The sequence below is a fragment of the Streptomyces sp. NPDC002209 genome, assembly GCF_042890265.1.
GTDB lineage: Bacteria > Actinomycetota > Actinomycetes > Streptomycetales > Streptomycetaceae > Streptomyces.
This window is the reverse complement of record NZ_JBIARX010000006.1, coordinates 395,513-441,902: the sequence shown is the minus strand read 5'-3', so window position 1 is coordinate 441,902 and position 46,390 is coordinate 395,513. Positions and strand designations below refer to the sequence as shown.

Here is a 46,390-nt window from a genome sequence, read left to right as displayed (position 1 = left end):
ACCAGCCCAGGCCCTTCGTCTGGACGAAGACCGCCGACGAGATCCTCGACAAAGTCGCCGCCTACTGCCACCGAATCTCTGACTCAGGTCACTAGATGCGGGCGAACTCCTCGGTCTGGTGGGCGAACTCCTGGGCCATGGCCGCGCTGACCGTGGGCCTGGTGTCGCCGATGGTGCCCAGGTAGTCCTCGGTGGTGGGGCGGGCCCGGGTTCCGGTGTCGAAGGTGCGCTCGAACTGGGCCTGGGAGACGGTATGCGCCACATGGGCGATGTCGGCAGGGGTGAACCCCTCGCTGGCGGTCGCCAGCACCGCGCTGTCGGCCTGCGCACCCGATCGGGCCAGGTAGCTCTCCCACAGCGCGGTCCTCGCCCGGTCATCGGGCGGGCCGATCGGCAGCACGTAGTCGAAACGGCCGTGCCGCAGGAACGCGGAGTCGAGCGTGGTCACGTCGTTCGTGGCGCAGACGAGCAGCCGCCCGTCCTGGCCCCGGAACCGGACGATCGCCTTGAGCAGTTCGTTGACGACGCCGACCGCGGTCGCGTCCGCGCCGCTCCGGGTCCCCGCTATCTCCTCGACCTCGTCGATGAAGACCAGGACGTGGTCGAGCAGGGCGATCTCGTCGAAGCGCCGGTTCAGCCCGCTCGCCAGCCCGTGCTCGGCGGCCAGCCGGGCGGGGAACAGTTCGAGGAAGGGCCAGCCCAGACGGCTGGCTATGGCGTGCGCGAACGTGCTCTTGCCGGTTCCGGGCGGACCGAACAGCATCACCGCCCGCGGCAGCTCCACCCCGTGCTGGGCGGCCAGTCCGGGGTGGGCCAGTGGCAGGACCAGGCGTCGTTCGATGAGCTGCTTCTCCCGCTGCATGCCCGCGACCTTCTGCCACAGTCCCCCGGGCGGCAGCTCCGCTCCGAGCGACGAGAGCATGCTCACCGCCTGAGGGGTCACCCGCCCCCGCTTCTCGAAGAAGACCAGGCCCGGACGGGCGCCGAAGCCGCAGTCGTGCAGGGCGGCGGCACCGGTCTCGCCGTCGGGCAGGACGGCGTGCACGGTTCGGACGCCGGCGGCGAACAGCCGGTGCTCCAGGGCCGTGATCAGGTCGCTGCCCAGCCCCTGTTGCCGCCAGGCAGGCGCCACGCCGATGCGCAGGATCCACGCCCGGTCACCCTCCACCCTGCTCACCGCGGCGCCGACCACCACCTCGTCCGCCGTGGCCACCACCGCCGGGTGGAGGGCCTGGAGGGCCGCCACGGCGTCCGAGAGCGGGAAGAGGGGCGGCTCTTCGGCCCGGCTGCTCTCCGCATCGACCCGGATCACCGCTTCGAGATCGTCCTGGGTGTACTCCCTGACACGCCAACCCGTCATGATCAGCTCCGCGCGTTCGGCCGTACTCCCATCATCAGCCGATGTGCGCGGGACGCGCGCGACAGGGGTGCGGTTCCCGTCGCCCCACCCGCTGCTCGCCGGGGAGCGCCGTCCCTCCTGCCGCTCGGCCCCGGCGGCGCCTAGGATCCCGGGCATGGCCCTGATCATGAGTGACGTGGACCGGTTCGAGACCGCCAGGCCCCGGCTGGAGGCCATCGCCTACCGGCTGCTCGGCTCGGCGAGCGAGGCGGAGGACGCCGTGCAGGAGACGTTCCTGCGCTGGCAGGCGGCCGACGTCGAGCGGATCGAGGTGCCTGAGGCCTGGCTGACGAAGGCCCTCACCAACTGGTGCCTCAACATGCTCACTTCGGCACGCGCCCGGCGCGAGACGTACGTGGGGAGGTGGCTGCCCGAGCCGCTGCTCGCCGGGGACCCGATGCTCGGCCCGGCCGACACCGCCGAGCAGCGCGACTCGGTGTCGTACGCCGTCCTCGTCCTGCTGGAGCGCCTGTCGCCGGGCGAGCGGGCGGTGTACGTGCTGCGCGAGGCCTTCGACTACCCGCACCGGGAGATCGCCGAGATCCTGGAGATCACCGAGGCCGCCAGCCAGCAGACCTACCACCGGGCCAGGAAGCACGTCGCGGACGGCAAGGCGCGCACCGAGATCGACGAGGCCGCCGCCCGGAGGATCGTCGAGGAGTTCCTGGCCGCGGCGACCACCGGTCGTACCGAACCCCTCGTACGCCTGCTCACCCAGGACGCCTTCGCGGTCGGCGACGGCGGCGGGAAGGTGCCGGCCCGCGCGAAGGCGTTCGAGGGCGCGCTCGCGGTCGCGACGTTCATGCGCGGCCTGTTCAAGCCCAGCGCGGCCAAGCGGGCCCATGTCGGCGGCACGCCCGAGATCTACGCCACGACCGCCAACGGCGGGCCCGCCATCGTGGCGGTCGTGGACGGCCGGGTCGTCGGGATCATCTGCCTGGAGGCCACCACGGAGGGCATCGTCGCGATCCGCAGCCAGGTCAACCCCGACAAGCTCGTCCGCGCGACCGAGCAGTGGGCCGCAGCCGACCACGGGGAGGGCCCGCTCCACACCCTCTGAGGTGGTGTGGCGCAGGTCACACTTCGATCCTGTCAGGAATCGCGGGGCTGCCCGGTTCAAGGTGCGAAACCACGCCGGACAACGGCGGCCCCGCCCAGACAGGAGCACGGACATGCAGCACCGCATCGTCGTCCTCGGAGCCGGCTACACCGGCGCCGTCGCCGCTGGCCGCCTCGCCAAGCGGCTGCACCGCGAGGACGTCACCATCACCCTCGTCAACCCCGAGCCCGACTTCGTCGAGCGGGTCCGGCTGCACCAGCTCGCGGCCGGCCAGGACCTCGGGCCCCGGCCGTTCGGCGAGATGTTCGCGGGCACGGGCGTGGAACTGAAGCTCGCGAAGGTCGGCGCCGTGGACGTGGACCGCAAGACGGTGACGGTCACCGCCGCGAACGGCCTCGAGCGGGAGGAACTGGGGTACGACACCCTGGTCTACGCCCTCGGCAGCAGCTGGAACGACGGAGGCGTCCCCGGCACCGCCGAACACGCCCACGAGATCTCCAGCCGCCCCGGCGCGCTCCGGCTGCGCGATCGCCTGGCCGCCCTGGACGCCGGCCGGCCCGTGATCGTGGTGGGCGGCGGCTTGACCGGCCTGGAGGCCGCGACCGAGATCGCCGAGGCCCGCCCGGACCTCGACGTCGCCCTGGCCGCCCGCGGCGCCCTCGGTGACTGGCTCTCGCAGAAGGGCCGCACCCACCTGTGGAAGGTGGTGGACGAGCTCGGCATCACGGTCCACCAGCACACCGCGGTCACCGCCGTGGAGGCGGACGGCGTGACGACCGCCGACGGCCGGACCATCCCCGCCGAGGCCACGGTCTGGACCACCGGCTTCGCCGTCCACCCGATCGCCCGGGCCACCGCCCTGGAGGTCACCGACGGCGGCCGGATCGCGGTCGACGGCACGATGCGCTCGCTCTCCCACCCGGACGTGTACGCCGTGGGCGACGCGGCGATGGCGCTCGGCCCGGGCGGCAAGCCCCTGCGCATGTCCTGCGCCTCGGGCGTCCCCATGGCCTGGCAGGCCGCCGACGCCATCGCCGCCCGTCTCACCGGTACCAAGGTCCCCCGCGTCTCCATCCGCTACTTCCAGCAGTGCATCTCCCTCGGCCGCAGGGAGGGCCTGATCCAGTTCGTCACCGCCGACGACCGGGCGCTCGAGCGGGCCCTGACGGGCCGTCTGGCCGCCCGCTACAAGGAACTGATCTGCAAGGGCGCGGCCTGGGGCGTCGCCAACCCGACGGCGGGCATGCCGTCCCGGCGCCGGCGGGTCGTACGGCAGGAGACCCGCAGCCGCGCACGGGCGCAGGCAGCGGCCTGACCCCGCCCGGCACCGGGAGGTCGGCGGCGGGCTCGGAGCCGCGTGCCGCGCGTGCCATGCGTGCGGCATCGGCGCGCCGGCCGGGGTCCTACCCGGTCGCCGGCGTCCCGGTGGTCGCGAAGATCCGGTCCAGGTGGTGCCGGAGTACGGCGACGGCCGACTCCGGACTCCGCTGGCCCACGAGGATGCTGGTGCCCATGGTCGCCGCCATGGCGAGCAGGCTGATCGCCTCCGTGCGCGCGTCGATGCCGGGGTCGGCCACGGCCGACGCCTTGGCCTGTTCGAGCAGGCCGGCCACGGCGTTCTCCGCGGCGTCGGGGTTGTCGATGAAGGGCTGGGCCGCCAGCGCCTCGTCCGTCACGGACAGGATCGAGTAGGAGCTGTAGAGGAGGTGGAAGGTGCGGCCCTCCTCGTCGGTCGGCAGGGAGGCCAGGAGCAGTGCCTCGATGGTTGCGCGCGGGCCCGGGTTCGGCCCGGCGGCGGCGAGGCGGGCGCCGACCCGCGCCGTGAAGCGGTCGGTCAGGTGCTGGAGACCGTAGAAGAGCAGCTTCTCCTTGGTCTCGAAGTAGTACTGCACGAGCCGTAGGGACACGCCGGCCTCCGCGGCCACGTCGCGCATGCCGACCGCGTGCAGTCCTCGCCGCCCCGCGACCCGGATGAGCGCATCGGCGATCTGGGCGCGCCGCTCCTCGTGGTCCACACGCTTCGGCATGTGCTGGTGTCTCCGCCCGTCGGTGGTGGGTCCCCTTTATGGTACCGCCGTACCACCAATATGGTACGGTCGTATCACGAAAACGGATCTCCCAGGAGGTGCCCCGTGCCCGAGAACACGACCCGTGTGCGCCGCGACGTCGGCCGCTACGTCAACGACACCCTGCGCGACCGCTACTTCGCCGCCGCCGACGTCCTCTTCGCGATGGGGGCGCCCATCCGCTCCGAGGCGGACGTCGAGACGAGCTTCGGCACCACGCACGTCTACCGGTACGGCCCCACGGACCCCGCCGCCGAGTCCCGTACGCCGATCGTCCTGATCCACGGCGCGGCCTACTCCTCCGCCATGTGGTTCCCCAACACCCCCGGACTCAGCCTCGACCGCCCGGTCTACGCCCTCGACACCCCCGGCGACGCGGGCCGCAGCATCCACCGCGAGCCCATGTGGCAGCCCGAGCGTGCCGCCCAGTGGATGGACGAGGCCCTCGACGCGCTCGGCCTCGACCGGGTCCACCTCGTCGGCTCCTCCTACGGCGGCTGGCTCGTGCTCAACCAGGCCCACCGGCGCCCGGAGCGGCTCGCCTCGGTCACCGCGCTCGACCCCGGCGGCCTGGAGAAGGTGGGTCTGCGCTTCTTCGTCTGGATCTTCATCAGCCTGTTCGCCACCTTCGCCCCCAAGGCGCTGCGCCCCCGGCTCGCCAGGTGGCTGGACCAGCCGGTCCTCGCCATCCCCGAGATGCGCGAGTGGATCCAGCTCGGCGCCCGCGCGTACCGGATCCGCCGCCCCGCACCGCTGCCGCTGGCCGAGGACGCCCTGCGATCCATCCGGACCCCGCTGTACCTCATCATGGGCAAGCACAGCCTGCTCGTGCACCCCAAGCGGCAGCTGGAACGCGTACCGCGCCTCGTCCCCGGAGCCCGCGCCGAGATCGTCGCCGCGACGGGGCACGGGCCCCAGATCGACCACCCCGACGTGGTCAACGCCCGGATGCTGAGCTTCATGGAGGACGTCGACTCCCTCGACCCGGCCACGATCGGCGCGTAGCCCGGCAGGAGCCGAGGGCGGGGCGAAGGCGGGGGCGGGGCGAGGGCCGCGCCCCCGAGAGGGCCCTGGCCACGGCCGCCCGGAGGCCCGGGGGGACACGTGAGTCCGGGCGCGAGACGATGGACGCAGGAGCATGCGGCGCGGACGACGCCGTTCAGCGAAGGCCCGGCGCAGCTGCTGGAGGTGCTGGATGCTGACCACCCCTGTGTGCCGACTTCTCGGTATCGACGCCCCGGTCGTCTGCGCGGCCTTCGGCCCCTGGGAGGAGGTCGATCTCGCCGCGGCGGTGTGCCGGGCGGGCGGCCTGGGCAGTCTGGGCACCGCCGTCCGGCCCCTTGCGGACCTGAAGGAGCAGTGGGCCCGGATGCGGCAGCTGACGGACCGGCCGTTCGCGATCAACCACACGACCCGGCCCCTCAACGAGGAGGCTTTCCAGGCCACCATCGAGGAGCGGCCGACAGCGATCTCCTTCCATCTGGCGGTACCGCCCGACCTGATCACCCGGGCCCACGATGCCGGCATCCTCTGGATCCAGCTGGTCACCGACCTCCGTCAGGCCGACGAGGCGCTGCGGGCCGGAGCGGACGTGCTGGTCGCGCAGGGCGGCGAGGCCGGCGGGCACGGCGGGGACGTCGGCACGATGGTGATGGTCCCGGACGTCGTGGACCTGGCGGACGACGTACCCGTACTCGCGGCCGGCGGGATCGCCGACGGGCGCGGCCTGGCCGCGGCCCTGGCGCTCGGAGCGCAGGGGGTGCTGATGGGGACGCGCTTCCTCGCCTCGGCGGAGATGAACGTGTCGCAGGCGTGGAAGAACCGGATCGTCGAGTCCGCTGCCGGGGACGCGGTGAAGGTCGTCAACGGCGAGCGGATCCTGCCGCCGTTCAACCGCCCCGGCAGTGTCGGGGTACCGCGCTGCCTGCGCACTCCGCTGCTGGACGCCCTGCGCGAGCACCCCGACCAGGTCGACCCCGAGGAGATCGTGCCCCGCGTGATGGCCGCGATCCGCGCCGGGGGCGGCGAGGAGTACCTCCCCTTCACCGGCCAGTCGGCCGCCCTCGTGCACGAGGTCCTGCCCGCCGGCGAGATCGTCCGCCGGACGGTGCGGGAAGCCGAGGCGGCACTGGCGGCAGCGGCGCACGCCATCGGCCGGTGACCGTACCCGGCGATCGGCCGCCCCAGGGGCCCGACCCCCTGGCCCGACAGGTCAGGAATCGAGAAGCCCGCCCGGTGGGGCGCGGCTAGCGTGATGGTCATGGACCTCACCATTCACACCACCGCCCTCCCGCACGACGACCCGGACGCCGCCGTCGCCTTCTACCGCGACGTCCTCGGCTTCGAGGTCCGCAGCGACGTCGGCCAGGGCAAGATGCGCTGGATCACGGTCGGCCCCGTCGGCCAGCCCGGTACGTCCATCCTGCTGGCGCCGCCGGCCGCCGACCCCGGGATCACCGAGGACGAGCGCCGCACCGTCGTCGAGATGATGGCCAAGGGCACCTACGGCTGGATCCTGCTGGCCACCCGGGACCTCGACGGCACCTTCGAGAAGGTGCAGGCCACCGACGCCGAGGTCGTCCAGGAGCCGACCGAGCAGCCGTACGGCGTACGCGACTGCGCCTTCCGCGACCCCGCGGGCAACCTGGTCCGCATCCAGGAACTGCGCTGACCCCGTCGGCAGCCGGACCGCCCCCCGGCCTCGGCGGCCCGCGTCACCCAGGACGCAGGCCGCCCCGCCCCCGCTCCCCCTCACCGGCGAACACCCCGACCCCGTCTGCCAGTTGGAGGCCGACCGGTGATCGCGAACATCGATGAACGGAGTTCCCTCATGTGCCATCCTGCGTGGATGAGCGCACTCACCGCCGCGCAGCGCCTGAGCGACCTCGCCCGGCTGCGCCGCGTTCGCGACCGTATCGACCGGGAGTACGAGCAGCCCCTGGACGTCGAGGCGCTCGCCCGCGGCGTGAACATGTCGGCCGGGCACCTCAGCCGCCAGTTCCGGCTGGCCTACGGCGAGTCGCCGTACTCGTACCTGATGACGCGGCGCATCGAGCGCGCGATGGCGCTGCTGCGCCGCGGCGACCTCAGCGTCACCGAGGTCTGTTTCGCGGTCGGCTGCTCGTCCCTGGGCACCTTCAGCACCCGCTTCGCCGAGCTGGTCGGCATGCCGCCCAGCGTCTACCGGCGCCGCGCGGCGGACGGGGCGGCGGGCATACCGTCGTGCGTGGCGAAGCAGGTCACCAGACCCGTCAGGAATCGAGAAGCACCGGTGACCGCGCCGGAACTAGCGTGATCTGCATGAACTCCATCGCATCCGTCACCCTCGAGGTGGCCGACCACACCGCCGCCGACCGCTTCTACACCGCCTTCGGCCTGGGCTCCCGGCTGCGCCTGCAGGCCTCGGAGGCGCCGACGTCCGGCTTCCGCGGGTTCGCCCTGGCGCTCACCGTGTCCCGGCCCGCCACCGTCGACGGATTCATCGGCGCCGCCCTCGACGCAGGCGCCACGACCGTGAAGCCCGCCTCGAAGTCCTTCTGGGGCTACGGCGGCGTCGTACGGGCCCCCGACGGGACGATCTGGAAGGTCGCCACGTCGGCGAAGAAGGACACCGGCCCGGACACCCGGCAGATCGACGAGATCGTGCTCCTGCTGGGCACGGCGGACGTGTCCGCGAGCAAGCGGTTCTACGTCGGCCAGGGCCTCGCCGTCGAGAAGAGCTTCGGCAGCAAGTACGTCCAGTTCGGGGCCCCTTCGGACCGCATCAAGCTGGCGCTGTACGGACGCCGCGCCCTCGCCAAGGACCTCGGCGTGCCCGCCGACGGCGCCGGATCCCACCGGCTCGTACTGGGCAGCGATGCCGGCTCCTTCACCGACCCGGACGGGTTCGCGTGGCAGGCCGCATCGATGGCGCCCAGGACCTGAAGACGACCGCGCGCCGCGGTTCGCGCGCGGCCAAGGCGGACGCCGAGGGCGACGTCCTCGCGAAGATCGCCGAGATGCCGGAAGCGGACCGCGTCCTCGCCGAACGGCTCCACGCCATCGTCGAGGCCAGCGCGCCGGGCCTCTCGCCGAAGCTCTGGTACGGGATGACGGCGTACGCCGGGGACGGCAAGGCGGGAGCCTGCCGCGCGGGCAGCTGCGACGATGCCCGCCCGGCGCCGGCACGCTCCCAGTACTGTCGGGCGCGTCATGCCGTGAGACGCGAGAGCGCCGCGCCCGAAGGAGCCGATGTGGCCGAGGAAGCATTCAGCATCGACAAGCGACCGCTGCGCGACCTGTTGCAGCAGGTCGCGGACGGCCGGGCACAGCTGCCCGAGTTCCAGCGCGGCTGGGTCTGGCCGTACCCGAACATCGCGAGTCTGCTGGCTTCGATTTCCCTCGGCTACCCCCTCGGCACCCTGATGACGCTCCGCGCCGGAGGCGACGTCCGCTTCAAGTACCGCCCGATCGAGGGCGCCACGCTGCCGGGGCCCCGGGAGCCGGAGTCCTTGGTCCTGGACGGGCAGCAGCGGCTGACGTCCCTGTTCCAGTCGCTCAAGCTCGACCGGCCCGTCGCCACCCAGGACGTCCGCAAGCAGGCCGTGTCCGGCTGGTTCTACGTCGACATGCGCAAGGTCCTCGACGGTTTCACCGACCGCGAGGACACCATCCGCTTCCTGCCCGCGTCCCGCAAGGTGGTCAACTTCCGCGGCGAGGTGCAGATCGACCTCTCCACCCGGGAGAAGGAGTACGAGGCCCTCTTCTTCCCGCTCAACTCCGTGCTGGACTCCGACGACTGGGAGGAGGGCTTCGAGGAGTACTGGGACGACGACAGGGCCATGCGCCGGATCTGGAAGGACTTCGACAAGGCCTTCGTCAAGCCGTTCATCCTCTACCACGTCCCCGTCATCGAACTCGGCAAGGCGACCGAGCGCCAGGCCGTCTGCCAGGTCTTCGAGAAGGTCAACACCGGCGGTGTCACGCTGACCGTCTTCGAGCTGCTGACCGCCACCTACGCGGCGGACGAGTTCGATCTCCGCGACCACTGGGAGCGCGTGTGCCGCGCCGCATGGCAGGCACCGGAGTACCGCATCCTGCGCGAGGTCTCCAACACCGACTTCCTCCAGGCAGTCACCCTGCTGGCCACCTACCGCCGGCGCGTGGCGGAAGCCGCGCACGTCACCGAGGAGGACCGCCTCCCCCGGGTCGGCTGCAAGCGCAAGGACATGCTCGCGCTCTCCCTCAAGGACTACGAGGAGCATGCGCCGGCCGTCGTCGAGGGCTTCAAGAAGGCCGCGAAGTTCCTGCACCAGCAGCACTTCTTCGACACGAAGTTCCTGCCGTACGGCACCCAGCTCATCCCCCTCGCCGCCGTCCTGGCCGCCGCCGGGAACGCGGCCGAGCCGGCCGGCGCCCAGCGCAAGCTCGCCCGCTGGTACTGGTGCGGAGTGTTCGGGGAGCTGTACGGAGGCTCGACCGAGACCCGGTTCAGCCAGGACCTGCCGGACGTCGTGGAATGGATCCGCGGCAGCGACCAGGAGCCGCGCACGGTCACGGCCGCGCAGTTCGCGCCGGGCCGGCTGCTGACCCTGCGCACCCGCCAGAGCGCCGCGTACAAGGGCATCTACGCGCTGCTGCTCAAAGCCGGGGCGGCCGACTGGCGGACGGGCGAACCCGTGAAGGTGACCGACTACTTCGACGAGGCCGTCGACATCCACCACGTCTTCCCGAAGGCGTGGTGCGAGCAGAACGGGTTCAAGCCGGAGATCTACAACTCCATCGTCAACAAGACCCCCCTGACGGCCCGCACGAACCGGATCATCGGCAGCCAGGCCCCCTCCGCCTACCTGGCCCAGCTGGCCAGGACCGCCGAGATCGGCCCGGAGGAGCTCGACGCGCACGTCCGCACCCACGTCGCCGGCCCCGCCCTCATGCGGTCCGACGACTTCGACGGCTTCTTCGCCGCCCGCAAGGCGGCCCTGCTCGCCGCGATCTCGGGCGAGATGGGCAAGGCGATCCTGACGGACGCCGAGTCCGACGGCGCCTCCGACTCCGGCTCCGGTTCCGGTTCCGACTCCGGCTCCGGCGAGGCCGGGGCGGCCGCCGCCTGGGTGTCCTGAGTCCGCAGCCGGCTCGCCCGCCGGGGCCGAGGAGCAGCGGGGCGCCCTCCTCCCGCCGCCGCCCGGTCAGCGGGCGGCGGCGTGGGCGCGGGCTCGCCAGCGGACGTACTGCTCCTGCGGGTCGCCGGTGTAGGCCCACGGGACCCGGGTGGCCCGGCCGTCCAGGAGGTCGAAGACCGTGGCCGCGTCCGTGAGCATGTCGGCGTGGACCAGGCCGTGGGCCAGGTGGTTGAGGTCGGCCACGTCCTGGGCCTGCGGGGCCGTACGGGACCTGATCCAGCGCTCCATCGTCGTGCGCAGGTCCCAGCGGCCCGCGTCGCCGCTCCAGTGGTGCAGCAGGTCCAGGCTGTGCCTGCCCTCGCTCTGCGCCCGGTGCCGGTACTGCTCCGCCCGGGCCACCTGAGGCAGGACCGCGAGGGGCGAGCCCGGCGGGGCGGCGGCCGCGCGGTCCCGCGCGAAGTTGTACGCCTGGCCGTGCGAGCCGTGCCAGCGGGCGGACATGTAGCGCAGCCCCTGGTGGTGCGCCTCCCGGTGGTACGGGTCGCGCGCGCAGAGCTCCTGCCACCACCGCCCCATGGAGGCGTGCCCGCCCTCGTACAGCCGGGCCAGCGTCACCAGCGAGACCCACGGATGGGGGTCCTCCGGGGCCGCCTCGGAGGCGTGCAGGCAGATCCGGGCGGTCCAGTCGAGGCGGTTGACGGCAGGCATGGTCCCGCGGCGGGCGACCGCGAACATCCGCATCACCTCGATGTCGGCGCGGAGCACGAGCGCGTCGGGGCTGTCCGGCTCGGAGGCCTGCCAGGCCTCCGCGACCCGCCGGTCCGCGGCGGCGTCGGCCAGCAGCCGGATCCGGTGGCTGCGCCGGTCCCAGTCGCGGGGCGCACCGGCCGCGAGCAGGTCGCGCAGGCCCTGCCAGCGGCCGGCGGCGACGTCCTGGCAGGCCTCCGACAGGGCCTTGTCACCGAATGCGGGATCGTACTGCGGTGCCGCCGGGGAGCGGCGGCGTTTCCAGGCCATGGCCATGCGGACAGGACCCTCCTCGGATCGACGGACCAACCATCTGGGGACCTGCGGTACTGCGGAGGTACGGGCCGACGGCTCAGAAGTCGGTGAGGAGTTCGTCGGGCCGGTCCGTGTCCGCGCGGGAGGAGGGGTCGAGGTCGGTGACTCCGTACGAGGCGTCCACGGCCCGGGCGCGTTCGGGGTCCAGCGGGACCGCCTCGTAGTACGAGCGGCCGTGCTGCCGGTACCTCAGCATCGGCACGACGCCCAGCACGAGGGTGCCGAGCCCGATGCCGAGGGCGAGGGCGTTCAGCTCGGTCAGCGACCGGACGAAGATCCACACCATGAACAGTCCGCCGCCCAGCGGCCACAGGCCGATGAGGAGCAGGTTCCCCGCGGACGCGAACAGCTGCTTGCGGTGGACCACGACGGCGGAGAACGCGGCGAGGCCGTAGTAGAAGCAGATCAGCAGGCCCACGCCGCTGACCGCGTCGGCGAGCAGCCGCACTCCGGCGCCGGAGCCCGCGCCGGAGCCCAGGTTGGCCGCGACCGTGAGGGCGAGCGCGACGCCGGCGACGACCGCGGTGGCGGTCCACGGCGTCTGCCGGCGGGAGTGGATGCGGCCGAACGCCGGGGGGAGGGTGCGGTCGCGGCCCATGGCGAAGAGGGTACGGGTGGCCTGGATGAGCGAGGTCTCCAGCGTGGCGACGGTGGAGAGCAGTACCGCGAGGACGAGCAGCCGGCCGCCCCAGCCCGGCCAGACCGCGTCCCCGAGGACGGTCAGGAAGGACTCGGGGTTCTGCCGTACGACGTCGGTGCCGACGAGGATGTTGACGGAGATCGTGAAGACGACGAACAGCGCGAAGCACGTCACGACGCCGATCACCCCGCCGAACCCCGAGCTGCGGCGGCCGCCGCGAGTCTCCTCGCCGAGGTTGCTGGTCACATCCCAGCCCCAGTAGGCGAAGACGGCGATCAACGCGCCCGTCACGAAGTGGTGTTGGCCGTCGAAATGGCTGAAGCCGAACCAGGAGAGGGAGAAGTCCGCCACGTTGCCGTCCTTGGACAGGGCTGCGACGGCGAACGCCAGGAGCAGTACGAGCTGCGTCCCGGTGACGGCGGTCTGGGCGTGGGCGCTGATCCGGGCGCCGTGCATGACGACGCCGGCCATGAGCAGGAACCAGCCCGCGCCGACGACCGTGGCCAGGATGGTGTGGCCGGCCGCCGGGACCCCGAAGAGGGCCAGCGTCGCGGCGCCGGCCGGCCGTGCGGTGGAGGCCATGAACACGGTGGCGGAGACGACGAGCGCCCAGCCGCTGAGGAAGCCGAGGAAGGGATGCAGCGACCGGCCCGTCCAGGCGTACGAGGCCCCGGCGTTCGGGTCCAGGCGGCCCAGGTGGCGGAAGGCGAGGGCGACGCCGAGGACGGGGAGGGCGCAGTACAGGAGGACGGCCGGTCCGGCGACACCGACGGCGGCTATCAGTGCGGGGAAGGTGCCCGCGATGGTGTAGGCCAGGCCGCAGCCCGCCACGGCCATCACGACGGAGTCGAACGTGCCCAGCGCGTCGGCCCGCAGACTCCCTCCGGCACCAGAGTGCTTGTTCACGATCACGTCTTTCCTGGAGGCGTACCAAGGAAAAAAGGGGGAGGGAAAGAGGAAAGAAACGGGGGGAAAGGGGAGGGAGGGGAGGGAGGCGGGAAAGAGGGGAAAGGGGGCCGGGGCAATTCGCGGGGATGCCCGGCGCATCGCGAATACGGGCGGCTTCGCGGTGGCGTTCCCGGCCCTTGCAGAGCCGACCCGGTTGCGGATCGCACGACCGGGCGGCTGAACAGGAACCAGATCCTGCCCAAACCGCCCAGGAAGCGCAAGGGTTCGAGCGAAGATACCGACGATCGACCCGGTTATTGATATTCGAATCAATGCAAGCTTTCCCGGTCCACCGAGGATTCAGTGGTGATCCTCGGCAAGACCGGAACCGGGCCGGGCAGTTCGGCGCGTGCGGCTCAGCCGCCCAGGACGGCCCCCAGATCGATCTGCGCGAGGCGCTGCGGGTCCGCGAGGATGTCGAGCGCGACGATCTTTCCGTCCTTGACGGTGAACGCCATGAGCGACAGCGGCTCGCCTTCCACCATGGCGAGCACCCCGGGAATGCCGTTGACGAAGACCGGGTGGGCGGCAGAGGCGATCCGGGCGAACATGACGGCGCTCGAGGCGACGTCCGCCGCACCGCGCCGGACCGCGCTGCGGCGCAGCGTGCCGCCGTCGGAGCGGGCCACGACATCGGGGTCGAGGAGATCGAGGAGCGCGTCGAGGTCCCCGCCGCGCGAGGCGGCGAGGAAGGCCTCCACGACCTCCCGGGTGCGCACCAGGTCGGTGTCGGGGGCGGGCGCGGCGCCCTGGACCCGGCGGCGGGCGCGGCTGGCCAGCTGGCGGGTGGAGGCCGCGGTACGGCCGAGGACCGGGGCGATCTCGTCGAAGGGGACCGCGAACAGGTCGTGCAGGACGAAGGCGAGCCGCTCGGCGGGTGCCAGGGTCTCCAGGACCACCAGCAGCGCGATGCCCACCGAGTCGGCGACGAGGACCTCCTGCTCCGGATCGATGGCTGCGAGCCCCGTGACGACCGGGTCGGGCAGCCGGACGTACCCGTCCTGGTCCTCCAGCGGATCCTCGCGCCGTGTGGTGCGCGAGCGCAGCATGTCCAGGCACACCCGGCCGACCACGGTGGTCAGCCAGCCGCCCAGGTTCTCCACGGCGGTGACGTCCGAGCGGCTCAGCCTCAGCCAGGCCTCCTGCACGGCGTCCTCGGACTCGCTGATCGAACCCAGCATCCGGTAGGCCACCGCCCGCAGATGGGGGCGGTGCTCCTCGAAGCGCCGGGCCAGGGCGTCCTGCTCGCTCACCTGTCACGTCCTCGTGTCGTTGATCGTAAGTACACGCATGGACGGTAACCGGACGGTGCGTCATGTGCCCATGGAATCCGGCCGGATGCTCTCCCCCTGCCGTTTGCCCGCGACCGATGGCCGGCCGGTCCAGAGCATGAGCACCGGATTCCGCCGTACCGACCACGCGCGGCACGGCGGCCCGTACGGTGGAAGCCCCCCGCACCCTCCGGGAAAGGCGCCGGCGAGATGACCGAGCCGAGAAGCGTGATACTCACCAAGGCCGCCCCTGCGGTGTCGCTGGACAAGCACGGGGTGACCTCCGGCCTGATCCGGGTGAACCTGAACTGGACGTCGCCGCGCGCAGCCGCCCGACGGGAGGCGCAGACGGCCCGGGGCCTGTTCGGCCGGCTGCGCGGCGCCCTGCGGGCGGGCGCCGCGGCGGACGTCGACCTGGACCTCGGCTGCATGATCGTGTGCCGGGACGGCAGCAAGACCGTGGTGCAGGCCCTCGGGAACGCGTTCGGGGCGGTGGACGACTTCCCGTTCGTCGCACTGGACGCGGACGACCGGACCGGCGCGCGCGACGCCGGCGAGAACCTCGTGATCAACCTCGACCACCAGGCCGAGTTCTCCAAGCTGCTGCTCTTCGTCTACATCTACGAAGGCCTCGCGGACTTCCGCGGGCTCGACGCCGTCGTGACGCTGTCGTCCCCTCGCGGGGACCGGTTCGAGGTCCGGCTGGACGAGTGTCCGCCGCGGGCCCGTTCCTGTGCCATCGCCCTGATCAAGCGCCGGAAGGACGAGCTGATGGTCAACCGCGAGGTGCGGTGGTTCACCCCCGAGGACGGTCCGGGCGTGCAGGACGTCATCTCGCGTGCGTATCGGCTCGGGATGAAGTGGACGCCCGGCACGAAGTAGCGGACGGGGATTCCACCCTCCCCGGGGTCCGCATCGTGGACAACTACGCTCGGGACATGAACGCAGAAGCTGCCGACGCGCTCGCCGCCGTCAAAGACGCCGACCGGAAGCATGTTTTCCATTCCTGGTCGGCGCAGGAGCTCATCGACCCGCTCGCCGTGGCCGGGGCCGAGGGCGCGTACTTCTGGGACTACCAGGGCAACCGCTACCTCGACTTCTCGAGCGCCCTCGTCTACACCAACATCGGCTACCAGCACCCCAAGGTCACCGCGGCCATCCAGGAGCAGGCGGCCAGGCTCTGCACCGTCGCGCCCGGCTTCGCCGTCGACGTCCGCTCGGAGGCGGCCCGGCTGATCGCCGAGCGCACCCCGGGCGACCTCGACAAGATCTTCTTCACCAATGCGGGCGCCGAGGCGGTCGAGAACGCCGTACGGATGGCCCGGCTGCACACCGGCCGGCCCAAGGTGCTGTCCGCGTACCGCTCGTACCACGGGGCCACGTCCACCGCGATCAACCTGACCGGTGACGCCCGCCGCTTCGGCAACGACAGCGCGACCGCCGGTGTCGTGCACTTCTGGGGGCCCTTCGCCTACCGCTCGCCCTTCTACGCGGCCACCGAGGCCGAGGAGTGCGAGCGCGCCCTGCGCCACCTCGAGGACACCATCGTCTTCGAAGGCCCGCGGTCCATCGCCGCGATCATCCTGGAGACCGTCGGCGGGGCCCCGGGCGTGCTCGTGCACCCCGACGGCTACCTCGCCGGGGTCCGCGAGCTCTGCGACCGCTTCGGCATCGTCTTCGTCCTCGACGAGATCATGGTCGGCTTCGGCCGCACCGGAAAGTGGTTCGCCTCCGAGCACTGGGACGTCACCCCCGACCTGATCTGCTTCGCCAAGGGCGTGACCAGCGGATACGTCCCGCTCGGCGGGGTCGCCATCTCGGCCGCCATCGCCGAGACCTTCGCCCGCCGGCCCTACCCGGGCGGGCTGACGTACTCCGGGCACGTGCTGGCCTGCGGAGCCGCCGTGGCGACGATCAACGTCATGGAGGAGGAGGGCATCGTCGAGCAGTCCGCCCGCACCGGCACGGAGCTGCTGGGGCCGGGCCTGCGGGCCCTCGCCGAGAAGCACCCGTCGGTCGGCGAGGTACGCGGTCTGGGCACGTTCTGGGCCCTGGAGCTCGTACGGGACCGCCGCACGCGCGAGCCGCTCGTGCCGTACAACGCCTCCGGGGCGGACAACGCGCCGATGGCCGAGTTCGCCGCCGCCTGCAAGAAGGGCGGGCTGTGGCCGCTGACCGCCGGCAACCGCATCCACGTCGCCCCGCCCTGCAACATCGGCCCGCAGGACGTGGCCAAGGGCCTCGCGATCCTCGACGAGGCGCTGTCGGTCGCGGATACGCACACTGTCTGACCTGCTGCGCTGTGCGGTCGCCCAAGCCGTGGGTGCCGGTGTTCGGATGATCTGTACGGGTAACAACGCCCTGCGCACATGTTGCAATCCGAAGCAGCACCTACGGACCGGGATGCACGTCAGTCCCGGGGCGGCCCCTTCGGGGCCGAACGGCGGGGAGCGGGACGTCCTGCGGTCGGGGGCGGGCGCTGGACGCCGGGCGTACGGGATCCAGACCACCGGACTCCGTGTTCCCGAGGCACCGAAGGAAGACACCATGAGCAAGCACGTCCTGGCGCAGAACCAGTACGGCAAGGCCGAGAACCGCATCGTCAAGGTCACCCGCAAGGGCGGCGACGGTTCGTGGCACGAGATCCGCGACCTCAACGTCTCGGTCGCGCTCCGCGGCGAGTTCCGCGACGTCCACCTGACCGGCGACAACGCCAACTGCCTGCCGACGGACACCACGAAGAACACGGTGTACGCCTTCGGCAAGGAGCACGGCATCGCCTCCCCCGAGGCCTTCGGCATCCTGCTCGCGAAGCACTTCGTCTCCTCCCAGTCGCCGATCCGCGAGGCGCAGATCCGGATCGAGGAGTACGCCTGGGAGCGGATCCCGGTCCCGACGCGCAAGGAGCAGCACTCCTTCGTCCGCAAGGGCCAGGAGGTGCGCACCGCGCAGATCACGTACAGCGAGACGACCGGTCTGCAGGTCATCTCGGGTCTGAAGGACCTGACGGTGATGAACTCGACGAACTCCGAGTTCCACGGCTACATCAAGGACAAGTACACGACGCTCAAGGAGGCGTACGACCGCATCCTGGCGACCAAGGTCACCGCGCGCTGGGCGCATTCGGCGCTGGCCGCGGACGACTCCGCGTACGACTGGGACCAGTCGTACAAGAAGGTCCGCAAGAACATGCTGGAGGCGTTCGCCGAGACCTACTCGTACTCGCTGCAGCAGACCCTCAACCAGATGGCCGAGCGGGTGCTCGACCACTGCCCGCGGGTCAACGAGGTACGCCTGAACCTCCCCAACAAGCACCACTTCCTCGTCGACCTGGAGCCCTTCGGCCTCAAGAACGACAACGAGGTCTACTTCGCGGCGGACCGGATGTACGGCCTGATCGAGGGCACCGTGCACCGCGACGGCGTGCAGCCGGTGATCGCGACGAGCGACTGGATCGTCGCCTGACGCCCCTCGTCACCGCTCGGCCCGGACCGCGTCGCGGGGTCCGGGCCGTCGTGCTGCCCGCGGCACGTCGTGCTCCGGCTACGTCCCGGCCGGCTGTCCGAGCTGGAGGTTCCACCGCCCGAGCCGGCCGGTGAGGCTGGTCACCGTGTCCGGCCGTACGTCGAGGCGCCAGAACGCGGCGGCCGGCAGCTCCAGCGCGGACACGACGGCCGCCCGTACGACGGCCTGGTCGACCACGGCGCGGTGCGTGCCCGCGGGCAGAGCCGCGAGCGCGGCGCCGACGCGGGCGATCAGCGCGGTGACGGACTCGCCGCCGGGCGGTGCGTAGTCGGGGTCCGTCAGCCACCTCCGGACGGCGGCCGGATCCTCGGCGGCGACCTCGTCCAGGGTCCGCCCGGCCCACTGCCCCGTGTCGGGGCCCTGCAGGCCCGCGTACTCCGGGCAGGGGTCGCCGTGGCCGAAGCGCATCTGCCGTGCGGCGTCGTCGAATGGACGTCTCACGAACTGAACTCGTACTACGTCGCTCTTCATAAGGGGAGCGTAAACGCGGTACGGTCTCGGACGACAACCAAAAAAAGACGACGGTATGACGGAAGTACCGGTGAAAATCCGGCACGGTCGCGCCACTGTGAATCCTCCCGGAGGGGGAGGAGAAGTCAGACCCGCCATGTCGTCGCTAGCACCACTGACCGGGACGCGTGTTCCCTCTGGAGGTTCTGCCATGGCTCACTCCGCCGTGCCCACGACGGCCCCTGCCGTCACCCCGATCTCGCTCTCCGCGCTCGCCCCCTGGGCCCTGTTCGTCGGCGTCCTGATGCTCGTCCTGCTCTACCTCGTCGGTGCCGAGCAGGGCGCCACCGCGCTCTTCGAGGGCGACACCGTCCACGAGTGGATGCACGACGGTCGCCACCTCCTCGGCTTCCCCTGCCACTGATCTCCACCAGCAAGGGAAGAACCGAACCATGAACTCCATTTCCCCCCGCGTCCTGCTGGTCCGGGGCATGCTGGCGGGTCTGCTCGCCGGCGTGGCCGCGTTCCTCGTCGCGTACGTCCTCGGTGAGTCCAAGGTCGACGCGGCGATCGCCATCGAGGAGGCGGGCCACGCCGCCCACGATCACGCCGAGGAGGCGGCCCCGGTCAGCCGGGCCCTCCAGGCCACGGCAGGCCTCGGCACCGGCACGCTCCTGTACGGGATCGCGCTCGGCGGCATCGCCGCGCTCGTGTTCTGCTACGCCCTGGGCCGGATCGGCCGCTTCGGCCCGCGGGTCACGGCCCTGCTGGTCTCGGGCGGCCTGTTCGTCACCTTCAACCTGGTGCCGTTCCTCAAGTACCCCTCCAACCCGCCGGCCGTCGGGGACCCCGACACCGTCGTCCGGAGGACCACCCTCTACATCCTGATGATCGCGTTGAGCGTGCTGCTGTCGGCGGGCGCGCTCATCCTGGGCCGGCGCCTGGCGCCCAAGCTCGGGAACTGGAACGCCTCGGTCGTCGCCTCGGTCGGCTTCGTCGCGGTGGTCGCCATCGCCTACGCGGCCCTGCCCGGCATCAACGAGGTCCCGGCGGACTTCCCGGCCGCCCTGATCTGGCAGTTCCGCCTCGCGACCGTGGCCATCCAGGTCGCGATGTGGACGACTTTCGGCCTGGTCTTCGGTTTTCTTGCCGAACGGGCCCTTGTCCCGGCCGCCGCACCCCAGGAGGCTGTACAGCCCGCGAGCTGACGATGAGGGGGCCGGTGGTACATGCAGACGGCGATCTGGGAATGGCGCGGCTGGACGGGCGCCGTCCCGTTCTGGCTCAACACCGTTCTGCTGCTCCTGGCCCCTTTCACCGCCGCCACGCTCCTGGCCCAGGTCGGCATCATCACGGCCCTGGCCGCCCTCGGCGGCCTGGCCCGCCACCTCTGGTTCGGCGACTACGGCCACCCGGCCATCCACCTCGCCGCCGCCCTCATGGGGGCGGCGGCGATTGCGTTCGTCCTGATCTGACCCTCCTGGCCGCCGGGAGCCCCGCCGGCCCGTCCTGCCGGGCATCGGCCCGCCGTCCACCCGTGTGCGCTGCGTGGTGCACTCGTTCGGCCGTATCCTGCGCAATCCTCGGGTCGGGGGCGGTGCACCCGTCACCAGCTGGGAAGACGTCCGGGGCGGCCGCCGACACGCCTGTGACGCGACGTCAGTCTTCGGCGTTGTAAGCGGTACTGACGGGCAGCGAGGGGTTCCACTGCTCTCAGGAGACCCGGCCACCGGAGCCGGGAGATCGGACCAGGAGGGAATTCCATGCCCCGCGCCAAGTGGGTGGTCGGCGTGCTGACAGTGGCTCTGCTGGGCACCGGCATAGGGATGTTGCGGAGCACCGAGGGCGCACGGCCCACTGCTGCCACCGCCGCCGACGCGCTGCCCTCGCGGGCCCTGGGCCTGTCCGGTCACCGCCGGCTCGTCGAGCAGCTGGAGCACTCCGGGCAGCACGCCACCGGCAAGGGGCCGCGACCCGTGCGGGCCGCCGGCATCACACCGCTGCGGGCCGCACGGCCGCTGCGGCTGTCCATCCCGAGTCTGGGAGTCGACCTGCCGCTGGGCGGGGACGGGGACGAGGCCTTCTGGGACCCCGACACCCCGGCCCCGGGCTCGGCAGGCGCCGCCGTGGTCACGGCCGCCGACCTGCGCCTCGCCGAGTTGCGGCGCGGGCTGACCGTCGAGATCGCGCGTGCGGACGGCCGTACCGCCGTCTTCACCGTCGACCGGGTCTCGCCCGGCGGGATCAGCGGACGCGCGCAGCGGCCCGGTCGGGCCCAACTGCGGCTGGTCAGCGGTGAGACCACGGTCCTGGCACGGCTGACCGGCCGGCACCGCACCGGCTGACCCGCCGGCGTCGCGCCCGGCCGCCGGCGTCGGGGGCGGCTGCCCCCGAGCACCCCCCGACCGCCCCGGGCACCGGCAGCCGCCTCGGCTTCCGTCAGCCGAGGGGGGTGTCTTCGTCCCCCGGTCGGGGGCTTCTGCGGTCCGGTCGGGGAGTCCCCGGGCGTGTCGGGGCAGACCCCTCGCATGAGCGGGACACGGCATGCACGCACGGCGCTGGCCAGGGCCCTTTCGGCGGCCTGCGTCGTGCTGCTGTGCCTGTTCGCGTCCGGTCCCGCCGTCACGACCGCCGCAGCGGCGGCCGCCGCCGCCGAGCGCAGCGGGTCCGGCGCGCCGAGCGAGCCGGGCGCCCCCGTCGAGGGGGAGTCCGATCCGGCAGCGGATCCCGAAGTGCGGCCCGCCGTACGCCTCGTCGTGCGCGGAACGCCGGGTGTACGGCAGCTGCCGCGGCCGGTGTTCCACGTGAAACAGGCCGGCCGGGCGATGCGCGCCGGCTCGTTCGGAACGGCCGGGCCGGTGCCGTCCGCGGGAACGGTACGGAGTGTGGTCCTGCGCTGCTGAGCGGGCCGAGCAGCAGCGCGTACCCCCACACACCCCCGAACACCGTGAGGTTCCGGCATGCCCATCGACCCGTACGCCGCCCTGAACGCCATGCTCCGCGCCGAGGTCACCCGCTACGCCCCGCCGGCCCCGAAGCCGCCGAGCCGTGGGACCGATGGCGAGGACGCCCCCGCCCCCGCCGCCTCCGTGGCCGCGGGGGCCACTTCTGCCACCGGCTGCGAGTCCTCGCCCGAGGACTGAGCCCTGGGATACGGGCGGGGGGCGGGGCCCCCCCGGGGGGGGGCGGCCCCCCCCCCCCCCCGCGGGGGGGGGGGGGGGCGGGGGGCCCCGGGGGGGGGCCGCGCCCCCCGCCCCGGCCTTCCGGGTCAGTGGCCTTCCGGTCAGGGCTCGCGCGTGTAGTAGCGGTAGAACGCCGCCAGCCCGAAGCCGACGCCGGTGATGAAGCCGACCCAGCACGAGCGGAGGATCGAGTGGTCGGCCAGGCTGTACAGGTAGCCCACGGCGATACCGGCGAAGGCGCCGTACGCCGTGGCGTGCAGCTCCCGCATCAGCCGGGGGCCGACACGGGCGAGCGTGAACATGATGGCGGCGAAGACGGCGCCGCACAGGATCCCGTAGAAGACGTTGCCCGCGTCGACCCCGTCCGTGTCGCGCCTCATGAAGGCCGCCCAGACTCCGTAGACGAGTCCGAGGAGCAGGGCCCGCGTCAGCTGGCCCTTGATCGGGTCGTCCGTGCCGGTCGCCTGCCAGTGCCGCCTCATCGGGGCGGTGGGTGCCGCATGTGCCATGACAGGGCTCCTCTCTCCCATCATCCAGGGCACACCCACCGCCCCCGACCGGCAAGTGGATCAGCGGACCGCCGGATCAGGGGCTGCGTACCGCCACGGCGTCGATCTCGAAGAGCATCCCGGGCAGGGCGAGGCAGGCGAGGCCGATCCGCCGATCCGCCACCCACCCGCAGCAGCACCGCTCGCGCCCCGCACCGTCCCGGCTTTCCCTGGTGACGTGCGCACCTTCCTCTCGGCGGTACTCGTCGTCCTCGTGACCGTCCTCGTGCCCGCAAGCGCCGTCGCGTACTGGGCCGACCGCGAGCTGGGAAACGCCGACCGGTACACCGCCGCCATGTCCCCGCTGGCCGAAAACGCGGCCGTCCAGGGCGTCGTCGTCACCCAGGCGGGCCGCGCCCTCGCCGGGCAGATCGACGCCGGCCCCTTCCAGGGCGGGGTCGACGCCCTGCTCGGCGAGGCCCTGCGCTCCTTCGCCGGCACCCCCGCCTACCGCACCGCCTGGGACGCGGCCAACCGCGCCGCGCACGCCGCCTTCCTCCAGGCCCTCACCACCGGCGACGGCGACGCCGTCACCATCGACCTCGCGCCCGTCATCGAGCAGGTCAAAGGGGAACTCGTCGCCGACGGGGTGCCGTTCGCCGACCGCATCCCCGTCACCCACGTCTCGGTGAAGGTCATGGAGTACGACAATCTCGGCGCGCTCAGGAAGGGTTTCCGCATGCTGCAGATCGCGGGCATCTGGCTCCCCGTGCTGACCGTGGTGCTGGCCGCGGCGGCGATCGGCGTCGCCGTCCGCCGGCGGCGCGCGGTGATCGCCACCGGCCTGGGGGTCGCCGTCGGCGCCGTCCTGCTGTGGATCGCGGTGGCCGTCTGCCGCCGGCTCACGCTGGACGACCTGCCGGCCGACATCGACCGGGCGGCCGCCGCGGCGGTGTACGACGCGCTCACCGCGTTCCTGCGCACCACCGCCTGGGTGATTCTGGCGATCGGGCTCGCCGCCGCTGTTGCCGCCTGGTTGGCGGGACGACTGCGTCGCACCCCATAAGCTCGGAAGGTACCAACGCACTCAGACCGCCCCAGAAGAACGCAAGAAGAACGCAAGACCACGGAACAGCGCAGAAGAACCGATTCACGAGCGGCCGCACGGAAGCTGAATGAGCACCGAACGCACCGAACAGATACCGTCCGGGCGACCCCGGCACCGCCCGCTGGCTCCGCCCGCCTGGCTGCTCAACGGACTGCGGCCGAGCACCGCACCGATCCCCTGGGCCGCGGCCGCGCGGGCCGGCGTCGCGATGGCCGCCCCCCTCGCCGTCGGCTTCGCCCTGAACGAGCCCGAGTACGGGGCCCTCGTCTCGATGGGCGCCCTGTCCGGGGTCATCGGCGACACCGCCGACGCCTACCGGATGCGGATCCTGAACATCGCCGTGCCGCAGCTCTTCGGCGCGGTCGGAGTCGCCCTGGGCACCCTGGTCTTCGGCCACGGCTGGCTCGCCGTCGGCGCCCTCACCCTGATCGCCCTCGTCTCCGGGATGATCTCCTCGATCGGCACGGTCGCCTCCGTCTCCGGACTGCTCCTGCTCCTCAACGCCGTGGTCGGCGCCGGCCTGCCCCTCCCCCGGCCCTGGTGGACGGCTCCGCTGCTGCTGGCCGCGGGCGGGCTGTTCGTCCTCCTGCTGACCCTGCTGGGCTGGCCGCTGCGCGGGCGGCAACCGGAGCGCGCCGCCGTGGCCGACACCTACCGGGCCCTCGCCGACGCCCTGGAAGCCGCGGGCGGACCGGACTACGACGAGCGCCGCCGCCAGGTCACGCACGCCCTGAACCAGGCCTACGACCTGGTGCTGGGCCGCCGCGCCCGGGTGCACGGCCGCAGCCCCTCCCTCGTACGGATGCTGGCCCAGCTGAACGTGGTGATCCCGCTGGTCGAGGCGGCACCCGCCATGCACCTGCGGGGCAGAGCCCTGCCGGCCGAGATCCCCGCCGCCGTACGGGACCTGGCGCAGGCCGTGGAACAGGGCCGCACCGGGAAGCCCGTACTGGAGCTGCCCGCGCCGCACACCCCCGCCGAACGGGCCCTCGACGCGGCCCTGCGGCATGCGGCGGCCATCGTGCACCTGCCCGAACCGGACCTGCACAACGTCGACGACCGGCTCGGCCGGCCCGCCGCACTGACGGTCCGGGCCCGGCGGGCCGTACGCGACATGGTGCTGTCCGGCGCCTCCTGGCGGTACGGGCTGCGCCTCGCGCTGTGCATCGGGCTGGCCCAGTCGCTGGTCTCCCTGGTGCCGGTCGAGCGGTCCTACTGGGTCGCGCTGACCGTCACCTTCGTCCTCAAGCCCGACTTCGGCTCGGTCTTCTCCCGGGCCCTGCTGCGCGCCCTCGGGACGGCGGCCGGCCTGGTCGTGGCCGCCGCCGTGCTGGCCGAGGTGCCGCGCGGCTGGTGGGACGTACCGGTGATGGCGGTGCTCGCCGCACTGATCCCTGCGTTCTCCGTCAAGGGGTACGCCTTCCAGACCGCCGCGATCACCCCGGTGATCCTGCTGCTGTCGGACCTCCTCAACCACCAGGGCTTCGACCTGATCCGGCCCCGGCTGCTGGACAGCCTGATCGGCTGCGCCATCACCCTCGTCTTCGGCTATCTGCTGTGGCCCGAGAGCTGGCACACCCGGATCGGCGACCGGCTCGCCGACACCGTCGACGATGCGGCCCGGTACGTGGAGCGGGCCTTCGGGGGCCATCCGGAGACGGAGGCCGGGCGGCAGGCCGCCCGCACGGCCCGGCTCCAGGCCAGGCGGCGGATCTACCGGGACATGTCGGGCGTGCGGAACGAGTTCCAGCGGGCTCTGACCGAGCCGCCCCCGACGGGGGCGCGGGCTGCCGCCTGGTGGCCGCTGGTCGTCGCCGTCGAGCGGATCGTGGACGCGACCACCGCCGCCCGGGTCCGGGTCAACCACGGCGCCCAGGCCCCCCGCGACGAGGAGGTGGCGAGCGTCATCACCGACCTGCGCGCCCTCGCCGAAGGGGTGCGCAGCACCCGGACCCCGGCCCGGTTGCGGCCCGCGGCCCCGCAGCCCGGGGACGAGAGCTCCGTCCTGGCCCCGGTGCGCCAGGAGGTCGCGGCGGCCCGTGCGATCGCCTCCGCGGACCACTGACGCCGGACCGCCCACCGGGCGCCGGGCCCGCATCCGTCACCCGAACGGCCCCGGGGCCGGGCCCGCGCCGCCCGGACGGGAGAGCATCGGTGCATGAGGCGCCTCTCCCCGCGCGGCCGCGCAGCGGCCGCGGTCCTCGCCGCCGTCCTCGCGGCGACGGCCGGGTGCGCCGATGTGGAGGGGCTGCGCAACGACGGTGACCTGGGCACGGTGCACGCCCCGGAGACCCTGTGGGAGAACATCCACCCGGATCCGCCCGGCCCCGGCCAGCAGCCCGGCAAGGCCGCCGTGGTGCCCGGACTGCCCAAGGTCGCGAACCTCAGCATGCGGGGCGTGAACGCGGTGGAGGTCGTACGGGCCGACATCACCGCCGCCACCGCCGAGGACGGCGGCACCGGGCGCCTGGTCGACCCCCGGGCGGTGCAGCGGCTCGCGCTGTGTACACAGGCTGTGGACGGAGGCCCGAACTGCCCGGTGCGGCCCGCGGTCCTGCGCGACGTGACGGGCAACGGCCGGGAGGAGCTGATCACCGCCCTGGACGTCGACGGCCGGGTCAGCGAACTGCGCGTCTACACCGTCCGCGACGACGGGTCGATCGCGCGGATCCTGTCCCGGCGCGGGGTGCTGGAGGGCGTGGAGGTGGCCGCCGAGCACCTGGCGGTCCGCGAGCCGACCTCGAACCCGGACAAGGTCTCCGTCTCCGACTACGTGTGGGACCCGAAGGCCGGGATCATGAACCTCTCCCAGCTCACCCTCGACGAATGCGCCGGCACGAAGGACAGCGCCATCCCGTGCTCGACGAGCAGGGTCTGAGGGGGCCGGGCCGCGATGCGGGTCATGAGCAGCCTGCGCTGGAAGATCGCCCTGACCATCGCGGCGGTGTGCTGCGCGGTCGCGGCGGCGCTCGGGATCCTCGTGCACAACGTGGTCGCCCGGCAGATCGTCGGGGAGGTCCGCAAGGACGCGGACCGGGAGCTGGACCACGCCCTCGCCCACTACCAGTACGGCACCGCGCACGGTGACGTGAACCTCGCCCTCGACCCGCCCGAGCTGCCGCGGCCGCTGCGCAGGCTCGTGGCACGCGGCCTGACGGGCAGCATGGTCGGCGAGCACGACGACGTACCCGTCATGTGGGCCGCGGCACCCGCCGACGGCAAAGCCCTCACCGTCTGGATCCCGTACGAGAGCACCCGCCACCGGCTGCGGGACATCGACGCCGCGATCCTCGCCTCCTCGGCGCTCGCAGCCGGGGTGGTCGCGCTGGCCGGCGTGTTCCTCGCCCACCGGATCAGCCGGCGGCTGACGACCACGGCCGCCGTGGCCCGCCGGATCAGCGCCGGCGACCTGGACGCACGCGTGGGGTTCCCCGCCGAGGAGGACGGCGCGCACGGCGCGTCCGACGGCAGCGGCCGGCGGCGGCCGCGCCACCGCGACGAGGTGGGAGACGTGGCGCAGGCGCTCGACTCGATGGCCGCGTCCCTCCAGAAGCGGATCGAGGCGGAGAAGCGCTTCACCGCGGACGTCGCGCACGAGCTGCGCACCCCGCTCACCGGCTCGCTGGCGGCGGCCGCCCTGCTGCCGGAGGGCCGACCCAAAGAGATGATCAAAGACCGGCTCAACGCCCTGCACCTGCTCACCGAGGACCTGCTGGAGATCTCCCGGCTGGAGTCGGGCGTCGAGCAGGCCGACCTGGCCCGGGTGGAACTCGGCCGGGCGGTGCAGCGGGCCGTCGCGGCGACGCGCCTGGAGGCCTCGGTACGGGTGATCCGGGACGCAGTGGTGCTCACCGACCGGCGGCGCCTCGACCGGATCCTGGCCAATCTGCTGGTCAACGCCGACAAGCACGGGGAACCGCCGGTCGAGGTGAGCGTCGAGGGCCCGGTGGTGGTCGTGCGCGACCACGGGCCCGGCTACCCGCCCGAGCTGATCGAGGAGGGCCCGCAGCGGTTCCGCACCGGGGACCCGGGCCGCGGCCGGGGCCACGGGCTGGGCCTGACGATCGCGGCCGGCCAGGCGGCGGTCCTGGAGATCTCCCTGAGCTTCGCCAACGCACCCGACGGCGGGGCGGTGACCACGCTCAGGCTCCCCGTCGGACGCCTGACCGACGCCTGACAGGCGGACATTTAACGCGAAACACCCCTGGGCGGGCGGTGTTTCACGTGAAACACCACTCACCCAGGGGTGGATTCAACCGGTCAACCGGTCAACCGACCGCGCCTACCGGGCCGATCAGATGCCGATGTTCTTGCCGTCCTTGCGCCAGACCGACACGACCGCGGGACGGACGATCTTGCCAGGGCCGTCGGGCCACACGGACTGGGGCTTCTCGACGGACGCGCCGTCGATCTCGCCCGGGTGCTGGACGGCCACCAGGACGCGCTTGTCCTGGACCAGCGGGCCGCAGGTCTCGGCGCCGCGGGGGACGGTCAGGAACTGCTTCAGCTCACCGCGGCGGTCACCGGCGGTGGCGACACCGAACAGGCCGTCGTGGGAGCCGAGCTGGTTGCCGTCCGTGGAGATCCACAGGTTGCCGTGCGGGTCGAAGGTCACGTTGTCCGGGCAGGAGATCGGGCTGACCTTGTCCTTCGGGAAGCCCGCGAAGAAGGTGGACGGGTCCTTCGGGTCACCGGCGACCAGGAACAGGCGCCAGGCGAAGCCGTCACCGGCCGGGTCGTCGAAGTTCTCGGCGAGCTCGAGGATCTGGCCGTGCTTGTTCAGGTTACGCGGGTTGGCCTCGTCCACACCGGCCTTGCCGGCCTTGCCGCGGTCGCTGTTGTTGGTGAGGACCACGTACACGCGGCCGGTGCGCGGCGAGGGCTCGATGTCCTCGGGGCGGTCCATCTTGGTCGCGCCCACCTTGTCGCCGGCCTCACGCGTGAAGACGGCCACCTCTTCGGCGGTCATGCCCTCGACGTGCGAGACGTTGCCGGAGGGGGAGGAGGTGAGGAGCTTGATCCACACGCCGGAACCGTCGAACTGGCCGTCGGAGGGGAGCTTGCCGGAGCCGTCGATCTCCGCGGCCGGGGAGTCACCGGTCAGCTTGGCGACGTACAGGGTGCCCTCGTCGAGCAGCGTGAGGTTGTGCTCCTTCGCCGCGCGCGAATTGCCCTTCTTCATCTGCTTCGACGAGACGAACTTGTAGAAGTAGTCGAACTTCTCGTCGTCGCCCATGTAGACGACCGGACGGCCGTCCTCGGTCAGGCGGGGCTGGGCGCCCTCGTGCTTGAAACGGCCCAGCGCGGTGCGCTTGCGCGGGGTGGAGTTCGGGTCGTACGGGTCGAGCTCGACGACCCAGCCGAAGCGGTGCGGCTCGTTGGGCTCCTGGAGCACGTCGAAGCGCTTGTCGAAGCGCTCCCACTTGCGCTCGGTGGCGCCGGCGGTGACGCCGTAGCGCTTCAGGCGGGCGGCGTGGACGGGCTCGGTGACCTGGCCGGCGTTGGCGAAGTACTGGTTGAAGTTCTCCTCGCCGTGCAGCGTGGTGCCCCACGGGGTGGTGCCGCCGGAGCAGTTGTTGAGCGTGCCGAGGACCTTGGTGCCGGTCGGGTCGACGGAGGTCTTCACCAGGGCGCTGCCCGCGGCCGGGCCGGTGAGCCTGAACTCGCTGGTCGCGGTGAGGCGGCGGTTGAGCTGGTGGCGGTTGACCGCGGTCAGCTTGCCGCTGCGGTGGTCCTCCTGGACCACGACGACGCCGAGGCCGTGCGCGGCCCAGGCGATCTCGACCTGCTCGCGGGTCGGGTTCGCCGGGTCGTAGCCCTTGAACATGAGGATCTCGTCGGTGTACTCGTGATTGGCCACGAGGAGCTGCTGGCGCTCGTAGTCACCGCCGAGCGGGAGCAGCGAGAGGAAGTCGTTGTTGTAGCCGAACTGGCCGGCCTGGGCGGCGGCGGTCTGCTTGTCGGCGTTGAAGCCCGGAGCACCCTTGACGATCGGCTCGCCCCAGCGGATGACCACGTTCTGCTCGTAGCCCTCGGGGACGGTGACCCGGTCGTCCGTGTTCGGCGCGACGGCCTTGAAGCGCAGACCGCGGGCGCCCGCGGCGTTGGCGGCGTCCGCGGCGGCGCCCTGGGCGTCGGCGGCGGGAGCGGCGGTGGCCGGGGAGCCGTTGCCGCTGAGGGTGATGGCGGTGCCGGCAGCGGTGGCGACCGTGACGACGGCGGCGGAGCGCAGCATCGAGCGGCGGGAGTAGGCGCGGGCGATGACGTCGCCGACGTACTCGTTGTCGCTCTTGTTCGGCACCTCGTGGAAGCAGGCGTCACCACAGCGGTAGCGACAGGTGAGGGCGGAACGGCCGCCCCCATGCGTGTTGCCTATGAGCGGCAGAAGCTTGCGCACGAATGTCCTCCGTAGATGCACGGGCGCCGACATCATGTCGGTCGAATCCAGCCGTGACGGTAGGCGCGCGTTGCGCCGATGCGGCGGCGGCGGGATGAACGCCCGGTGAACCGGGCACGTCGGTGCGGGAGTTCGGCAAGATGGGGTGTGTGCTGGGTGGGCCGGGCGCCACGAAGGGCGCCCCTGCCGAAGTTCCAGCCAAGCGGCCGATAACCTTACGTGTCCACTCTGGGCAGGGATCAACCGCGCAGCACGGACAAATGACGCACGCACTCATGCGAAAGGCCTGGCCCATGGGTATTCGGAGCTTGTTGCGCAAGGTGTTCGGACGGTCTGCCGAGCCGGTTCCGGAGACGACGGACGGTACTTCGGCAGCCGTCCCGAGCCAGGCGGAACGCACCCCCCTGGACGTGGCGGCCGAACTGGTCGCGGCGTCCTTCGACAATCCGACGGTTCCCCCGCAGTCCGCTCCGCGGGACCGCGAACCGGGGACCCTTCTCACCGCCCCGGCGCCGGACCCCACGGTCCCGGAGGCCCGCCGCCCCATGCCGGGGTCGGTCCAGCAGGAACCTGCGGCTGCGGCGAAGCCGGTCGCCGAACCGGCAGCCGAGGCCGAGCCGGAGGAGGTCGCCGCCGAGCCGGTGGCCGAGGTACAGCCCGAGGCCGAGGCTCCCGCGGCGGAAGTCGCCGCAGCCGAGGCCGAGGCCGAGGCCGAGGCCGAAGAGACCGTCACCGAGGTGGCTGCGGCCGAGGCACCTGCGCCGGAGGCGGCCGAAGAGGTCGTGGCCGAGCCGGTGGCGGCCGAGGCCGAAACCCCCGTGGCCGAGCCCGAGCCCGAGGTCGAGGCCCCCGTGGCCGAGCCCGAGCCCGAGGCCATCGCAGCGGAGGCCGAGCCCGAGGTCGAGGTCGTCGCGGCCGAGGCCGAGCCCGAAGCCGAGGTCATCGCCCCCGAGCCCGAGGTCATCGCAGCGGAGGCCGAGGCCCCTGAGCCCGAGGCCGAGGCCGAAACCCCCGAGCCCGAGGTCGTCGCGGCCGAGGCTGAGGCCCCCGTGGCCGAGGCTGAGCCCGCGGCCGAGGTCGAGGCCCCCGAGGTCGAGCCCGAGGTCGAGGTCATCGCGGCCGAGGCAGAGACGCCCGAGGTCGAGGTCGAGGACGTCGTGGCGGAGCCGGTCGGCGGAGAGGGGCCGGCTCATGCGCTGGCTGCCGTGAAGCGGCAGGCGCCCGGGGTGGCCGGGGCCTACAAGGCCGCCGGACAGGTGCTCCGGGGCAAGGGCAAGGCCGGTGCGCGGGCCAAGGTGTACCTGGTCCTGGACCGGTCCGGGTCGATGCGCCCGTTCTACAAGGACGGCAGCGCCCAGCACCTCGCGGACCACGCCCTCGCCCTCGCCGCCCACCTCGACGACGCGGCGACCGTGCACACCGTGTTCTTCTCCACGGACGTGGACGGCACCGCCGACCTGACCCTCGACGCCCACGACGGCGCCTGGGTCGAGGCCCGCCACGGCGAACTCGGCCGCATGGGCCGCACCAGCTACCACGTGGCCGTGGAGGCCGTCGTCGAGCGCTACCAGAAGGACGGCGGCGAAGGCCCCGCCCTCGTCGTGTTCCAGACCGACGGCGCCCCCGACAGCGTCCGGCCGGCCAAGCAGGCCCTCGCCGACGCAGCCGCCTCCGCGCCCGGTGTCCACTGGCAGTTCGTCGCGTTCGGCGACCACGACGCCAAGGCCTTCGACTTCCTGCGCAAGCTGGATGCCGAGAACGCCGGCTTCTTCCACGCCGGCCCGGCCCCCGCCGAGCTGACCTCCGGCGCACTGGTCAAGGGCCTGCTCCAGAGCTTCTGAGCCTCTGGGCTTCTGAGCAGCCCCGCCCGTACGGACGACGAAGGGCCCGGGATCCATCGGATCCCGGGCCCTTCGTCATGCCTGGCGGCGGCTGCCCCTGATCAGCGCGCGGCGTCCGGGTGGACGGCCTCGGCGACCGGCTTGGCCTCCGCCGGCTTCGTCTCCACCGGCTTGCGCAGCGCGATGTTCAGCTCGCGCAGGCGGGACTCCTCGAGGACCGTGGGTGCGCCCATCATCAGGTCCTGCGCGTTGCCGTTCAGCGGGAAGGCGATGGTCTCGCGGATGTTCGGCTCGTCGGCGAGCAGCATCACGATGCGGTCCACGCCCGGGGCGATGCCACCGTGCGGCGGGGCACCGAGGCGGAAGGCACGCAGCATGCCGGCGAACTCGCGCTCGACGGTCTCGGCCTCGTAACCGGCGATCGCGAAGGCCTTCAGCATGACCTCGGGCTCGTGGTTGCGGATGGCGCCGGAGGACAGCTCGATGCCGTTGCAGACGATGTCGTACTGCCAGGCCAGGATGTCGAGCGGGTCCTTCTCCTCGAGGTCCTTCATGCCACCCTGCGGCATGGAGAAGGGGTTGTGCGAGAAGTCGATCCGGCCGGTCTCCTCGTCCTTCTCGTACATCGGGAAGTCGACGATCCAGCAGAACCGGAAGACGTTCTCCTCGAACTGGCCGGCGCGCTTGGCGGCCTCGACCCGGACCGGGCCCATGATCTTGGAGACCTCGTCGAACTCGCCCGCGCCGAAGAACACGGCGTGGCCGGGGACCAGGCCCAGGCGCTCGGTGAGGACCTTGACGTTCTCCTCGGTGAGGAACTTGGCGATCGGGCCGGTCAGCGAACCGTCCTCGCCGACGCGGACCCACGCGAGGCCCTTGGCGCCCAGCGAGATCGCGTACTCTCCGAGGCCGTCGAAGAACTTGCGCGGCTGCGCGGCGGTGTCCGGGACGGCCAGCGCCCGCACGTGCTTGCCGGCGAACGCCTTGAACTCCGAGCCCTCGAAGACGTCGGTGATGTCGACGAGCTCCAGCTTGGCGCGCAGGTCGGGCTTGTCGTTGCCGTACTTCAGCATCGACTCGCGGAACGGGATCCGCGGGAACGGCGAGGTGACCTCGCGGCCGTTGCCGAACTCGGTGAAGAGCTCGGTCATCAGGCGCTCGATCGGCTGGAAGACGTCCTCCTGCTCGACGAAGGACATCTCGACGTCGAGCTGGTAGAACTCGCCCGGCGAGCGGTCGGCGCGGGCGTCCTCGTCGCGGAAGCACGGCGCGATCTGGAAGTACCGGTCGAAGCCCGAGATCATCAGCAGCTGCTTGAACTGCTGCGGGGCCTGCGGCAGGGCGTAGAACTTGCCCGGGTTCAGGCGGGAGGGGACGACGAAGTCACGCGCGCCCTCGGGCGAGGTCGCGGTGAGGATCGGGGTCGCCATCTCGTTGAAGCCGAGGGCCACCATCTTGGAGCGGATCGACGCGATGACGGCCGAGCGCAGCATGATGTTGCGGTGCATGCGCTCGCGGCGCAGGTCGAGGAAGCGGTACTCCAGGCGCCGCTCCTCGTTCACACCGTCGTCGGTGTTGATGGTGAAGGGCAGCGGGGCCGCCGCGCCGAGCACCTCGACCTCGGCGGCCTCGATCTCGATCTCGCCGGTGGGCAGGTCGGCGTTGATGTTCTCGGCGCCACGCGAGACGACCTTGCCGTCGACGCGGACGACGGTCTCCTTGGAGAGCTTGTCCAGGACGGCGGCCGCGGCGGTGCCGGGGCGGGCGACGAGCTGCGTGATGCCGTAGTGGTCGCGCAGATCGATGAAGAGGATGCCGCCCAGGTCTCGACGGTTGTGCAGCCAGCCGCTCAGCCGGACGTCGGCGTTGACGTCAGAGGCGCGGAGCTCGCCGCAGGTGTGGGACCTGTACCGATGCATCAGTCATCCAGTTCTTCGCGATACCAGGGTGGATTCAACCCTCACAAGGTTACCGTCCGGGCCGGGGACCGTGCGGGAGTGCCCGGCAGCCCCCGTGAACAGGCACGCCGGGGGGATGACCTGTAAAGATGACCGGGTGCGCACCGAGGACGTCCTGGCCGCCATCGCCACCGGCCTGTGGCGATGGGACAACGCCTCCGGGACGGTCACTCTGGACAGCGAGGCCGCCCGGCTCCTCGGGCTGCCCGCGGAGCCCGTCGTCCTGCCGGAGGTCGCCGTACGGTCGCGGTTTCACCCGGTGGACTGGAACGAGATCAACGGGATCGTCAACCTCGCGGTGGCCGAAGGCACCCTCGCGGAGGCCCGGCTGCGGATCATGGACGAGGACGGGCGGGTGCTGCGCACCGTACGCAGCCGCTCAAAACCCCTCGAGAACCGCTCGGTCGACGGCCGCGTCGACTACGAGCTGATCGGCACCATCCAGGAGATCGCCGAGCCGCAGCCCGGCACCACCGCCGTGCACACCCCGATCACCGGCGACTGGCGGCGCTCCCGCGAGGCCTTCCTGCTGGACGCGGGGAGGGCGCTCGCCGAGGCGCGGTCCACGGCCGAGGTGCTGCGGGTCGCCGCGTCGCTCTCGATGCCCGGCTTCAGCCCCGACGGGCTGGCGGTCTTCGGGGTGGCCGGGGACCGGCTGTCGATCATCGGGCACCACGGGCACGGTCCGGGGGAGGAGGACCCCTTCACGGACATGCGGCTGGACACGGACTACCCGGCCGCCGAGGTCGTCCGGACCGGGCGGGCGATCTACCTGCCGTCCCCCGAGGACTACAAACGGCGCTTTCCGGCCACCTGGCCGCTCGCCCAGCGCTTCGGCCGGATCTCCTGGGCCTTCCTCCCCCTGATCGTCGCCGGGCGCACCATGGGCGCCTGGATGGCCGCGTTCAAGCACCCGGTGTCCTTCTCCCCGGACGAGCGGTCCGTCCTGACGACGGTGGCCCGGATGCTGGCCCAGGCCCTCCAGCGGGCAGGCGTGGCCGAATCCGAGCGGGAACTCACCTCCGGCCTGCAACGGTCGATGATGCCGATGCTGGGCCCCGACATCCCCGGCATGCAGATCGCCGCGCGGTACGTCCCCACCGGCGGCGGCCTCGAGGTCGGCGGTGACTGGTATGACAAGATCCCGCTGCCGTCGGGGCGGTTCGCGCTGGTCATCGGGGACGTGCAGGGGCACGACGTGCGGGCTGCCGGGCTGATGGGCCAGCTGCGGATCGCGGTGCGCGCGTACGCCTCCGAGGGCCACCGGCCGGATGCCGTGCTCTCCCGCGCCTCCCGCTTCCTGGCGGGCATCACCGACTCGTACGAGGAGTCCGACTTCCGCAGCCCCCGCTTCGCGACCTGCCTGTACGTGGAGTGCGACCCGCAGACCGGGCTGCTGGAGGTGGCCCGCGCCGGCCACCCCGACCCCGTGATCCGCATGACGGACGGCACGGTGCTGATGCGCCCGACCGCCGGCGGCCTCCCGCTCGGCATCGTCCCGGACACGGACTACCCCACGACCCGGTTCACGCTGGAGCCCGGCGAGACGATGATGCTGTGCACCGACGGGCTCATCGAGACCGGCGGGCACGACCTGGACACGGGCTGGGCGCGGCTGCGGGCGATCCTCGAATCCGAGACGCACGATGCCGGGACCCACGAGTCCGACGGCCTGGAGAAACTCGCCGACCTGCTGGTCCAGGCCGTGCACGGGCCCTCCTCGCACCACACCACGGGCCCGCTGGCCGACCGGCGCGAGGACGACATAGCCGTCGTCCTGCTGAGCCGGGACGGTACGGGCTGCGGCTGCGGCGCCCCGGCGGCGCAGCTGACCCGGCCCGCGCGCCGCACGGTGCTGACCGTGGCGCAGGCGGAGCCGGAGCGGATCGCGGGCGCACGCCGGCAGATCCGGGAGCTGCTGCACGACTGGGCGGACGAGGAGCAGGTGGACTCGGCGGTGCTCATGGTCTCCGAGATGGTCACGAACGTCCTCGTGCACACGGACGGCGACGCGCTCCTGGTCGCGGAGGCGGTGGGCGAACTGGGGACGCGGCGGCTGCGCATCGAGGTGGCGGACGCCAGCGACGAGCTGCCGCACAAGCGGCATCCGGGCGAGATGGCGTCGAGCGGACGGGGCGTCCTGCTGATGGAGATGCTGGCGGACTCCTGGGGCGTGGACCCGCGCGGCGAGGGCAAGTCGATCTGGTTCGAGATGCACGAACAGGCGAAGGACGGCTGACGGACGACCGCCCGTCCCGGCCGGGGCCGCCGGTGCGGCCGCGTGCCCGATCCGCACCGGAATGCCATGGTTTGATGCACCTGTGCTGACTCTGCTCCCCCCGCCGGTCAGGCGACTGGCCGCGTGGTGCGCGGCCGCCCTGCTCGTCACCGGCGTGATCGCCGTCGGCGTGTGGCTGTGCATCACCTTCAAGGCCGTCGTCACGCCGGTGCTCCTCGCGCTGCTCGGAGCGGCCCTGCTGGGGCCGATGAACCGGCGGCTCGTGGGGGCGGGGGTGCAGCGCTCCCTCGCCGCCGCGCTCACCTGCCTCACCGTGCTCGTGGTGTTCGGCGGCGCCACGTACGTCGTCGTCCACGCGCTGATCAGCACCGGCGACCAGATCGTCGGCTCGCTCAAACAGGCCGGGCAAGTCCTCGCCAGGCAACTCGGGGCCGCAGGGACCTCCCTCGAGGACCTGGCGTCCAACGCCAAGGAGCTGCTCGCCAAGTACGGCGGTACCGCCGCCTCCGGCGTCATCGCCGGCATCAGCGTCGTCGGCGAGATGCTCGCCAGCGCCGTCCTCGCCCTGCTGCTGATGTTCTTCTTCCTGCGCGACTCCCACCGAGCCGGCGCAGCCCTGCGCTCGCTCGCGCCGCGCGCCACCGGCGACACCGTCGAGGCCATGGCCCGCCGCGCCTTCTCGGCCGTCGAGGGCTTCATGCGCGGAACCACCTTCATCGCCCTGATCGACGCCTTCTTCATCACCGTCGGCCTGCTCGTGCTCCGCGTCCCCGGGGCCGTCGGCCTCGGCGCCCTGGTGTTCGTCGGCGCGTACATCCCCTACCTGGGCGCCTTCATCTCCGGTGCGGTGGCCGTCCTCGTCGCGTTCGCCGAGCGGGGCTGGGTCATCGGCCTGTGGGCCGTGGGCGTGGTGATCGCCGTACAGCTGCTGGAGGGGCACGTCCTGCAGCCGGTGATCCAGAGCCGCACCGTGCAGATGCACCCGGCGGTGGTCCTGCTCGCCATCACGGCCGGAGCCAGCGTCTCCGGGATCCTGGGCATGCTGCTGGCCGTGCCGCTGACCGCAGCCGCGTTCGGCGTGGTGTCGGAGCTTCGGGGGCGCTCCACGGGGGCCGAGCGCCCCGAGGAACACGAGGAGCCCGAGTAACGAGGTTTTCAGGACAACCGCGAAGCGGTCCTCGATCATCCGTTCGCGGAGAACCCGAGGCGTCCGTTTTCCGGCCGCCGCCCCCTCCTGCGGAAATGCCCAAAAGGATCTGAAGAGTCCGTGTAACCGGCCACGCGCCCCGAAACGCAGCATTCAAGCCGGTCTCCGCCGCACGCCCGGATCCCCCTGGTACGGCATTCGTCTTCGTGCCATCGTCTTTCACCGGACCGGGGGGCCGCTGCAGCACTTGAGCCGCGGAGCATTCCTCTCGGCTGCACCACGACGTGTCCGATATCCAAGAGGAGACAGCGTGCGCAAGGCAGCAAGGTTCACCGCAGTGGCACTCTCCGCCGCGACGATCGTCATGGGCTCCGTGAGCGTGGCCCACGCCGGCGACTACGCCGAGGACGGGGTCCGGATCCGTTCCAACTCCAACACCTCGGCCTCCATCAACGGCCTCGGCTACCGGAGCCACACCATCACGCCCATCTGCTACAAGTCGGGCACCGTGATCAACGGCAACCAGTGGTGGGACCGGCACAAGAACAACAACACCGGCGTCACCGGCTACAGCTCGATGACCCTGATCACCAAGTGGGCGGCCAACCCCTGCTGATCGGCGCTCTGAGCCGCCCGGGGCCGGGACCGCTGGAATCGGTCCCGGCCCCGGGCGTGCCGGGCAGTGTACGACCACCAGACCACCACGGAAAGGCTGATCGTGCTCCACGCACGCCAACGGCTGCCCCTGCTGCTGGCCGGTGCCGTCGCGGTAGCGGCGCTCGGCGCCTGCACCGCCGAACCGGCGGCGAAACAGGGGGGATCGGACGGCCCCACGGCCGAACCACAGGTGAGCGTCACACCGCAGGCCGACCCTGCGAACGCCGTACTCCCGCTCGACGCCTACGCCTTCGACCAGAACCAGGCGAAGGTGCTCCGGCAGGCACAGGACCTGCTCACCGAGTCCTGTATGCACCGCATCGGATTCGCCTCCTTCAAGAACGCGAGCACCTACGTCACCAGCGCCGGCGCGCACCGGGCCACCACCGGAATCGGCCTGGTCGACGCCGAATCCGCGAAGAAGTACGGGTACCGGTCCGGCGCGTTGCCGGACCGCGATGCGGCGGGCGAGAAGAAGCGCGACCCGAACGAGACGGCCGCCCTGTTCGGCCCGCAGGACGGTGCACCGGCCCATCCGGGCGCCCCGGAAGGCGGCTGCTCGGGCGAGGCGGACCGCAAGCTGTACCCGAGGAGCACCACCGGCCCGTCCGGGGCCCCCGCCGGCAACAGCCTGGTCGACCAGCTCACCCAGCAGGCCGGCGACCGGGCGCGCGGAGACAGCCGGATCGTCGCGGGCATCACGCAGTGGAGCACCTGTATGCGCGATGCGGGGTTCCAGGTGAAGACGCCCTGGGAGCTCCAGCAGATGGAGGGCACCCGGTGGACCGGGCCCGTCACCTCCGAGGAGATCACCGCCGCGACCACGGACGTGTCCTGCAAGCAGAAGACGAAGCTCACCGACACCTGGACCGCGGTCCTGACGGCCTACCAGAAGGGCCTGATCGAACGGCGCAAGCAGGACCTGGACCAGGAGAAGAAGCGACTGGACGAGCAGGTCGCCTATGCGGAGAAGGTGCTGAAGGGCGGCTCGGCGTGAGGGCACCGGCCGGCCGGCGGGCCGCGGCGCGCGGCCTGCTGCCCGCCGCGGCGGCGGCTCTGGCGCTCCTCCTGGCGACCGGGTGCACCGCGGATTCCGCCGCCTCCCCGGCAGGTGCGAGCACCCGGTCGGCGCTGGAGCCGCCGAGCCCGGACGTGCAGCAGGCCTACGACACGTACTGGACCACCTGGCTCGCGGCGAACCGGGCGCCCGATCCCCAGGATCCGGCCGTCGAACGGGTCGCCACCGGGCAGCAGTTGCAGGAGCTCCGCGACAACCTCGCCCACTCGAAGACCGCCGGCCAGGCGCTGCTCGGCGAGGTGGGCCACCGGATCGACGGCGTGGAAACCCCCGGCGCGCAGACCCGGATCCTGCACGACTGCGTCGATCTGGACCGCTGGCTCATCCATGACGCCAAAACCGGTCAGCCCGTCGACCAACTCCAGGACAAGCCGACCCAGATGGGCGCCTTCACGCTGACCCGCGAGAAGGAGGGCGCGCCGTGGAAGGTGAGTTCCCTCGAGGTGCTCGGCGAGAACTGCTGAACGAAGAAGTGGGTTTCACGTGAAACATCAAGAGGCCGCCGCCCCCGAGGAGTCGGACGCCGTCGCGAAGGACGCCGCCGCGAAGGCTGCCGCCGAGAAGCCGGACGCCGCAGGCGGGACCGATGACGGACGGGCCTCGCTCGGCCGGCGGCGCCGGATCCTGATCTGGGTCGTCGCGGGCGCCGTCGCCCTCACCGGAGCCGGGGTGGTCCTCGCCGGTGCCATCCGCTCCCCCGCCCAGGTCGCGGCCGATGCCGCGGCGCCGCCCGCGTCCGTCCTCGCCGACCGGGTCGAACGGCGGGTGCTCACCTCCTCCGTGGTCGTACGGGGCACGGTGACCGCCGAGCAGTCGCTGACGGTGTCCCCGGGGGCCGGGGCCACGGCTGCCGCCGGGACGGGCGGGAAGCCCGTGGTCACGCGGGTCAACAAGCAGCCCGGGGCCGCCGTACAGGCCGGCGAGGTACTGGTCGAGGTGTCGGGGCGGCCGGTGTTCGCGCTGGCCGGAGCCCTGCCCGTGTACCGGGACCTGAAGCCCGGGGCCACCGGCAAGGATGTCGGGCAGCTCCAGGAAGGGCTCAAGGCGCTGGGCCACGCCACCGGCAAGGATCCCGCGGGCACGTACGGCCCCGGTACGAAGGCCGCCGTCACCGCGCTCTACGCCGCGCTCGGGTACACCCCGCGGCCGGCCGACCCCGGCGACGCCGAGAAGCTCCAGGCGGCGGAGGACGCCGCCGACACCGCCCAGCGACAGGTCACCACCGCCAAGAACGCCCTCGCCAAGGCCAAGGCGGGCGGTGGCGCCGACACCGCCGAGGCGCAGCAGCAGCTCACCTTCGCCCAGCAGGACCTGGCCAAGGCCACCACCCGCCTGGAGGCGGCCCGCGCGGCGGCCGGCCCCATGGTCCCGGCGGACGAGCTCGTCTTCGTCAAGGGCTTCCCGGCCCGCGTGGACGCGGTCAAGGCCGCGGTCGGCGAAGGCGTCCCGGACGGGCTGCTGACCCTCTCGGCGGGCGCCCCGGTGATCCGGGCCTCGCTCCCGGCGCACCAGAAGGACCTGGTCAAAGCCGGGATGAAGGTCGAGGTGCTGTCCGAGGCCACCGGGCTCACCGCCACCGGGACCGTCGGCTCGGTGGCCACCGACCCGACCCCGGCCACGGCCGGCTCCCCGACGGGCGGCGGCTCCGGCGCCGGGTCCGGCTCGGGCTCCGGGGACAGCCCCCCGGCCACCGCTCAGGACCCGGGCGGGTACGCGCTGACCGTCAAGCCCGACCAGAGCCTCGACCCCCGCCTCTCCGGCCAGGGCGTACGGCTCACCGTGACCGCGGCCTCGTCCGGGGAGCCGGTGCTCGTCGTACCGCTCTCCGCCGTCTCGGCGGGCGCCGACGGCCGGACCACCGTCACGGTGCTGGGCAAGGACCCCGCCGCCGCGGACGCCCGGCGCCGGGTCGAGGTCCGGGCCGGGATGTCCGCCGACGGGATGGTCCAGGTCGAGCCGGTCGGCGGTGGCGCGCTCGCCGACGGCGACCGGGTGCTCGTCGCCCAGGCGAAGCCATGACCCCCGCACACCCGGCCGCAGACCCGGCCGCGCACCCGGCCGAGGACGCCACCCCGGCCGAGGACACCACCCCGGCCGCCGCCGCCGTCGTCCGCTTCGAGGGCGTCGGCCTCACCTACCCCGGACCGCCGCCCGTCCAGGCGCTGCGGCCCTGCGAGCTGACCGTGGAACGCGGCGAGTACGTGACCGTGGTCGGCCCCTCCGGCTCCGGGAAGTCCACCTTCCTGAACGTCGCCGGGCTCATCGACGCCCCGACCACCGGCCGGTACCTGCTCGACGGCATCGACACCGGCGCCCTGCGCGACCGCGACCGCACCGCCCTGCGCGGGCAGCGCATCGGCTTCGTCTTCCAGTCCTTCCATCTCCTGCCGCACCGCAGCGCCCTGGAGAACGTCCGCCTCGCCATGGTCTACAACGGCGTCCCGCGCGCGGAGCGCGCCGACCGGGCCCGTACGGCGCTGGAGCGGGTCGGCCTCGGCCACCGCACCGGCCATCTCCCGACCCGGATGTCGGGGGGCGAGCGCCAGCGCGTGGCCATCGCCCGCGCCCTGGTCGCCGATCCCTCGCTGCTGCTGTGCGACGAGCCCACCGGGAACCTGGACACCGCCACGGCGGGCGCCGTGCTTGCCCTGCTGGACGCGCTGCACGCCGACGGGCTGACGCTGCTGGTCATCACGCACGACCCCCACGTGGCCGCCCGCGGCCGACGGACGGTGTCCATCCGCGACGGGGTCCTGAGCGAGGTCGTCCCCGCATGAGGAGCATCAGTGCCCGTATGAGGAGCATCGGGAGCATCATGCGCAGGCGGCGGCCCGACACCGGGATCACGCCCTCCCGCCTGTCCCTGCGCGACCTGCTCTCCGAGGCTCTGGCCGGGATGCTCCAGCGGCCCGCCCGCTCCGCCCTGACCGGCCTCGGCACCGTCCTGGGCGTGGGCACCTTCGTGGCGATCCTCGGCCTCACGGCCACCGCCTCCTCGCAGATCGACAGCCGATTCAACGCGCTGACGGCCACCGAGGTCGGCGTCCAGGACACCGCGGGCGGCGGCGATCCCCAGCTCGCCCGGCAGGTGCCCCTCGCCTTCCCCCGTGACGCGGACGCCCGGGCGGGCACGCTCAACGGGGTGCGCGCCGCGGGGGTGTTCTGGCCGGTGCCGCTGGGCGAGACCACCGTACGGTCCGCCCCGGTCGCGGGGGCGACCGGCGAGCGGATCCCGGTGGTCGCGGCCTCCCCGGGGATGCTGCGCGCGGCCGGGCTCGCGCTGGGCTCGGGCCGGGCGTACGACGCCTTCCACGACGGGCGCAGCGAACAGGTCGCGGTGGTGGGCTCGGCGATGGCGGCGCGCCTCGGCATCACCACGCTGGAGAGCCGCCCCGCGGTGTTCATCGGCGAGCACCCGTTCACCGTGATCGGCATCGCGAGCGGGGCGGACCGCAAGCCGGACCTGCTGCTCTCGGTGATCGTGCCCCGGGGCACCGCCGAGAAGCTGTGGGGGCCGCCGGACAACGCCCAGCGGGCCCGGATGCTGGTCGTGACCGAGCTCGGTGCGGCCCGGCAGGTGGCCGCGGAACTCCCGCTCGCGCTGCGCCCGGACCATCCCGACTGGCTGACGCCCGCGCCGCCGCCGGACCCGAGGACCCTGCGGGCGGGGGTGACGTCCGACCTGGATCAGCTGTTCCTGCTGCTGGCGGCGATCTGCCTGGTCATCGGGGCGGTCGGGATCGCCAACACCACGCTCGTCGCGGTGCTGGAGCGGACCGGGGAGATCGGGCTGCGCCGGGCCCTCGGTGCGCGCGGGCGGCACATCACCGCCCAGTTCCTGGCCGAGTCCGCCGCGCAGGGTGCGGTGGGCGGCCTGGTCGGCACCACGCTCGGCACGCTGACCGTGGTCGGGGTGTCGGCGCTGCGCGACTGGACCCCGGTGATGTCGCCGCTCACCGTCGCCGTGGCGCCGTTGATCGGACTCGTCACCGGGGTGCTGGCCGGCCTGTACCCGGCCTGGCGGGCCTCCCGTACGCAGCCCGCGGAGGCCCTGCGCCGCTAGCCGCGGTCAGGCGGGGTGAGGCGCGGTCAGGAGTGCTGCTCCGACGACTTCGTGCGCTCCCGGGCTGTGGTGGGGATGGTCCCCAGCCGGCCCGCCTGGAAGTCGTCGAAGGCCTGCTGGAGCTCCTGCCGGCTGTTCATGACGAACGGCCCGTAGTGCGCCATCGGCTCCCGGATGGGGCGCCCGCCGAGGAGGATGACCTCCAGGTCCGGGGTGTTCGAGTCCTGGGACTCGTCCGCCCGCACCGTGATGGAGCCGCCGTCGCCGAAGACCGCCGTCTGCCCGGTGTGGACGGGCCGCCGGTCCGCGCCGACGCTGCCCCGGCCGGCCATGACGTACGCGAGGGCGTTGAAGTCCTCGCGCCAGGGGAGGGTGACCTGCGCGCCGGGGGTGACGGTCGCGTGGATCATCGTGATCGGGGTGTGGGTGATGCCGGGGCCGGCGTGGCCGTCCAGCTCACCGGCGATCACGCGGAGCAGGGCGCCGCCGTCGGGGGTGGACAGCAGCTGGACCTGGCCGCCGCCGATGTCCTGGTAGCGCGGGGGCATCATCTTGTCGGAGGCCGGGAGGTTGACCCACAGCTGGAGGCCGTGGAAGAGGCCGCCGGACACGACGAGGGACTCCGGCGGGGCCTCGATGTGCAGCAGGCCCGAGCCGGCGGTCATCCACTGGGTGTCACCGCCGTTGATGACTCCGCCGCCGCCGTTGCTGTCCTGGTGGACGAAGGTTCCGTCGATCAGGTACGTGACGGTCTCGAAGCCGCGGTGGGGGTGCCACGGGGTGCCCTTGGGCTCGCCCGGTGCGTACTCCACCTCGCCCATCTGGTCCATCATGATGAACGGGTCGAGGTACTGGTAGTTGATCCCGGCGAACGCGCGGCGCACCGGGAACCCCTCGCCCTCGAACCCACCGGGAGCGGTCGTGACGGCCAGCACCTTGCGGGCGGCGGTCTCCGGGGCGGGCTCGGCGACGCGGGGGAGCGTCAACGGGTTCTCCACAGTCACTGCAGGCATGGTCGGAACCTCCTTCTGCGTCGAGTTTAGTTGAAACTCGAACTTTCTGCCACACCCCACAGAACAGAAGGGGCCCCGGGGATATTTCCCCGGGGCCCGAAGCCGCTCACCTGCACCTACGGCGAAACGGCCTAGCCGTACATGCGGCGCATCGCGAAGTCGACCATCTGCTCCACGGCCTTCGCATCGAAGACCATCCGGTGGTCGCCCTCCATGTCGAGGACGAAGCCGTACCCGGTCGGCAGCAGGTCGATCACCTCGGCGCCGGTGATCACGAAGTACTTGGACTCCTTGCCGGCGTACCGGCGGAGCTCCTTGAGCGTGGTGAACATGGGGATCACCGGCTGCTGCGTGTTGTGCAGCGCCAGGAAGCCCGGAGTCTCGCCGCGCGGGCAGTAGACCTTCGACGTGGCGAAGATCTGCTGGAAGTCCTCGGCGGACAGCGACCCGGTCGTGAAGGCCCGCACCGCGTCGGCGAGCGACGGCGGCGAGGGCTCGGGGTACAGCGGCTGCTCGCCGTACCCGCCGGCCATCTGCTGCGGGGCGGCGTACTGCTGCCCTGCGCTCACGTTCTGGTCGTAGCCGTACATAGGGCGAAGCCTACCGAGCGCCCCGCGCCCCGTGGACGCGCATTCCCGCCAGGCTTGCGGGCTTGACCCTGGTCACAGTCCACCGGCAAGGGTTGCTTCTTATTACCCGCGGGTAGCATCATGACGTTACCGATCGGTATGTACGAGGAACCTGTCTTCCCGAGCCTTAACGGAGCCGTCGCCATGGGGCACTACAAGTCGAATCTCCGCGACATCGAGTTCAACCTCTTCGAGGTGCTCGGCCGCGACAAGCTGTACGGCACCGGACCGTTCGGTGAGATGGACACCGACACCGCCAAGAGCGTCCTGTCCGAGATCGCCCGCCTCGCCGAGAACGAGCTGGCCGAATCCTTCGCGGACGCCGACCGCAACCCGCCGGTCTTCGACCCGGCCACCAACACCGCGCCCGTCCCGGCGTCCTTCAAGAAGAGCTACGAAGCCTTCATGGACTCCGAGTACTGGCGTCTCGGCCTGCCCGAGGAGATCGGCGGCACCACCTCGCCCCGCTCCCTGATCTGGGCCTACGCGGAGCTGCTGCTCGGCTCGAACCCGGCCATCTGGATGTACTCCTCCGGCCCGGCGTTCGCCGGCATCCTCTTCGAAGAGGGCAACGAGGCGCAGAAGAAGGTCGCGCAGATAGCGGTCGAGAAGCGCTGGGGCTCCACCATGGTCCTCACCGAGCCGGACGCCGGCTCGGACGTCGGCGCCGGCCGCACCAAGGCCATCCAGCAGGAGGACGGCTCCTGGCACATCGAGGGCGTCAAGCGCTTCATCACGTCCGGTGAGCACGACATGGAGGAGAACATCCTCCACTACGTCCTCGCCCGCCCCGAGGGCCACGGCCCCGGCACCAAGGGCCTGTCCCTCTTCCTCGTCCCGAAGTTCCACTTCGACTGGGAGACCGGCGAGCTGGGCGAGCGCAACGGCGTCTACGCGACGAACGTCGAGCACAAGATGGGCCTCAAGGCCTCCAACACGTGCGAGATGACCTTCGGCGACCAGCACCCCGCCAAGGGCTGGCTGATCGGCGACAAGCACGACGGCATCCGCCAGATGTTCATGATCATCGAGTTCGCCCGCATGATGGTCGGCACGAAGGCCATCGCGACGCTCTCCACCGGCTACCTGAACGCCCTGGAGTACGCCAAGGAGCGCGTGCAGGGTCCGGACCTGGCCAACTTCCTGGACAAGACCGCGCCCAAGGTCACCATCACGCACCACCCCGACGTGCGCCGCTCGCTCATGACGCAGAAGGCGTACGCCGAGGGCATGCGCGCCCTGGTGCTGTACACCGCCTCCGTCCAGGACGCGATCCAGCTCAAGCAGGCCGCGGGCGAGGACGCCTCCGCCGAGATCGGCCTGAACGACCTGCTCCTGCCGATCGTGAAGGGCTACGGCTCGGAGCGCTCGTACGAGCAGCTCGCCCAGTCGCTGCAGACCTTCGGCGGTTCCGGTTACCTCCAGGAATACCCGATCGAGCAGTACATCCGGGACGCCAAGATCGACACCCTCTACGAGGGCACCACGGCGATCCAGGGCCAGGACTTCTTCTTCCGGAAGATCGTCCGCGACCAGGGTGCCTCGCTGAACGTCCTCTCCGAGACGATCAAGAAGTTCCTGGCCGAGGCCGCCGGCGGCGAGGAGCTGGCCGGCGCCCGCGACGCGCTCGCCAAGGCCGCGGTCGACCTGGAGGCCATCGTCGGCCAGATGATCGTCGACCTCACCGCCACCGGCGAGGACGTCAAGAACATCTACAAGGTCGGCCAGAACACCACCCGCCTGCTGATGGCGTCCGGTGACGTGGTCGTCGGATACCTGCTGCTCAAGGGCGCGGCCGTGGCCGCCGAGAAGCTCGCAGGCGCCTCCGCGAAGGACGTCCCGTTCTACACCGGCAAGATCGCGGCCGCGAAGTTCTTCGCCTCGCAGGTCCTGCCGAACGTCTCGGTCGCCCGCGCGCTGGCCGAGGCCGTCGACAACACCCTGATGGAGCTCGACGAGGCCGCGTTCTAGCCACCCGGCCGGGCCGCACCGACAGTCGCACACCGACGGCCGGACCCTGTGCAAGGGGGTCCGGCCGTCGGCGTACCCGCGGCGGAGGACCGGCGTA

At 72.2% G+C, this 46,390-nt stretch carries 42 protein-coding genes, 1 pseudogene and 1 riboswitch; of the genes and pseudogenes, 32 read left to right on the top strand and 11 right to left on the bottom strand.

The features are described 5' to 3' along the window. Positions 1–91: 91 nt before the first annotated feature. Complete coding sequence (locus ACFYXK_RS15890) at positions 92–1,360, bottom strand: ATP-binding protein (RefSeq protein WP_389411647.1); 1,269 nt, start codon at positions 1,358–1,360, stop codon at positions 92–94. A 154-nt stretch (positions 1,361–1,514) separates the two neighbouring features. On the opposite strand from ACFYXK_RS15890, the gene sigJ reads away from it, so the two are divergent. Next, positions 1,515–2,459 carry an RNA polymerase sigma factor SigJ gene (sigJ, locus tag ACFYXK_RS15885; protein WP_389411646.1) on the top strand — a complete coding sequence of 315 codons (945 nt, stop codon included), beginning with the start codon at positions 1,515–1,517 and terminating at the stop codon, positions 2,457–2,459. 112 nt (positions 2,460–2,571) lie between these two features. Next, complete coding sequence (locus ACFYXK_RS15880; protein ID WP_389411645.1) at positions 2,572–3,774, top strand: NAD(P)/FAD-dependent oxidoreductase; 1,203 nt, start codon at positions 2,572–2,574, stop codon at positions 3,772–3,774. An 88-nt stretch (positions 3,775–3,862) separates the two neighbouring features. Here ACFYXK_RS15880 and ACFYXK_RS15875 read toward each other — a convergent pair whose 3' ends face one another. Further along, positions 3,863–4,486 (bottom strand): TetR/AcrR family transcriptional regulator, encoded by a 624-nt coding sequence (locus tag ACFYXK_RS15875; RefSeq protein WP_389411644.1) that lies wholly within the window; start codon positions 4,484–4,486, stop codon positions 3,863–3,865. Between the two features lie 105 nt (positions 4,487–4,591). On the opposite strand from ACFYXK_RS15875, the gene ACFYXK_RS15870 reads away from it, so the two are divergent. From ACFYXK_RS15870 to ACFYXK_RS15840, 7 genes and pseudogenes are all read left to right on the top strand, one after another. Beyond that, the gene (locus ACFYXK_RS15870; RefSeq protein ID WP_389411643.1) at positions 4,592–5,530 is read left to right on the top strand and encodes an alpha/beta fold hydrolase; all 939 of its coding nucleotides are present in this window, start codon (positions 4,592–4,594) and stop codon (positions 5,528–5,530) included. 190 nt (positions 5,531–5,720) lie between these two features. Then, positions 5,721–6,686 (top strand): NAD(P)H-dependent flavin oxidoreductase, encoded by a 966-nt coding sequence (locus tag ACFYXK_RS15865; RefSeq protein ID WP_389411642.1) that lies wholly within the window; start codon positions 5,721–5,723, stop codon positions 6,684–6,686. A gap of 99 nt (positions 6,687–6,785) precedes the next feature. Then, positions 6,786–7,196, top strand: coding sequence for a VOC family protein (locus tag ACFYXK_RS15860; RefSeq protein WP_383506471.1), 411 nt, complete (start codon positions 6,786–6,788; stop codon positions 7,194–7,196). Positions 7,197–7,373: 177 nt separating this feature from the next. Next, positions 7,374–7,820: a helix-turn-helix transcriptional regulator gene (locus ACFYXK_RS15855; RefSeq protein WP_389411641.1), complete on the top strand. Its 447-nt coding sequence runs from the start codon at positions 7,374–7,376 to the stop codon at positions 7,818–7,820. Positions 7,821–7,825: 5 nt separating this feature from the next. Continuing rightward, positions 7,826–8,449: a glyoxalase gene (locus ACFYXK_RS15850; protein WP_389411640.1), complete on the top strand. Its 624-nt coding sequence runs from the start codon at positions 7,826–7,828 to the stop codon at positions 8,447–8,449. Continuing rightward, positions 8,416–8,640 (top strand): annotated as a pseudogene (locus ACFYXK_RS15845) (hypothetical protein); the annotation flags it as partial. The gene ACFYXK_RS15850 and the pseudogene ACFYXK_RS15845, both read left to right, overlap by 34 nt. A 117-nt stretch (positions 8,641–8,757) precedes the next feature. Next, complete coding sequence (locus ACFYXK_RS15840; RefSeq protein WP_389411665.1) at positions 8,758–10,626, top strand: DUF262 domain-containing protein; 1,869 nt, start codon at positions 8,758–8,760, stop codon at positions 10,624–10,626. 66 nt (positions 10,627–10,692) lie between these two features. On the opposite strand, the gene ACFYXK_RS15835 is transcribed toward ACFYXK_RS15840, so the two are convergent. From ACFYXK_RS15835 to ACFYXK_RS15825, 3 genes are all read right to left on the bottom strand, one after another. Further along, positions 10,693–11,649: a hypothetical protein gene (locus ACFYXK_RS15835; RefSeq protein ID WP_389411639.1), complete on the bottom strand. Its 957-nt coding sequence runs from the start codon at positions 11,647–11,649 to the stop codon at positions 10,693–10,695. A gap of 76 nt (positions 11,650–11,725) precedes the next feature. Continuing rightward, entirely contained in the window at positions 11,726–13,234 is a 1,509-nt protein-coding gene (locus ACFYXK_RS15830) for an APC family permease (RefSeq protein ID WP_389411638.1), read from the bottom strand. A gap of 398 nt (positions 13,235–13,632) precedes the next feature. Continuing rightward, complete coding sequence (locus ACFYXK_RS15825; protein ID WP_389411637.1) at positions 13,633–14,529, bottom strand: sigma-70 family RNA polymerase sigma factor; 897 nt, start codon at positions 14,527–14,529, stop codon at positions 13,633–13,635. Positions 14,530–14,757: 228 nt separating this feature from the next. Here ACFYXK_RS15825 and ACFYXK_RS15820 point away from each other — a divergent pair, with 228 nt between their 5' ends. The 3 genes from ACFYXK_RS15820 (at position 14,758) to pucL (ending at position 18,012) form a co-directional block, all read left to right on the top strand. Continuing rightward, the gene (locus ACFYXK_RS15820) at positions 14,758–15,429 is read left to right on the top strand and encodes a hypothetical protein (RefSeq protein ID WP_389411636.1); all 672 of its coding nucleotides are present in this window, start codon (positions 14,758–14,760) and stop codon (positions 15,427–15,429) included. 56 nt (positions 15,430–15,485) lie between these two features. Then, positions 15,486–16,838 carry an aspartate aminotransferase family protein gene (locus ACFYXK_RS15815; RefSeq protein WP_389411635.1) on the top strand — a complete coding sequence of 451 codons (1,353 nt, stop codon included), beginning with the start codon at positions 15,486–15,488 and terminating at the stop codon, positions 16,836–16,838. Between the two features lie 256 nt (positions 16,839–17,094). Then, positions 17,095–18,012: a factor-independent urate hydroxylase gene (gene pucL / locus ACFYXK_RS15810; protein WP_266995965.1), complete on the top strand. Its 918-nt coding sequence runs from the start codon at positions 17,095–17,097 to the stop codon at positions 18,010–18,012. A 78-nt stretch (positions 18,013–18,090) separates the two neighbouring features. On the opposite strand, the gene ACFYXK_RS15805 is transcribed toward pucL, so the two are convergent. Continuing rightward, positions 18,091–18,513 carry a histidine phosphatase family protein gene (locus tag ACFYXK_RS15805; protein WP_389411634.1) on the bottom strand — a complete coding sequence of 141 codons (423 nt, stop codon included), beginning with the start codon at positions 18,511–18,513 and terminating at the stop codon, positions 18,091–18,093. A 34-nt stretch (positions 18,514–18,547) separates the two neighbouring features. After that, positions 18,548–18,697: riboswitch (cobalamin riboswitch) on the top strand. A 36-nt stretch (positions 18,698–18,733) separates the two neighbouring features. Between ACFYXK_RS15805 and ACFYXK_RS15800 the strand changes: the two genes are divergently transcribed. From ACFYXK_RS15800 to ACFYXK_RS15775, 6 genes are all read left to right on the top strand, one after another. Then, positions 18,734–18,946, top strand: coding sequence for a CbtB-domain containing protein (locus ACFYXK_RS15800; protein WP_365951090.1), 213 nt, complete (start codon positions 18,734–18,736; stop codon positions 18,944–18,946). Positions 18,947–18,974: 28 nt separating this feature from the next. Continuing rightward, on the top strand, positions 18,975–19,730 hold the full coding sequence (locus ACFYXK_RS15795) for a CbtA family protein (protein ID WP_389411633.1): 756 nt from the start codon (positions 18,975–18,977) through the stop codon (positions 19,728–19,730). A 21-nt stretch (positions 19,731–19,751) separates the two neighbouring features. Beyond that, complete coding sequence (locus tag ACFYXK_RS15790) at positions 19,752–19,997, top strand: hypothetical protein (protein ID WP_389411632.1); 246 nt, start codon at positions 19,752–19,754, stop codon at positions 19,995–19,997. Positions 19,998–20,285: 288 nt separating this feature from the next. Further along, positions 20,286–20,867 (top strand): hypothetical protein, encoded by a 582-nt coding sequence (locus tag ACFYXK_RS15785; protein ID WP_389411631.1) that lies wholly within the window; start codon positions 20,286–20,288, stop codon positions 20,865–20,867. Positions 20,868–21,050: 183 nt separating this feature from the next. Beyond that, entirely contained in the window at positions 21,051–21,425 is a 375-nt protein-coding gene (locus tag ACFYXK_RS15780) for a hypothetical protein (RefSeq protein WP_389411630.1), read from the top strand. Positions 21,426–21,482: 57 nt separating this feature from the next. Further along, entirely contained in the window at positions 21,483–21,665 is a 183-nt protein-coding gene (locus tag ACFYXK_RS15775; RefSeq protein WP_389411629.1) for a hypothetical protein, read from the top strand. Positions 21,666–21,805: 140 nt separating this feature from the next. On the opposite strand, the gene ACFYXK_RS15770 is transcribed toward ACFYXK_RS15775, so the two are convergent. Further along, positions 21,806–22,213 carry a hypothetical protein gene (locus ACFYXK_RS15770; RefSeq protein WP_389411628.1) on the bottom strand — a complete coding sequence of 136 codons (408 nt, stop codon included), beginning with the start codon at positions 22,211–22,213 and terminating at the stop codon, positions 21,806–21,808. Between the two features lie 217 nt (positions 22,214–22,430). Between ACFYXK_RS15770 and ACFYXK_RS15765 the strand changes: the two genes are divergently transcribed. The 4 genes from ACFYXK_RS15765 to ACFYXK_RS15750 all read left to right on the top strand — a co-directional run bounded on the left by ACFYXK_RS15765 (position 22,431) and on the right by ACFYXK_RS15750 (position 27,477). Further along, positions 22,431–23,258 (top strand): hypothetical protein, encoded by an 828-nt coding sequence (locus ACFYXK_RS15765; protein WP_389411627.1) that lies wholly within the window; start codon positions 22,431–22,433, stop codon positions 23,256–23,258. Between the two features lie 109 nt (positions 23,259–23,367). Next, the gene (locus tag ACFYXK_RS15760) at positions 23,368–25,365 is read left to right on the top strand and encodes an FUSC family protein (protein ID WP_389411626.1); all 1,998 of its coding nucleotides are present in this window, start codon (positions 23,368–23,370) and stop codon (positions 25,363–25,365) included. A 93-nt stretch (positions 25,366–25,458) separates the two neighbouring features. Continuing rightward, a complete protein-coding gene (locus ACFYXK_RS15755) occupies positions 25,459–26,178 on the top strand; it encodes a hypothetical protein (RefSeq protein ID WP_389411625.1) in 720 nt (239 codons plus the stop codon). Positions 26,179–26,202: 24 nt separating this feature from the next. Next, on the top strand, positions 26,203–27,477 hold the full coding sequence (locus ACFYXK_RS15750) for a sensor histidine kinase (RefSeq protein ID WP_389411624.1): 1,275 nt from the start codon (positions 26,203–26,205) through the stop codon (positions 27,475–27,477). Positions 27,478–27,594: 117 nt separating this feature from the next. Here ACFYXK_RS15750 and ACFYXK_RS15745 read toward each other — a convergent pair whose 3' ends face one another. Continuing rightward, positions 27,595–29,697, bottom strand: coding sequence for a PhoX family protein (locus ACFYXK_RS15745; protein ID WP_389411623.1), 2,103 nt, complete (start codon positions 29,695–29,697; stop codon positions 27,595–27,597). A 293-nt stretch (positions 29,698–29,990) separates the two neighbouring features. Here ACFYXK_RS15745 and ACFYXK_RS15740 point away from each other — a divergent pair, with 293 nt between their 5' ends. Beyond that, a complete protein-coding gene (locus ACFYXK_RS15740; protein ID WP_389411622.1) occupies positions 29,991–31,538 on the top strand; it encodes a VWA domain-containing protein in 1,548 nt (515 codons plus the stop codon). A gap of 101 nt (positions 31,539–31,639) precedes the next feature. Here ACFYXK_RS15740 and aspS read toward each other — a convergent pair whose 3' ends face one another. Beyond that, complete coding sequence (gene aspS / locus ACFYXK_RS15735) at positions 31,640–33,457, bottom strand: aspartate--tRNA ligase (RefSeq protein ID WP_389411621.1); 1,818 nt, start codon at positions 33,455–33,457, stop codon at positions 31,640–31,642. A gap of 136 nt (positions 33,458–33,593) precedes the next feature. On the opposite strand from aspS, the gene ACFYXK_RS15730 reads away from it, so the two are divergent. From ACFYXK_RS15730 to ACFYXK_RS15695, 8 genes are all read left to right on the top strand, one after another. Beyond that, positions 33,594–35,735 (top strand): SpoIIE family protein phosphatase, encoded by a 2,142-nt coding sequence (locus ACFYXK_RS15730; protein WP_389411664.1) that lies wholly within the window; start codon positions 33,594–33,596, stop codon positions 35,733–35,735. Positions 35,736–35,796: 61 nt separating this feature from the next. Next, on the top strand, positions 35,797–36,882 hold the full coding sequence (locus ACFYXK_RS15725; RefSeq protein WP_389411620.1) for an AI-2E family transporter: 1,086 nt from the start codon (positions 35,797–35,799) through the stop codon (positions 36,880–36,882). 310 nt (positions 36,883–37,192) lie between these two features. After that, positions 37,193–37,498 (top strand): hypothetical protein, encoded by a 306-nt coding sequence (locus ACFYXK_RS15720; protein ID WP_389411619.1) that lies wholly within the window; start codon positions 37,193–37,195, stop codon positions 37,496–37,498. Between the two features lie 102 nt (positions 37,499–37,600). Then, positions 37,601–38,536, top strand: a complete 936-nt coding sequence (locus tag ACFYXK_RS15715) for a hypothetical protein (RefSeq protein ID WP_389411618.1) — start codon at positions 37,601–37,603, stop codon at positions 38,534–38,536. Next, the gene (locus ACFYXK_RS15710; RefSeq protein ID WP_389411617.1) at positions 38,533–39,081 is read left to right on the top strand and encodes a hypothetical protein; all 549 of its coding nucleotides are present in this window, start codon (positions 38,533–38,535) and stop codon (positions 39,079–39,081) included. Before ACFYXK_RS15715 ends, ACFYXK_RS15710 begins: the two co-directional genes overlap by 4 nt. 19 nt (positions 39,082–39,100) lie before the next feature. Continuing rightward, a complete protein-coding gene (locus ACFYXK_RS15705; RefSeq protein WP_389411616.1) occupies positions 39,101–40,636 on the top strand; it encodes a peptidoglycan-binding protein in 1,536 nt (511 codons plus the stop codon). Beyond that, positions 40,633–41,394 (top strand): ABC transporter ATP-binding protein, encoded by a 762-nt coding sequence (locus tag ACFYXK_RS15700; RefSeq protein WP_389411615.1) that lies wholly within the window; start codon positions 40,633–40,635, stop codon positions 41,392–41,394. Before ACFYXK_RS15705 ends, ACFYXK_RS15700 begins: the two co-directional genes overlap by 4 nt. A gap of 17 nt (positions 41,395–41,411) precedes the next feature. After that, positions 41,412–42,680 (top strand): ABC transporter permease, encoded by a 1,269-nt coding sequence (locus ACFYXK_RS15695; protein WP_389411614.1) that lies wholly within the window; start codon positions 41,412–41,414, stop codon positions 42,678–42,680. 26 nt (positions 42,681–42,706) lie between these two features. On the opposite strand, the gene ACFYXK_RS15690 is transcribed toward ACFYXK_RS15695, so the two are convergent. Together ACFYXK_RS15690 and ACFYXK_RS15685 are read right to left on the bottom strand one after the other, a co-directional pair. Next, positions 42,707–43,693, bottom strand: coding sequence for a pirin family protein (locus ACFYXK_RS15690; protein WP_383506557.1), 987 nt, complete (start codon positions 43,691–43,693; stop codon positions 42,707–42,709). Positions 43,694–43,824: 131 nt separating this feature from the next. Then, positions 43,825–44,283 (bottom strand): SseB family protein, encoded by a 459-nt coding sequence (locus ACFYXK_RS15685; RefSeq protein WP_030302361.1) that lies wholly within the window; start codon positions 44,281–44,283, stop codon positions 43,825–43,827. A 183-nt stretch (positions 44,284–44,466) separates the two neighbouring features. On the opposite strand from ACFYXK_RS15685, the gene ACFYXK_RS15680 reads away from it, so the two are divergent. After that, positions 44,467–46,293 (top strand): acyl-CoA dehydrogenase, encoded by a 1,827-nt coding sequence (locus tag ACFYXK_RS15680; RefSeq protein WP_389411663.1) that lies wholly within the window; start codon positions 44,467–44,469, stop codon positions 46,291–46,293. Positions 46,294–46,390: the final 97 nt, after the last annotated feature.

Bases quoted from the DNA above. Each gene is read 5' to 3' on its own strand.
- ACFYXK_RS15890 (WP_389411647.1), bottom strand. From the start codon at position 1,360: ATGACGGGTTGGCGTGTCAGGGAGTACACCCAGGACGATCTCGAAGCG.
- sigJ (WP_389411646.1), top strand. From the start codon at position 1,515: ATGGCCCTGATCATGAGTGACGTGGACCGGTTCGAGACCGCCAGGCCC.
- ACFYXK_RS15880 (WP_389411645.1), top strand. From the start codon at position 2,572: ATGCAGCACCGCATCGTCGTCCTCGGAGCCGGCTACACCGGCGCCGTC.
- ACFYXK_RS15875 (WP_389411644.1), bottom strand. From the start codon at position 4,486: ATGCCGAAGCGTGTGGACCACGAGGAGCGGCGCGCCCAGATCGCCGAT.
- ACFYXK_RS15865 (WP_389411642.1), top strand. From the start codon at position 5,721: ATGCTGACCACCCCTGTGTGCCGACTTCTCGGTATCGACGCCCCGGTC.
- ACFYXK_RS15860 (WP_383506471.1), top strand. From the start codon at position 6,786: ATGGACCTCACCATTCACACCACCGCCCTCCCGCACGACGACCCGGAC.
- ACFYXK_RS15855 (WP_389411641.1), top strand. From the start codon at position 7,374: ATGAGCGCACTCACCGCCGCGCAGCGCCTGAGCGACCTCGCCCGGCTG.
- ACFYXK_RS15850 (WP_389411640.1), top strand. From the start codon at position 7,826: ATGAACTCCATCGCATCCGTCACCCTCGAGGTGGCCGACCACACCGCC.
- ACFYXK_RS15835 (WP_389411639.1), bottom strand. From the start codon at position 11,649: ATGGCCATGGCCTGGAAACGCCGCCGCTCCCCGGCGGCACCGCAGTAC.
- ACFYXK_RS15820 (WP_389411636.1), top strand. From the start codon at position 14,758: ATGACCGAGCCGAGAAGCGTGATACTCACCAAGGCCGCCCCTGCGGTG.
- ACFYXK_RS15815 (WP_389411635.1), top strand. From the start codon at position 15,486: ATGAACGCAGAAGCTGCCGACGCGCTCGCCGCCGTCAAAGACGCCGAC.
- pucL (WP_266995965.1), top strand. From the start codon at position 17,095: ATGAGCAAGCACGTCCTGGCGCAGAACCAGTACGGCAAGGCCGAGAAC.
- ACFYXK_RS15800 (WP_365951090.1), top strand. From the start codon at position 18,734: ATGGCTCACTCCGCCGTGCCCACGACGGCCCCTGCCGTCACCCCGATC.
- ACFYXK_RS15795 (WP_389411633.1), top strand. From the start codon at position 18,975: ATGAACTCCATTTCCCCCCGCGTCCTGCTGGTCCGGGGCATGCTGGCG.
- ACFYXK_RS15790 (WP_389411632.1), top strand. From the start codon at position 19,752: ATGCAGACGGCGATCTGGGAATGGCGCGGCTGGACGGGCGCCGTCCCG.
- ACFYXK_RS15785 (WP_389411631.1), top strand. From the start codon at position 20,286: ATGCCCCGCGCCAAGTGGGTGGTCGGCGTGCTGACAGTGGCTCTGCTG.
- ACFYXK_RS15780 (WP_389411630.1), top strand. From the start codon at position 21,051: ATGAGCGGGACACGGCATGCACGCACGGCGCTGGCCAGGGCCCTTTCG.
- ACFYXK_RS15775 (WP_389411629.1), top strand. From the start codon at position 21,483: ATGCCCATCGACCCGTACGCCGCCCTGAACGCCATGCTCCGCGCCGAG.
- ACFYXK_RS15770 (WP_389411628.1), bottom strand. From the start codon at position 22,213: ATGGCACATGCGGCACCCACCGCCCCGATGAGGCGGCACTGGCAGGCG.
- ACFYXK_RS15760 (WP_389411626.1), top strand. From the start codon at position 23,368: ATGAGCACCGAACGCACCGAACAGATACCGTCCGGGCGACCCCGGCAC.
- ACFYXK_RS15755 (WP_389411625.1), top strand. From the start codon at position 25,459: ATGAGGCGCCTCTCCCCGCGCGGCCGCGCAGCGGCCGCGGTCCTCGCC.
- ACFYXK_RS15750 (WP_389411624.1), top strand. From the start codon at position 26,203: ATGAGCAGCCTGCGCTGGAAGATCGCCCTGACCATCGCGGCGGTGTGC.
- ACFYXK_RS15740 (WP_389411622.1), top strand. From the start codon at position 29,991: ATGGGTATTCGGAGCTTGTTGCGCAAGGTGTTCGGACGGTCTGCCGAG.
- aspS (WP_389411621.1), bottom strand. From the start codon at position 33,457: ATGCATCGGTACAGGTCCCACACCTGCGGCGAGCTCCGCGCCTCTGAC.
- ACFYXK_RS15725 (WP_389411620.1), top strand. From the start codon at position 35,797: ATGCCATGGTTTGATGCACCTGTGCTGACTCTGCTCCCCCCGCCGGTC.
- ACFYXK_RS15700 (WP_389411615.1), top strand. From the start codon at position 40,633: ATGACCCCCGCACACCCGGCCGCAGACCCGGCCGCGCACCCGGCCGAG.
- ACFYXK_RS15695 (WP_389411614.1), top strand. From the start codon at position 41,412: ATGAGGAGCATCGGGAGCATCATGCGCAGGCGGCGGCCCGACACCGGG.
- ACFYXK_RS15690 (WP_383506557.1), bottom strand. From the start codon at position 43,693: ATGCCTGCAGTGACTGTGGAGAACCCGTTGACGCTCCCCCGCGTCGCC.
- ACFYXK_RS15685 (WP_030302361.1), bottom strand. From the start codon at position 44,283: ATGTACGGCTACGACCAGAACGTGAGCGCAGGGCAGCAGTACGCCGCC.
- ACFYXK_RS15680 (WP_389411663.1), top strand. From the start codon at position 44,467: ATGGGGCACTACAAGTCGAATCTCCGCGACATCGAGTTCAACCTCTTC.